Here is a 56539-nt window from a genome sequence, read left to right on the forward strand (position 1 = left end):
TCAGGCCGCCACCCTGCGCGTACCGCATACCACCGGCCTACCGCAGGGATCACCACACGTCACCACCCCCCGACAACAATCCGAAGGGCTCAGTAGGTGGGCCCGGTGCATCCTGAGCTGAACTTGGAGCTGACGACACGTCACCCGCTACGGGGCGAGCTGTACGCGGATGCCCAGCGTCGTGTCCCCTCCGCGGCGCAACCGGCTGTTGAGGATCATGATGCGGCCGAGGGTGCCGTATTTGCGGGCGACGAGGGAGCGGTAGCGGGCGCTGGTCGTCGCGTCGGCGATCTCGGCGGTGGCCGGGACCTGCTCGCCCGTCGGGGTGCCGCGCCGGTCGCACGGGCCGATCAGGATGTCGCCGCGTGCCCGGATCCGCTTGACCTTCCAGGAGTCGGCCTGGGTCTGCACGCCCAGCGTGTCACCGTCGCGCCCCACCCACACCGGCGTGGCGACCGGGGTGCCGTGGTGGGTGTCGCCCTGGTCATCTCGGTGTGGAACTACCCGGTCAATCTGCTGCTCGTGCCCGTCGCGGGCGCGCTCGCCGCCGGGAACGCGGTCGTCATGCGCAGCGCCTGGCGCAGACGGAGTTCGCCGATGCCGGACAGAGCTGCGTCGCCCCCGAGACCCGTCCGTAGGCGTCGGACGTCTGCGGTGCTCCAGTGTGGGCACGAAGGTGTCGAAGGCAGGCTGTGTGCGTAGGCAGCGGTAGCACCTGGCTGTTCTTCGGGCTCTGGCGGCACCAGTGGTTCTCCTGTGTCGGTGGTGGACGGGCGAGGGACCCCTCAATCGGGTGGTCGAGTGGCGCAAGTGCCTCGGGGGAGCTATCTATCGGTGATAGAACGACCGGTCTTTCTGCTGGCGCCTGTCCGGGCGGGTCCGCTTCCAGACGGAGGACTGCCACGGGTCCCCGGTGGACCGCACATGGCTCGTTCACGCCGCCCCGATCGACCACCGCACTCCCCGACAAGGCCTCGACATGACCACCAGCACCGCGCACCGCACGGCCCGGCCCTGCCGCCTCTGCAAGCCCTCGCAGGAACCGCACGACTACACCCTGTTCCTGCGGCAGTGGGTGCGCGCACCTGCCCGTATGGGGGCCATCGCCCCCAGCTCTCGGCATCTGGCCGAGGTGGTCTGCGCCCCGGTGCCCGAACGCGGCGAGCCCGTCGTGGTGGAACTGGGCGCCGGCACCGGACCGTTCACCGCCGAGATACAGCGCCGGCTCGGCGGACGCGGTCGCCACCTGGCCGTCGAGATCGATCCACTCCTCGCCCAGCGCCTGCGCGACCGCCACCCGGGGGCGGAGGTGATCCAGCGCGACGCCGTGCACCTGCGCCACCTGCTGGACGAGCGCGGCATCGAGAGCGCCGACGTGGTGGTCAGCGGCCTGCCCTGGGCCATCTTTCCCACCGCCGTCCAGCACCGGCTCATGGAGGCGACAGCCGCGGTGCTCGCCCCGGCGGGTGCGTTCACCGCGTTCACCTACCTCCACGCCGTTCCCCTCACCCCCGCCCGCCGCTTTCGCGAGTTGCTGACCGAGCGCTTCGAGGAAGTCGTCCCCAGCCGCACCATATGGCGCAACACACCCCCGGCCTTCGTCCTCCACGCCCGCAGACCTCGCCCATAACCCGCGCGTCGTGGTCGACGCTCTGTCAGGAAACGGGGTGGTCGGCTGAGTCGAGGGAGCGCTCGGCCTCGCTACGCTTCCACGGCGTGCCTCCGGCGAGGCCGAAGCTGAGGAGAGCAAGGGTGGACGCAGCGCCACTTGGCATCGCGATGGTGATGTGCCGATGCGGCCGGAACCGGGGCAAGTTCGCCATCGCGACGTTCAGCGCCCGGAGATATGGCTCTGCCGCGGTCGTGAACGGTTGAGTTCACGCAGAGGTCGGATGAGGGCCTGCTCGGCTGTCGCTGACGGCCAGCACCGGCAGACCCTTTCCAGGTGCCCGCAGGCCAGGGTCTGGTTGCTGCCGAGGCGGTCGGAGCAGGGTTGCTGATCGCCGCGCTCGTCTGCACCAAAGCCAGGTCGCCCAGCTGACGCACGACGTCGGCGCACTGCTGCCTGCCCCCGCGCGTCGATGTATTCGGGCCGGGCGTACTGCTGCCTGCCCCCGCGCGTCGACGTCTTCGGGCCGGGCGCGCCGACCGGCTTCTCGGTGGCCGCCGCGAAAACCTGGTGAGCCGCCCAGCGACACGGGGCCCACCTCGACGCAATGTGCCGTCCGGCCTGCCCGCCCAGGACCCGGTGCCTCAGGCAGTCGCCGCCACGCGTCTGGACCTGAGTGCGGTGGAATGCGCCCAGACGATGACGATCGAGAGGATGAAATCCAGGAGGGCGGAGGCAAGCAAGACTCCCGCCGGACTGGGGATGCCGTTCTGGGCGAAGGACACCAGCCGGCCCAGGCCCCCGAGGAAGATCGGGACTGCCAGGAAGTAGACGAGCACTCCCTGCCGGTGGATCGTCGCCGCCGTCCAGAAGAACAGGGGAGCCCAGCCGATGTAGACGCCTGCCATGAAGCGGTGCACGTTGTCCGCGTCCGCGGGGCCTCCCTGCGCCAATAGTTGCAGGCCGTCTCCGAGCGTGATGGCGGTGGCAAGCAGCAGGCAGACACGGACGATGGTGTTGGCTGCCGCGACAGGAACGCCTACTGCCATCACGACTCCTTGTGTGTCTCGGAGTTGGCCTCTGGATTGGTGGTCAGGCCTGTTCGGTGGGGCGTACGAGCAGTTCGCCGACGGCCACGTGCCGGGGGCGGGTCACGATGTAGCCGACGGTGTCGGCGATGTCCTGGCTCTGCAGGCGCTCGATGTCACCCAGACCGGCGGCGAGTGCCTTCAGGACCGGTTCCGGGTTGTGCGTGCGCAGTTCGGTGTCGACACTGCCCGGCTCGACGACGGACACGCGGACGTGCTGGCGTGCCAGCTCCTGGCGCAGCGACTCGCTGAAGGCGTTCACACCGAACTTGCTGGCGCCGTACACGGCCATCATGGGGTAGGCCACACGGCCGTTGAGGGAGCTGATGTTGACGATGTCGGCGACCTTGCGCGGTTCCTCGGCGGCGGCCTTGACCAGGTGGGGGATGGCCGCGTGGGCGGTGTACATCAGACCCATGAGGTTGATGTCGATCATGCGACGCCAGTCGTTCAGGTCCGCGCCAGGGGTGGGGCCGAGCAGCATGAGGCCGGCGTTGTTGACCAGGATGTCCAGGCGGCCCAAGCCGTCGACGGTCCGTTCGACGGCCTCCTCGGCGGCCTCGGCGGTGGTGATGTCGGCGGGCACTACCAGGGCCTTCCCGCCGGCGCCCGTGATCTGCGCGGCGAGGTCGGTGAGGCGGTCCTCGCGTCGGCCGACCAGGACCACGGAGGCACCCTCGCCGGCGAGTTCCAGGGCGGTGGCGTGACCGATGCCGCTGGAGGCACCGGTGACCAGGGCGACGGTTCCCTCGAGACGACGAGTCATGGTTCAAACCTTTCGATGAACGGCCACGCCGTTTGCGGGCCGTAGGAGATAGGGGGTGACGGCCCTGGGGGGCTGTACGGGGGTGGAGCCCACTCAGAGCTGGGCCACGGGCAGAATGGGGAAGTGAGTACTACTGGGCACAAGACAACCAACGCCAAGCGTCAGGAGAGGACGATCGAAGGAGACCTGCCTCCTCGCGAACGTCTGGTCCGGGCGGCGTCGCGGCTGTTCTATTACGAAGGCGTACGCGCGATCGGCGTGGAGCGGCTGATCGCCGAGGCCGGGGTGACGAAGGCGACCTTCTACCGGCACTTCGCTTCCAAGGACGACCTGGTCGTGGCGTATCTGCTGACCAAGGACGCCTACTACAAGGAGGCGGCCGAACCGCTGGCTGCCGGGCACCCGCCCGCGGAGGCGATCGACTTGATCTTCGAGACGATCGCCGAGCACGCTCGCGAGCGCGGCTTCCGCGGATCGCCGTTCCTGAACGCGGCCGCCGAGTACCCGGACGCCACCCATCCGGTCCGCGGCTTGGTGACGTCCCACCGGGACTGGATCCGCACCCTCTTCCAGGACCTGCTCACCCGGCTCGGCCACGCAGACCCGGAGTCGGCCGCCGGTGCGCTGCTGATGCTGTACGACGGCGCGATGGCAGCCGGCTACCTGGACGACTCGACAGCCGCCCACAAGACCCTGCTGAACGCGGTCCGACTGATCCGGTCGGGAGGCTGATCGCGTCGGAGCCGCATCAAACAGCGACTCTGTGTGGTGCCTCAGCCGGGCCGGGGCGCGGATTGGTTTCACCGAAATTTTGATCTCTCTTCGACATGCACCGGCGACCTACTGGCACGTCTCCGCCTCAAAGAAGCCCGGCAGGGAAGGCAGATAGGCCATCCTCAAGAATGTAGGAAGACCGGTCGTTCTATCTACCACTCGACGGTAACCCCCTTGCCGTCCGCGCGCCACCGATCGACCCGCATGTGGGATCCCTCACGAGTTACTGCTGCCCCGGAGGGCCTTCCTGGCTTGGCGTACCGTCGTGCCGCGACGGAGTCCGGTCCGTTCCGGTTCATGTAGATTTCTACAGGCACTCTCAGTCACATGGCCAGGCGAATGCGTCATGCATTCCGGACCGATTGCGCCCGTATCGACTTGTGCATTTCGGCAGGCAGAGGGGGATTTCCGGCCGAAACGGGGCAAGAATCCAGCCCGGATCCGCTCGGAGTATGCCCGTTCACTGCCCGCGCATCCGTCTCTGCCAGGGCACCCATCCCTGTCCAAGCTCGCGGACCTCTCTTCCGGCGCACGGCCACCAACCTCGGGTGGCGCGCGGTGCCGGTCTGGCGCTCCTTGGCCGGCAGGGCGACGACAGCCCTGGTCGAGGCTGTTGCCCGTGATCCGGTGCGTGGTCTGCGCAGGGAAAGGGCAACCGAGCGACCTGCCCCAACCGGACCCGTTGCCACGGCCCGTTATTGCTGCCGCGCACGGCCGGCGTGCTGACGGCGGCCGTGCGCGGCGGCTTGAGGAGTGATCGACGTTCCCAGTCCTTCGTTGCCGACATGCTGACATCCCTGTCTGAGGTGCAGCTGCCGCGCTGACAGCTCGGCATGAGATGCCTCAAGCGGCGCTGTGGGCCGGAAACCTAGGACTTCAACTGAGGCTTCGGCAAGGGGTTGGGCGAAGTCTCTCCGAACTCTTGGGAAGCGCACGAAGTGCTGGATCTAGTTCGATATTTCGAACGAAATGAGGCACGTGCATGCAGTAGAGGGCTTTGGCTGTCCCGGTCGGAGTGTGGGAGCGCACCCACTACCTCAGCCTGCGGGGATCCATCAACGAGCGCCCAGGGAAAGCGATTTCCCGAGGTCATGGTTTTCTTAGGGGTCATAGAAAGTAGGTGCGCAGCTCTTGACGTTCGGCATGCCGAACGGATCTCATGAGCGCGCCGTTTCGTCTCGTTTGCTTCTGATCGACCTTGTGGCCTTGTCTGCCCAAGGACTCGCTGCTCTGCCCCAGGAGTCGTCTTGCAACTCTCTTCCTTCGGTCTTTCCACTCCCGGCCCCGGCCGCCGCACGCTGGGGCGAGGACGGCGAGTTACTACTTCGTCCCGCCGTACACGTACCCATGGGCGCTGTTCTGTCGGGTTTCCAGTTCGACTTCTGCGCCTTCGTGTTCAGCAACCACATGCGCTCCCTGCCGCACGAGCTGACCGAGGCCGCACTGGTCGACGGCGCCTCGGTGTGGCGGCGCCAACAAGGGCTGACCCACCCGTTATGAGAGACCGGTCCAAGCCGCCAAGGACCACTCGCACTAGGCCGCCGGAGGCAGGAGTTGTTTTCTGCACGCTCCTGCCTCTGGTGCGTACGACCCGTCCACCGCAAGGAGCCGCAATGTTCGCTCGTACTGGTAGCAGGCGGGATCCCGCTCATACCGACGACCCGGTCACGGTGACCAACGGGACGCAGTTCACCGCCACCGACGAAGGTCCACCGACACCACTGAAGACGCCGTAACCGTGCAACTGCACGCCCACGCCCACGGCGACGGCGACGGCGACGGAGTGATCACCCAATACACCTGCGGCTCCCGCTGGACCCAGCAGTTCCAACGGCGCACCGCCTGACCGAGAGCCGCAGCAGCCCGGCGGGTGACCGCAGATGCCCCGCCAGGCTGGGAGGAGACGACCCCGCCGTGAACGAAACCGATACAGAGGCCGGAATCGAGCTCGTGGCCGTGGCCGTCGCGGTTGGCCAGGCGCGACGGTTCGTAACGCACACGTTGCGGGCGTGGGGCCTTCAAGAGATGACGGACACCGCCGCGTTGATCGTCTCCGAGCTGGTGACCAACGCCGTGCGCGCCACAGGGACATCGGAGCCCCCGGGTCACGCCCTTGCCGAATCGGCGCTTGTCGAGGTGCAACTTCACGTGCGTAACGGATCCCTGCTACTCGAAGTCCGGGACAGAAGTTCCACACAGCCGGCAATGCCGAGAGTGGTGGACGACGGCGCCGAGGAAGGGCGCGGACTCATCCTCGTCGAAGCGATGAGTGCCGGCTGGGGTGTGCGGCGAGAAAGGGCCGGCGGAAAGGTGGTGTACGCGGAGCTGGCCGTAGCATCGTCGCGCGAGACAGCGGCGACGCCCGTGGAGCTGTCCGAAAAGGTCCAGGAGGTGGGCCACTTGGCAGGCGAAGCCTTGCTGGCCCGACTCTTGGAGACAGCGAAGAAGCGCCCGATGCCGGGCTGATCAAAGACACTTCCGCCCCCTCTGTGACATTTCTGTGATCGGCCGGCGACTACGGACACCGGCGTCTTCGCCACCTCATGCCGCGGGCACCACCGGCGAATCCGACTTCAGCGGACTCACCGTGCGTGTACGGACAGCTGCCAGGGGTCAGGAACGCCGCCGTTTCCGACAACGCTCCTGAGCCCAGACCGCCCGCACAACGGACAACCACCGAGCACAGGACCACCGACGAACCGGTTGACAGCCCCGAACTCAGCGAAGTCGACCCGGCCTTGGCACCCGTCCGCGCCACCTCGATCGGCGGCCTGCACAGACCCGTATGCACAGAGCCGCATGCACAGAAGGGACACGACATGCTCAACTATCAGCGCACCCGACCCAGTCCTCACTCCACCGCACTCCCTCCCGCCAGAACCCGCTCCCTGCGCCGCGCGGCAGCTGGTCTGCTGGCCGGGCTGATCACCGTGTCGATCAGTGCTCTGTCCGGCGCATCACCGGCCGCCGCCGAAGACCCTGAGCTGGACGCCGGCCAGTTCCAAGGCGTGAACTGGGCCAGGGTGGGAGACAACTTCACCTACGGCGCCGTTGTCCCCGAGGGGCTGAACGAATCCGACAGCTACGAGACCGTCAAGGTCAACGCCAACGCCATCCTCAGCGGGTTCCAGAGCACGCTCGGCGCCAACACCGTACGGCTGCCGATCAACAGCCGCTCCGTCCCGGGCACAACGTGGGGCGACAGGTACGCCGGCGCCATCGATGCCGCGACAGCGAAGGGCTTCAAGGTCATCCTCTCCTACTGGGAAGGGGACGGCGAGGACAGGAACAACGACGGGAAACCGGACGGGCCCGGCTGGAGCGGCAAGGTCGTCGACGCGGATGCGTTCAAGTCGATGTGGAAGGCCGTGACGGACAAGTACGCGTCCAACGGGCTCGTCTACTTCGAGCCGTTCAACGAGCCCCATGGACACAGTGCCACCGAGTGGGCGGACATCGCCGCCAAGTGGATCGCCGACCACCCGTCGGTCCCCAGGAACCGGATCATCGTGAGCGGACCCGGCTACAACGACTACGTCACGAGCGTGTGCGCCGATTCCCGCCTCGACGGGACTTACCTCTCGCTCCACCACTACGCCTTCGGTAAGCCGGCGAGGACCTATGGCGAGTGGGTCACCGACTTCAAGAGCAAGGTCGGCACCTGCGCCAAGCGCACCATCCTGGACGAGTTCGGCGCACCGATGGGCGGCGCAGGCGCGGACGCAGGCAAGGACTACAACGACGCCAACAGCACCGACAACTTCGTGCGGTACCTGCGCGCCGACACCGACACCGTCCACGAACTCGGCATGGGCGCGGTCTACTGGCCTGCCATCGGCGGCAAGTACCAGGAGTACCCCGACCACGACTACTACTCGCTCTTCGACCTCGAGGGCAGCGGTGCCAACCTGACGCTGGGCATCCGCAACATCAGCGGTATCGACGCCGTCAAGCGCGCCTGGGGTGCCGACCCCGGCTCACACAGGAGCATCCTGCGCAACGCCGACGGCAACGGCTGCCTCGACGTCCCCCAACGAAGCCACGACAACGTCCAGGTCCAGGTCTACGACTCGTGCTGGGGCGGCGACAACCAGCAGTGGACCAGGACGCCCTCCGGGCAGATCACCGTCTACAACGGCGACAAGTGCCTGGACGCCTACCGCGAAGGCACCACCGACGCCACCGAGGTCGGCACCTATGACTGCAACGGGCAGAACAATCAGAAGTGGATGTTCTACTCCGACGGCACGATCCGCTCAGTGAAGTCCGGTCTGTGCCTGGACAAGGACCTGGCCACCTCCAAGGTCCAGCTCTGGTCCTGCTGGGGCGGCAACAACCAGAAGTGGAAGACCAGCTAGGGGAAATGCCCGCTGGACACACCCGCAGGCCGGTCGCGGACGCCAAGAGCCGCGGCCGGTCTCCCCTGGGTCGTCCCTGAGCATCGCCCTGGTTCATCCGCGGTCCATCCGCGCCCCTAACGCCTCCCGACCACGCATTGAGGGCAGCTGTGCCCTTTGACGACCTGACCGCCTTCCGCCCGGGCTTTGAGCCGGGTGACCGGGTCACCAACTGGGCGACGCTGAACGAGCCGTACCGCTCCGGACTGGCTCGGCCACCTCCAGCGCGTCATGGCGCCGGGCCGCACCGACCTGACCTCCGTCGTACACGACGCCTCACACCCTCTGCTGCTCGCCCACGGACTTGGCGTCGAAGCACTCCCGTCCACGGTCCCATGAGCGCGCGTCGGCCGTCGGCATTGTCAACGTCCTTACGCAGTCCGAGCCCACCGACGACCAGTCCGAGGATCTCGCCACCTCGCACGGCGACGACGGCACAACAACCGCTGGTGGCGCGATCCCATCCACGGCTGCGGCTACCCGGCCGACGTGTGCGGGGCCGAACCACCCATGGAGCCCGAGGATCTGGAGACGATCGCGGCGCCGCTGGACTGGCTGGGCCATGGGGGGGCGGCCCCAGACGGTCCCGGGCATGGGTCAGGGGAGGGCAGCGGCACCCGAACAGGTTCAACTTCTCTGCCCAGTTGCTCGATGTCGCCGTCGGTCGGGCAGCCGTCGAGACACCGGAAACTCGTCGGCCTTGCTACGCGTCACCCTCCTGACTCGACCTCATCGACCTCACCCGCCGGGGCGCTGATCTCCCTTTTGAGGATCTTGCCGCTGGGACCGGTCGGCAGCGTGTCCACGAGCCATACCTTGCGCGGGTACTTGTACGCCGCCACGCGACCCTTGACGAACTGCTGGAGCTCGTCGGGCGTGGCCACGGCGCCCGGGCGCAACACCACCGCGGCCGCGATCTCCTCGCCCAGATGCGCGTCGGCCACGCCCACCACCGCGGCAAGCGCGACGGCCGGGTGCTCGTGGAGCACCTCCTCGATCTCGCGCGGGTAGACGTTGTAGCCGCCGCGGATGATCATGTCCTTCTTGCGGTCGACGATGTACAGATAGCCGTCCTCGTCCTGCCGTGCGAGGTCACCACTGCGCAGCCAGCCGTCCGGGATGGTGACCGCCGTCTCCTCCGGGCGCTTCCAGTAACCCTTCATCACGTTCGGCCCGCGGACGGCCAGTTCGCCGATCTCGCCGGGAGCCACGTCCTGGCCCTTGTCGTCGAGGAGTCGCACCTCCACGTCCTTGATCGGGGTGCCGATGGACCCGGGCTTGCGCGGCCGGTCGGGGTGGTTGAAGGTGACCACCGGACTGGTCTCGGACATGCCGAAGCCCTCCAGCACCATGCAGCCGAAGCGACGCTCGAAGCCATGCAGGATCTCCACCGGCAGTGAGGCTCCGCCGGAGACGCACATGCGCAGCGTGGACACGTCGGCCTCCGACGGGTGCTGGAGCAGCGCCGCGTACATGGTCGGTACGCCCTCGAAGATCGTCGCCCGGTCGCGGGCGATGGCGTCCAGGACGGTCTGCGGGTCGAAGCGGGGGATCAGGGTGAGCGAGGCGCCGGCGCGGACGGTCACGCTCATCGTGCAGATCTGGCCGAAGATATGGAACAGCGGCAGGCAGCCCACGACCACGTCATCCGCCGTCATCCGCTGCACATGGGTCGCATTGGCCTCAGTGTTGTGCCGCAGCCCGGCGTGGGTGAGCGTGGCGCCCTTGGGGCGGCCGGTGGTGCCGGAGGTGTACAGCAGCACGGCCACGTCCTCGCCGTCCGGCTCGCTCACCTCCGGCAGCGGCTCGTGACCGGCCAGCAGTCCCGCGAAGGCGGCGGGCTCGACGGCCATCTGCCGCACTCCGGCGGCGGCCGCGCCCTGCGCGCCCTCGCCCGGCGCCTGATGCCACTCGAAGAGCATCACCGCGCCGGAGTCACGCAGGTGGTATTCGGTCTCCCGAGTCTTCAACAGCGGGTTCATCGGCACAACGACCGCTCCGGCGCGCAGCACGCCGTAGTACAGGAGGACGAACTCGGGAACGTTGGGCAGCATCAGAGCGACCCGGTCTCCCGGTCGTACGCCCTCGGCCCGCAGCAGCGCGGCGGCGCGGGCACTGCGCTCGTCGAGCTCCGCGTACGTGGTGACCTGGCCCCCCAGTCGCAGCGCGGGGCGTTCCGGCTGCCGCCGTGCCGTCTCCACCAGGAACTCCGCCAGATTGGCCATGCCGCCTCCACGAACGTCGCCGTCGAAATCCGCTGTTCACGTTGACGACATCGTGCAGATGTCTGTGGCGACGGCCTATGTGCGGTATGACACCGTCTGCCCTCCCGGATTGTTCCCGAGCACAAAACAGGGGCGTTACGCTGCGGGAATGAACCTCTCAGGGGTGGTCTCGGCGCTTCATGCGAGGCTGCCGGAACTGGGCGAGCGGATGGCGCAGCGCATCCGCTCGGACGTCGATGCCTACAAGGACGAGTCGCTGATCCCTTTCGATTCGCTGCGCCGCTCGTGCACCGCCAACGCGGACCTGCTCCTGAACCAGCTCGGCCGCGCGGACGCGCAGAACCCGAGCCCGGCCCGGGAGACCGGCCGCCTCCGCGCCGAGCAGGGCGTGCCACTGGCGGACACCCTGCACGCGTACCGGATCGGCTTCGAGCTCCTGTGGACCGAGATCCTCGCCGAGGCACGCACCCATCCCGAGGTCTCCGACGCCCAACTGGTGTCCCAGTCGGCGGAGATCTGGGCCCTGTTCGGCCGTTACGCGGAGGCGGTGGCGGCGGCCTACCGGGAGACCACCGCCGAACTGACCTCGCGGCGCCAGGCGCGGCGCTCGGCACTCGTGGAGGCGCTGTTCACCGGCGTCATCGCCGACCACACGCTGTGGGAGGCCGCCCGCGAGCTGGGCCTGCCCGACCGCGGGCCCTACGTGGTCGCCGCGGCGGCGGCCGACGCTCCCGGCGAGGAGCCGCTGGCGGGGGCGGAGGTGGCGCTGCGTCAGGCTCACGTCCACTTCGCCTGGCGGCTGCTGCCCGACCAGCAGATCGGTCTGGCCGCCCTGCCCTCGGCGACGGCGGAGAGCACCTGCCTGCGCATCCTGCGCCGCGCGGGCGCCCGTGTGGGTATCAGCCCGTGCTTTCACTCGCTTCGGGACACCCCGCGGGCTCTGCGCTTCGCCCGTCTGGCTCTGGCCGGCCTCCAGGGCACCGGCCCCGGCGTCGCGCGGTTCGACGACGACCCGCTGGCGATGGTCGTTGCCGCGGCCCCGGCCGAGGCGGCGCACCTGGTGGAGGTGGTCCTCCAACGCCTGCTCGATCTCCCGGCCGCGGAGCGTGCCCGTCTCCTGGAGACTCTGGAGCACTGGTATGCCGCCGCCGGCTCCGCCACGGACGCGGCGCGGAGTCTCTTCGTCCACCCCAACACCGTCCGCTACCGGCTGCGCCGCGTCGAGGAGCTGGCGGGCCGATCCCTGTCCGATCCGCGAGCGGTGGCGGACATCGGTGCGGCGCTCCTGGCGGTCCGCCGGGCGAGCGCGTCTTTCAGCGACGTCATTCAGTAAGAAGATTCGGCCAAGCCGTACGATCCAGCCTGCTGTCGGGTGCGCGGTGGCACCCAAGGCCCCGGATGCGCCTCGTCGATGCTCGATGACGGCAAAGACGTACAGCCGCGCTCCGGTCAGCTCTCGGCCTCGAACAGATCGCAGGCGAGCAGCGCCTTGGCCTTGCCGCTCAGGAAGTCGGCCCAGGTTGTGCTGTGACGTTCGGGAGCGGGCGGGATGCCGTGTTCCTTGAGGATCTCCCAGACGGTGGAGGCGGCGACCTTGATGCCCAAGGCAGCGAGTTCGCCGTGGATCCGGCGGTAGCCCCACGAGGAATTTTCGCTTCAGCTCGAGTCTTCCCCGCGCGATCACGACCGTATCGTCAATCGTCAGTGGTCAAGTCCCCTCTCGGACACAGACCAGATCCCCAGCTTGTGCGGGTCGAGTTGAGCCTCGGCCCGCACAAGCTGTTTTCCGGGCTCGTAGGTGAGCCGGAGCCCGAGGTTTTGGTAGACGTCGGCCTTGTCCTGTGGATCGGCGTCGGCGAGCGCGTCGCGGATGTTGCCGAGTGATGTGATCACCGCGTGGATGTCATCCTCGCGGAGGTGGTGCGCGCTGGTGGGCGTGCGGGTCCGGGCGAGGTCTTGGGCGCGGTGGGCTTGGGCCTCGGCGGTCCATGGGGAGACGTTGCCGCTGCTGAAGCGGCCGGGCGGGGCGACCCTGAGATCCGGTGGCGGGTCCCGACCGGGCGGCGGCCTGTGCCGACTGAGCCTGCCGTAGGTGTCCGGAGTGTCAGGTCTGGGGCGATTGCTCCAGCATGGCGAGTGTCAGTACGTTGCCGCCGATGCCCCAGCCGCCGTCGGTGACCTCTTCGACCAGGACCATGGTGTTGGCGCGGGCCCGTTCGCCGTAGATCTCGACGTAGAGCTCGGTGGTGCGGGTGACGATCTTCTCCTTCTGCTTCTCGTCGAGGGTGCCGGCAGGGACCTTGAAGTTGGCGAACGGCATGAGGGTTCTCTTTTCTGGAATGGGTTACAAGGAGGTGCCCGCGGTGAGCAGGTAGTCCAGCCCGACGCGGCGGAAGAAGTCGGCGCGGATACGGTCGGCGACCGCGGAGACGACTCATACGTACGGCAAAGGCGCCCTGGTCGGTCAGATGATGCCGCCGTTGGCGCGGATGACCTGGCCGTTGACCCAGTGGCCGGCCGGCGAGGCGAGGAAGGCGACGACCTCGGCGATGTCAGCGGGGGTGCCAAGCCGTTCCAGCGGGGACTGGGCGGCCAAGCGGGCGATGGTCTCCTCGTCCTTGCCCTCGAGGAACAGGTCGGTCGCCGTTGGACCGGGGGCGACGGCGTTGACGGTGACGTCCCGGCCGCGCAGCTCTCGGGCGAGGATCATCGTGAGCGCCTCGATGGCACCCTTGCTGGCGCTGTAGGCACCGTAGCCGGGAAAGGCCAGGCCCACTACGGAAGTTGAGAAGGTGACCATTGCCCCGCCGCTGCGGATCTTCCGGGCGGACTGCTGGGCGACGACGAAGCTCCCGCGGATGTTGGTTCGGTGGACCGCGTCCAGCTCCGCCAGGTCCAGGTCAGCGACGGGGGCCAAGTACAGTCGGCCGGCCGCGTGGACGACTACGTCGACGCCGCCGAACTCGGATTCGGCGGTGCCGAACAGCGTGGCCACCTGCTGCTCGTCGGCGACGTCCGCCTGGACGGCGATGGCCCGGCCGCCGACGGCGGTGACCTCCTTGGCGGCGGCCTCGGCCAGATCACGATTGCCCGCGTAACCGACCACGACGGCGAATCCGTCGGCGGCCAGCCGACTCACCGTCTCGCGGCCGATACCGCGGGAGCCTCCGGTGACGATGGCGACGCGGGGCTGGTCTGCATGGTGGCTGAGCGCGGTGCGACTCGCCGCGGTTTCTTGGGAGGACATGGAGACTCCTGTGAGAGATGCCAGAGGCGGGATGCCACGAGGGTGGATCGTGGCGGGGGGCGTCGGCGCTGTCACCGGCTGCTCCCTGTTTGCGTCTCCAGCGTGGGCCGGTGCTGCCGAGACAGCCATGGCTGTCTCTACCCAGGGGTTGCCACCCCCTGGCTCAGAACGCCGCTGCGAGTGACGATAGGCAGCGTGAACCACTCCGAACTCGCCGCGTTTCTGAAGTCCCGGCGCGCCCGAATCCGCCCGCCCGACGTCGGCCTGCCGACCGGTCCGCGGCGCCGGGTGCCAGGACTGCGACGCGAGGAGGTCGCCCAGCTGGCGGGCCTGTCCGCCGACTACTACACCGAGTTGGAACGTGGACGCGGCACCCAGCCCTCCGCTCAGGTGCTCGCCGCGCTGGCCCGGGCGCTGCGTTTGAACGGCGACGAACGCGATCACCTGTTCCACCTCGCCGACCGGACGGTCCCCCCGGCTGCGCACGCCCCGACCGCGCACGTCCAGCCCGGCCTGCTCGGCCTGCTGGACCAGCTGACCACCACTCCCGCCCAAGTCATCACCGACCTGCACGAAACCCTCGTCCAAAACCCCCTGGCAGTCGCGCTCGTCGGCCGGCCCCCGGTGGCGCGCGGCCCCGCGGCAAGCTTCGTCTACCGCTGGTTCACCGATCCCGATGCCCGCACCCTCTACCCGGCCGAGGACCACCCCTACCACTCCCGGGTCTTCGTCGCCGACCTACAGGCGGTTGCCGCCCGGCGCGGCCATGACACCGAAGTGGCCCAGATGGTGGCCGCGCTCCGACAGCGCAACCAGGAGTTCGCCGGACTGTGGGACACCCACGACGTCGCCCTCCGACGGACGGACCACAAACGCATCGTGCACGCCACGCTGGGCGTCATCGAGCTGGACTGCCACAGCCTGTTCAGCGAGGACGGACGCCAGCGTCTGCTGTGGTTCAGTGCCCCACCCGGCACCGAAGGCGCCGCCCAGCTGCAGCTTCTCTCCGTCATCGGCACCCAGGACATGACTCCCAGCGCGAACGAACTCGGACGGCCACAGCCCTGAGCAGGGTCTGGAAGCGGCACGGTAGCGGCCAGCACCGAGCGACTGGAGGTCCTCGCGTGGCCTGGGGCGCCGCCCGCTCTCGGCGCCCGCGTAGCGGGGCGCCAGGACGCCGACGACGATCCCGTGCGACCGCCGAGACCGGACAAGCACGGGGTGAGGTCCCGTTCCGCCCGGGCATGGCGATCCTAGGAGTATCGCGACCACCCTGCGCTGCTGCAGGGAGTGTGGTGCCGGGGCTACCGTCGATGGCATGGACAGCGACAACCTTCTGGGGCAGTTTCTGCGAGCTCGACGCGGCCTTGTGCGGCCCGAGGAGCAGGGCGTGCCCGTGATCGGCCACCGCCGTGTGGCGGGCTTGCGCCGGGAGGAAGTGGCCATGCTGTCCGGGCTGAGCGCCGACTACTACGTGCGCCTGGAACAGGGCCGCGAGAGGAACCCCTCGGTACAGGTGGTCGACGCGCTGGCCCGAGCACTGATGCTGGACGACGACGCGATCGCCCATCTGCACCGGCTGGCCCGGCCCGTGCCGGGACGCTCCGGCAGGAAAACCCGGCTCCGGCGGATCAGTCCCGCTCTGCTGCAGATGATGAACAGCTGGACCGGCACACCTGCCGTGATCCTGGGGCGTCGTATGGAGGTGCTGGCGCACAACCCTCTGGGCGGCGCCCTGTTCGCCGGCCACACCTACAGCGGGGACCTGATGCGGCTCGTCTTCCTCGACCCCGACGCTCGGGATTTCTACCCGGACTGGGACCGGGTTGCCGCCAACACGGTCGGCGGCCTGCGCGAGGCAGCGGGAACCGACTACGACGACCCGCAGTTGATCGAGCTGGTGGGCGAACTGTCACTCAAGAGCGAAGCGTTCCGTACGTTGTGGGCGCGTCATGACATCCGCCAGAAGAGGCATGAGACCAAACGCTTCCGGCATCCGGTCGTCGGCGAACTCACCCTGCACTACGAGTCCTTGACCATCAACAGCGCGCCGGGTCAGCAACTTGTCGTCTACCAGGCCGAGCCCGGCAGCTCCTCTGCCCGCGCACTGTCGCTGCTCGGCAGCTTCGCTGCGACGAAGACGGCGCAAGCTTCGGATTCCGTGCGGCAGGACATCGCCGCAGACGACTGAATTCACTCCGGCCGCATTCCTTGGAGCACGCCGCGCCCGTATGCCGCGGCGTCTCACTCAACGATGCGCTCAACGACGCGCTCAACGACGCGCTCAACGACGCGCCGGAGCACCGTATGGCGCTGGACTCGGAGCCACCCGCCCGACGAAAGCCCGATCCCGCGCCGCCACCACAAGGTCACCTGAAGAGCGGCCAGCTCCCGTGTTCATGAGTCGCTCATAACCAAACCGAACCTGTACATGGCCGAGCAGGCTACGTCGCACATGTCGTTCCCATCGAAGGGTTGAAAAGGCGCGTCGGTATGCCGTACTTCACGGTGTTGTCGGGTCAGTGGTCGACGCCGTGTTGCGCACCGCGGAACTCGTCGCCTCGCCACCGGTCCGGCTTCGTCAGCCGATGGCGTGCGCGACACCGTCGCCCACGCCATCGGCCGCCGCTTCGACCAGTACGGAGTGCTCGTTGTGCACCGACATCCGCACGCCTGCGGGCGCAGACCGCCAACAACCGCGCCGTTTACGGGCGTTGCCGCACAGGCCGGATGACCAACTCGTTGACGTCGACATCGGCGGGCTGGCTGATCGCATAGGAGATCGCACGAGCGATGGCATCGGGCGGGATGGCCGCCGAGCGGTAAGCCTTCATTGCCGCCGCGGCTTCCGGTTCGGTGATGGTGTCGGCCAGTTCGGACTCGACGACGCCAGGTGAGACGGTGGTAACCCGGATGAACGGCTCAGCCTCCTGCCGCAGTCCTTCTGTGATCGCCCAGGCCGCATACTTCGTGGCGCAGTACACAGCGGCTGTGGGGACCACGGAGTAGGCACCGATCGACGCAATGGTGATGAAGTGCCCGCTGTTCTGGCGCTGGAAGTGCGGCATGGCCGCGCCGATGCCGTGCAGCAGACCCTTGACGTTGACATCGATCATCCGGTCCCATTCGTCCACCAGCAGTGAGTCAAGGCGCGACAGCGGCATGACGCCGGCGTTGTTGACGATCACGTCGATGTGCCCCCGGGCAGTAACCGTTTCGTCGACGAACCTGGCCACGTCGGCCCGGTCGGTGACATCGAGACGGCGTACATCGATGCTGCCGCCGTCGGCTCGGACGCTCTCTGCCAGGCTGGTCAGCCGACCCTCTCGACGCCCACCGGCAACGACGTGGTGGCCTTCCGCAGCAAGCCGCCTGGCGATGCCTTCGCCGATGCCGCTCGTGGCACCCGTGACGAGTACGACCTTCCGGTTGCTGCCCTGCTCCGTGGTCTCCGGCATTGTCCGTGTCACCGCGTCCTCCTTGCTCAGTCAGGGCAGAAGCCCCGTTGACGGATCGTTCACCTGCGAACTTGCCGTGCTTTCGATGGCAGAAGAAGGCCGGGACCTTCCTAGGAGCACTGCACACACCACACCTGGGCGACGAGCCAGTGGTGCCGTCGGTGACACACCCCGCGTCGGGTCACAGGGGCAAGTCGGAGGCGATCCACTCGGTGAGCGAGCCGTGGCGGGGCTTCCAGCCGAGAATGTCGCGGGCTCGTGTGGTGCAGTGGTGTTCGTCGCGGGGGTCTTTCGGGGCATCGCGCAGCGCAGCCAGGGTGCTGGAAGCAGTCCGGCTCACGCTCAGGCAGCGGTGCAGACGGACGAGGTGTCCTCCTCAAGCACGCCAGGAGGGGCGGTCTCCTGGAGACCGCCCCTCCTGGCGCTGCGGCACCGGGGTCCGTGCCGCTCACTGTGCCGTGGCGGAACCGCCCTCGTGAACGGCGGTCCTCGGCTCGATTCCGGTGGCACCGACCGTCTCCCGCCAGGCCTCCAGGCCGGCCTGGAACGCGACGATGCCCGCCTCCGGGAGAGCGATCTCGATCGCCTCCAGGATCTCCCGCGGAGTGACCCCGAGGTCGAGGGCCACCCGGATATGGCTCTGGATGTGTCCCTTGCCGGCCCTCATCACGGTGAGGCTGAGGATGAACAACAGCTCCTTGGTGCGGCGATCCAGGGCACGGGGCCTCAGATAGGCCGCCTCGACCAGGCCGTTCGCCGCCTGCAGGACATCGAAGTCGTGTTCCGCCATGACCTTGTGATAGTCGAGGACGTATCCACGGTCGCGGGCCATGGCGTCGATGTACTCCTGTGCGGCCTTCGAAGGGACCGTGTCGGCGTTCATCCTCGGCCTCCTTCGTGCAGGGCGGTAGGAATGTGGGGTGTGGCGGGGACGAGGAGTCGGTTGGTCTGGCGCACGAGCAGTTCGCGCACGCGCCCTCGGAAGGCCGCGAAGTCGTCGTCGTCCGCCAGTTCGGCACGCCTCTTGGCACGGTCTTCCAGACCCTCGAAACCCCAGAAATAGACCACCGTGTTGAGTTCACCGACCTCGGTGGTGCAGCAGCCGAGCAGGTTGCCGAGGATCCGTACCTGAGGCTCGCGGCCGTACACTTCCCACAGCCTGACGTAGTGCGCCGCCGCACCCGGTTTGAGAACGTAGTCACGTTGCTCGATGATCACGACGCCTCTCCCTCCGTAACCGGAACCGAGCGCCAGGCATCCTTGAACTCCGCGGACCGCGAAGGCGCGACCAGTCGTTCGAAGGCGTCGCTCACCGTCGCCAGGTCGCGGGGATCGGTCAGGGCCGCGAGATACCGATCGGGCCGGACGACGGCGACGCTGCCCTGGTGCTGGGCGAACCAGTCCCGCAGCGTGCCGTCGACGTCCTCCACCGTCACCGAGTCGGTCATCGACGTGCGCCGCTCGGTACGGGACCGACCGGAGCGGGATTCGACGACGCTGATGTAGCGAGTGCCGATACGGTCCCAGAAGGCACGGGAGTCAGCATCCAGATGTACGAGCGGATCATTGCCGTAGCCGATGAGGGCGAACCACTCGCCGAGTGTCTCGTCGAGCGGCAGCACCCGCCCTTCGGCGGTCTCGACCCTGGGCTGGATGAGCATCCGGCCCGCCGGTGAACTCTTCCGCCCGGTCCCGTGGCGGTGCAGCATGATGCCCTCGCTGTACCGGGGCACGGGCTTGAACCGCATCTGGATGACCCAGTCGCGCACAGGCGGTGCCACCGTGAGTCCGCGCAACAGGGTGTCGCGCGCGCGGGCCACCGTGGGGCTCGTCGGTGCAAGGAACCGGCCGAGGGCTTCCGACAGTTTCACCATCGTCTTGGCGTGCTCGCGCCGCTCGGTGTCGTATGTGGCGAGAATCCTCGGATGGGCGCGGCCGGTGACGACCGCCGCCAGCTTCCAGGCGACATTGGTCGCGTCCCGTATGCCGGTGTTCATGCCCTGCCCTGCCCATGGGGGCATGAGGTGGGCGGCGTCGCCCACGAGGCAGATCCGGCCGTCCACGAAGCGGTCGGCGACCCGCGAATGGTGCGTGTAGACGCGGGCCCGGATGATGTTGAGCGCCGTGGGATCGGGCACGTGCCCGGTGAGGAGTTCGCGTACCTTCTCGGGCCGGAGCATGGCCTCGGCGTCCTCGCCGGGGAACAGCATGAACTCCCAGCGGCGGTAGTTGTAGGGCAGGTCCAGGCACACGTACGGGCGCTTCGGGTCGCCGTGCAGTCCCGTGTACGGGGCGTCGAGCGGATCGTTGTCGCACTCGATGACCACCCACTTGCGGGGGTGGGTGTCGCCGCTCAACGGGATGCCGAGTTGCTCGCGTACGGTGCTGCGGCCGCCGTCGGCGGCGACCACGTACTCGGCGTGGACGAGTACGCGTTCCCCCTGGGGGTCTGTGACGTGGAGCCGTGCTTCGGTGCCGTCCTGCTCCACACGTATGAGTTCGTGCCCCAGCAGAGGCCGGACGTGGGGATAGCGTCGGAGGCCGAAGCGCAGCGTGCGCTCGGCGAGTTGCTGCATGAAGATGTTGCGCCGGGGCCAGCCGTACTCCTTGGTTTCCGGCCGGATGTCGGCGAGACAGAAGCCGTTCGCGGCGAACATCCTCAGCGGAACGTTCTGGATCATGTCGGCCAGCATCTCGTCGGCGAGCCCGATGCCCTGGAAGCTGCGCAGGCATTCGTCGTCCATGCCGACCGCGCGCGGGTAGTCGACGATTTCCTCACTGCGGTCGATCAGCAGGGTGCGCACACCGTAGAGGCCGAGGTAGTTCGCGACCGTCGCTCCGACGGGTCCCGCGCCGACAACGGCGACCTGGGTGCGGTGTTCGACGGGTTCGGTCATCGGAGAACCTCCGAACTCCTGAGGAATCTTGTGAGGTGGTGATGGAAGAGATCCGGGGCGTCGTCGTGCACGTAGTGGCCTGCCCCGGGGATCTCCACCGTGTGGATGCGCGGGTTGCGTTGCGCCATCGCGGCCATGGTGGTGGCGGGGAGGAAGTCCGACTCCCCGCCCCGGATGAGCAGGGTCGGGCATCGAAGGGCCTCGACGTACGGCCACAGGTCCACCTGCCGGGCCGGATCCGGGTCGAGGCGGGCCGCCGCGATGCCCGCCAGGTCGAGCTTCCAGCGCCACCGTCCCTCGTCGTCCGGAGCGAGGGTGTGCCGCACCCTGGATTCGAGGGCGTCTTCGGAGATGTGCGGACGGATGCCGCGCCAGTACGCGCGGGCTGCCTCCCGGCTGGGGAAATCGCGGGGGGTGTTCGCCACTTCGCGTTTGATGCGCTCGGCTCCCTCCCCGGACAGCGACGAGCCGGGTCCGATGTCCTCGACGACCGCCGCGCCGACCCGCTCGGGGTGACGCGCCGTGTAGACGTACGTGGTGGTGCCGCCCATGGAATGGCCCAGCAGCACGAACCGGTCCAGGCCGAGGCGGTCGGCGAACTGCTCCAGATCGGCGACGTAGGACTCCGTGTAGTACTCGCCTTGCGGGTCCCAGTCGCTGCCACCCCGTCCTCGCGCGTCCGGGGCCAGGACGCGGTAGCGGTCGCCGAGCCGCGCGGCCGGCGGCTCGAACGTCCGGGCGTAGCTGCGCAGGCCGTGCAGCATGACGATCGCGGGCCGGTCCTCGTCGCCCCACTCGACATAGTGCGTGCGCAGGCCGTTGAGCGTGATGAAGCGGTCCTGCCCCACTGCGGTGGTGTCGGCGGCCATCTCAGTGCAGCCCGCCCTGGCCCCGCACCTCGTCGGCGCGGATGCCGCCCAGCCGGGCGTGCAGTCGGCCACGCGTGGCGAACGCGAACACGACCACGACCTCGTCCGGGTTCGGGGTGTCGGAGAAGCTCACCGTGACGGTGTCGTAGTGCGAACGGACGTAGAGAGCGTCCTTGTGGGCCAGCGGAACGTCGAGGACGGTACCGGGCCCGCCCCGCTTTCCGGTCGAGGGCACCCACGCCTTCCCGCCGCCGACCGCCTCGCGCACCGGGTCCGCGAAGACCGCTGTGAGGAAGGCGTTGCCGTGTTCGTACTCGCCTGCCGTGCCGACCAGGCACGCCTTCCCATAGCTCTGGACGGCACGGCCGCCGGCCTCCTCCTGGATCCGCCGGCCGAACTCCCCACCCAGCTTGGGGGAATCGGCGACGATGTCGCCGAGGTCCTGGCTGAACCGTCCGGCGTAGGGATTGTGGATCGCCGCCGCGATGACGATCTTGCTTACGGGCTCGCCGTCCGCGAGGACGCCTGTCTCGTTGGCGAGGGTGTCCTCGGTCTGGGTGAACCACTTGCGGATGTGGTAGCCGGCGAAGTTGGGCTGGGGCACGGGTGCTTCCTGGGGGTGCGGAGGTGGATTGGGTACGGGCATGGGGGCTCCGTGAAGAGGCGGGGCGGGACGGAGGAGGCAGCACTAACCGCGCAGCGGTTCGATCTCCATCGGGTCGCTCGGAGCGCCGTAAAGACCGAGGATGCGCTTGCCCTCCTCGTCGTCGGTGACCGTCTCGTGGAAGAACTCGAAGCGGTTGCCGTCCGGATCCGTGAAGTAGAGGCCGAAGCCGATCTTGTGGTCGGTGGTCTTGACCACGGGTACGCCCTTGGCCAGCAGCATCCCGTACAGTCGCCGCCATTCCTCGAGGTCGCCCTCCACCTCCAGCCCGTAGTGCTGCAGGCCGAGGCCTCCGGTGGCGGCTCCTTCCTGGGCTCGGATGAGGGCGATGTCGTGGTGCTTCTTCCCGAAGGACAGGAACACCCACTGTGGGCCGCGGGCGGTGACCTCCATGCCGAGGACGTCCTCGTACCACTTGGACGAGGCCTCCGGATCGCGGACGAACAGCGACAGATGGGTGCGGCGTACCCGTGGCTTCGGAGCGTCCTGCGGGTCGCCGGGGATCGGCGTGGGCTCCTCGTGCCGGCCGAGTATGCGCTCGTCGGGGTCCAATGTCAGTGTCCTTCCGTGGTGGGTGCTACTGCCGGGGTCCAGGTCACGTCGGTGATCTCGCTGAACTCGCGCCACTCCTTGCGCCAGGTGCGACCGGCGTCGGTGGAGCGCAGGAGATGGCCGTACTTCGTTCCCGCGAAGACCAGTTCCGGGTCGGCGGCGTGGGTGCCGAAGGCCCAGACGGTCGAGTTGGCGGGCGTGTCCAGGGCGGTGTCCTGCCAGCTGTGCCCCAGGTCTTCGGAGCGCAGGATCCTGGTGGTGGTGCCGGGGGTGCCGTCGCCGATGCCCAGCAGCAGGTCGTTGGTGCCGGGGAGCTGCTCGACCAGCCGCGTGTAGTAAATGCCGAACGTCTTGCGGGAGTCGGTACGGGTCCAGGTCTCACCGTCGTCCTGACTGACGAAGAGCGCGTTGACGACGGCGACGACGATCGTCTTCGGCGGGCCCTGGAGGACGAGCACACAGTGGATGTCGGAGTTGGTGACGCCCTGCGGCAGGGTGGCGGGTGTGCCGTCGATCCGCTCCCAGGTGTCGCCCCGGTCACCGCTGCGCCACAGGCCGCCCTCCTCGATGCCGAACCACATGTTCTTGGGTTCGTAGTGGTCGACGACGCAGGTCAGGATCCTGGGACGGTTGACGCCCGCGCAGAATTCCGGGATTTCAGGGGGGAGTTGTTCCCAGGTCGCCCCGCCGTCCGTGGTGCGGAACATGGCGGCCCGGGAGGGGGCGCCGGTTCCGACGAGCATCGTGTCCGGATGTGTGGGGTCGATCGCCAGCGACCAGATGGTCCGGTCGTTCATGGGCGAGTCGACGCGGCGCCAGGTGACGCCGGCGTCGCCGCTGCGCACGAGTCCCGCGTCGGCGCCGGCCCAGACGACGTCGGGCCGTTCGGGGTGGACGGCCAGGCAGCGTACGACGGCGTCGAATTCCAGGTCCTGCCCGAGTCCGAGACGGGACCAGGTGGCGCCGTTGTCGGAGGAGCGCAGGACGCCCTGGCCTGCTGTGGCGACCAGGATGGTGCCTTCCATGTCGTGGGTTTCCCTTCGGAGCTTGCGAAACAGAGGGATGGGGCGGGGAGGTCGGCGAGGGCTGTGCCGTGTCGTGGACATCCCGTCCGTCGTCCGAGAGACGAGCCGGGCGGCGGCGACGGGGGGAAGAGCGACGCGGGTGGTCCGGCAACGCGGTCGGGGGTGCCCTGTCCGGGGGTGGGGGAGTGCGAGCCGGGCCTCGCGACGCCGGGACGATCCGAACGACAGGGCCTAGAGGAAGATGCCGCGCGTGAGACCGCCGTCGATGCCCAGTGACTCGCCGGTGATCGCGGCGGCCCTGGGTGAGGCGAGGAAGCACACGGCCTGGGCGATCTCGACCGCCTCCAGAATCCGGCGGATCGGTGTACGGGCGACGAAGTCCGCCTCGACGTCGGCCGCGGTGATGCCGCGCTTGGCTGCCTCCTTCTCGTACAGCTCGTGGATGTGCTCGGTCTCCACCACGCCGGGATGCAGGGTGTTGACGGTGATGCCGGACGGGCCGAGCTGGTCGGAAAGGGCCTTCGTCAGGTGGACGATCGCGAGGTTGCGCATGCCGGAGAGCGCGTGGCTGGAACGGCCGGTCAGTCCGCCGATGTTGATGACGCGGCCGTAGCCGCCCGCCTTCATGTGCGGGGTGACGGCCTGCGCGCAGCGGAAGTAGCCGACGACCTTGGTGTTGATGTCGGCCAGCAGCAGTTCGGGGTCGGCTTCCTCGACGGAGTTGCGCACCAGCCCGGAAGGGGCGGCCGCGCCGTTGACGAGGATGTCGATCCGCCCATGGTCGTCGGCCGCGCGTCGCACCATGGCGCGTACGGACTCGGTGTCGTTGGTGTCCGAGGCATAAGGAACGACCCGGCCGCCGGTCTCGGCCTCGAGTTCCTTGGCGGTGCGTTCCAGCAGGGGCAGCCGACGGGCGGTGATGACTACGGTCGCACCCTCGGCGGCCAGTTCGCGGGCGGTGGCTCGGCCGATGCCCAGACTGCCGCCGGTGACGATGGCGGTCCTGCCGCCCAGTTCCAGGTCCATGCGTGTCTCCCACAGAGGCGATTGGCAATAAGGGGCTTCAGCGACAAGGTGTTTCGGCGACAAGAGACTTCGGATGTCAGCTGAGGTTGACCCAGACGCTCTTGACCTCGGTGTAGAGGTCGAGCACGGTCCGGCCCATCTCCCGGCCCCAGCCGGATTGCTTGAACCCGCCGAAGGGCGACGCGGGATCCGTGAGGTTGTAGCAGTTGATCCACACCGTGCCCGCCTGCAGTTCGTCTGCGATGCGGTGGGCGTGGCCCAGGTCGGAGGTCCAGATGCCGGCCGAGAGTCCGAAGGGGGAGTCATTGGCCCGCTCGACCAGGTCGTCCACGTCGTCCCACCGCATCGCCGCCAGTACGGGACCGAAGATCTCTTCCTGGACGATGCTCAGGCTGTCGTCGGGCGCCACGAACACGGTCGGTTCGACGAAGTAGCCGCCGTCGTACGGCGCGTCGAGGTCGGGCCGCCCGCCACCGGCGGCCAGCCGGGCGCCCTGCTCCCGGCCCGCGGCGATGAACCCGGCGACTCTCTCGTGGTGTCTTGCGGAGACCAGCGGCCCCATCTCGGTGGCCGTGTCACTGCCGGGCCCCACGACGATGCCGCGGGCGCGCTCCGCGACGGCGTCCAGCACCTCGTCGAAGATCTTGCGGTGCACGTACAGCCGGGAGCCGGCCGTGCAGACCTGGCCCTGGTTGAAGAAGACCGCCTGGGCGGCGGCCTCGGCGACGGCCTGCGGATCGGCGTCGGGAAGCACGATGTTCGGGGACTTGCCGCCGAGTTCGAGGGAGACCTTCTTCAGGTTCCCGGCGGCGGCACGGACGATGGCGCGGCCCGTCTCGGTGGACCCGGTGAAAGCGATCTTGTCGACTCCGTCGTGCGCGGCGAGGGCGGCGCCCGCCGTGGCACCGCGTCCCGTGACGACGTTGACGACACCGTCCGGCACCCCTGCCTCCTGGAGCAGCTCGGCGAGCCGCAGCGTGGACAGCGGGGTCTCCTCGGCCGGCTTGAGGACGACCGTGCAGCCGGTGGCCAGTGCGGGCGCGAGCTTCCAACAGGCCATCGACACGGGGAAGTTCCACGGCACGATCAGACCGGCCACGCCCACCGGCTGCCGCGTGGTGTAGTTGAGCACCCGCAGCCCGCCGCGCGGCGAGACGGGGATCGTGCTGCCTTCCAGCTTGCTCGGCCAGCCCGCGAAGTAGCGGAACAGCTTCACACTGGTGCCCACGTCCACGGCCCGCGCCACCGAGACCGGCTTGCCGTTGTCGCGTGACTCCAGCAGGGCCAGTTCCTCGGCGTGCGCCTCGATGACGTCGGCGACACGGTTCAGCAGCGCGCCCCGCTCCATGGGGCTCATCCGACGCCAGCCGGGGTCGTCGAAGGCGCGGCGCGCCGCCTGTACGGCGCGGTCGATGTCGGCGGCGTCGCCGTCGGGAACGGTGGTGAGCACGGTACCGGTGGCGGGGTCGACGCTCGCGAACGAGCGGCCGCTCAGGGCCCCGACCCAGTGGCCGCCGATGAACATGGTCCGCGGCTCGGCCAGGAAACGACTCACTGAGTCTGCCGCGGGGGTGACCGGGGCTGCTGCGCTGTGCATGGTGGCTCCTCTCACAGGGCCATCTCGATGAGCTGAGGACCGTCGGCGGCGAGCGCGCGGCCGAGTTCGCGCCGAAGCGCCTCGCCCGTCTCCACCCGTGTGCCGGGCACGCCGTAGCCGCGGGCCAGCGCGGGCCAGTCGAAGGCCGGGCCGTCCAGGCTGGTGAGCGCCGTCGCGTTGGGGCCCGGTCGGCTCTGGCCGTGCCGGCCGAGTTCGGTGCGCAGCACGTTGTAGGCGCGGTTGGAGGCAATGAGGGTGACGACGGGCAGCTGCTCGCGGGCCATCGTCCACAGCGACTGGATGGTGTACTGCGCGCTTCCGTCGGACTGCAGGGCGACGACCTTGCGGCCGGGTGCGGCGATCGCGGCGCCGACAGCTGCGGGCAGGCCCTGGCCGATGGCTCCGCCGGTGTTGGTCAGTGTGGTGTGGCGGGCGGCGCGCGACGACGCGGTGAAGAAGGGGTAGCCGCAGGTGCCGCCCTCGACCGAGACGATGGCCTGCTCGGGCAGCAGCCGGGCCACGATCCGGCCGACCGACTGCGGCGTCAGCTCTCCGTCCGGGCGTCCTTCGTCGTCCGGTCGGGGTGGCTGTGGGGCCGGTTCGGGAGCACCGAGCGCGTCCGCGAGGGCTTCGAGCGCGAGTGTGGCGTCCTCCTCCGGGGTGCTCAGTACCTCCACGGTGCCGGAGGGAGCCAGCAGGCTGGGAACCCCTTCGTAGCCGAAGTACGAGACGGGCTCCAACGCACCGGCCAGCAGGACCAGTTGAGCCCCGGCGAGGGCCTCGATCGCTTTCTCCGGGAAATACGGGAGCCGGTCCAGGTCGGGAAGGCCGCCGCCGCGCTCGGCGGCGGCCGGAAAGGTCTCGCTGTACAGGACGGCCCCGGTGGCGGAGGCGATCCGGGCCGCCGCCTTTTGGCCGCGCTTGTCGAGTGCCGCACCGCCCAGCAAAAGGACGGCCCGCTCGCCGGCACGCAGCCGCTTGGCGATCGCGTCGATGACGTCCGCCGCCACTTCCGGCTTGCTCCGGGGGTGGGGCAACTCGACGTCCACGGGGGCCTTGAGCACTTCCTGCTGGAAGTCCGCCGGGGCGATGAGCGTGGCCCCGCGGCCGGGCGCGGCGGTGGCGGCCGCGATGGCGCGGGCGGTGAGCTGGGCGAGGCCCGCGCCGGAGGCCGCGGTGCCGACCCAGCCGGAGACGGGGCTCGCGAGCGAGACGATGTCCGAGGTCAGGGGAGCGTCATGAACGAGATGCCAACTGGCGTGATCGCCGACGACGTTGAAGACCGGCGAGTGGGCCCGTCGTGCGTTGTGCAGGTTCGCGATGCCGTTGGCGAAACCGGGGCCCAGGTGCAGCAGCGTCATCGCCGGCCGGCCGGCGATCCGGGCGTAGCCGTCGGCCGCTCCGGTGCAGACACCCTCGAAGAGCCCGAGCACCGCGCGGGTGCCGGGAACCGAGTCCAACGCGGCGACCAGGGGCATCTCCGTGGTCCCCGGGTTGGCGAAGCAGACGTCCACTCCGGCGGCGAGCGAGGTCTCGATCAGGGCCTCGGCCCCGGTCAGGCCGCCGGACCGGTTCGCCTGCCAGACGGTGGTGGCGTGGGTCATGGAAGTTCCTCCGTGCACTATGCGCACCGTCCGTGCGTATAGTGCACAGCATCGGCATGGGACGACTCCTGCGTCAAGCCCCGGGGCCAACAGACCCGTGCCATACGCTGAACGCGTGAGCGGAACTCGGAAGGTGGTAGGCGGCGTGCGGGCAGAGGCCGCGAACGACACGGGGAGCGGCGCGGGCGACGGACGCGAGGAGAAGGCGAAGCGCCCCAGTCAGCCGCCGTCGCAGACGCTCGTCCGAGGTCTGGCCGTCCTGCGGGCCGTCGCTCACCAGCCCCGTGGCCTGACGGTCGCCGAGATCGCCGCCCGGACAGGGCTGCACCGGACCGTCGTGCACCGCCTCGCGGGCACGCTGGCCGCGGAAGGCTTCCTGGCGAAGAGCGCGGACGGCGCGTACGTCCCCGGGGGAGAGCTGCATACGCTCGCGGGCACCTCGCGTCCCACCCTTGCGGAGTTCATCCAGCCACTGCTGCAACAGCTCGCGGACCGGTACGGCGGTACGGCGATTCTGTTCTTCCCGGAACCGGACTGTGTCGTCGCCGTGGCCACGGCGGTTCCCCAGGACGCCGACTACCACCTCGCCTACCGCAAGGGGTCTCGCCAGCCCTTGGACCGCGGGGCCGCCCCGTGCGCGATCCGGGCCGGGCGGGCGCCCGCCGCCGACGACTCGGACGCCGTGCGTGAGGCGCGCCGCCGGGGATGGGTCACCACTCATGGCGCGGTGGAGCCCGGAGCCCACGCGGTCGCCGCTCCGCTGGCCCGCGACGGAGACGTACTGGACGCCTGTGTCATGTTCGTCTCGCACCGGCAGGACCGCGTCGACGAGGCCACACCGGAAGTGGTCTCCGCCGCGCGAGCGGCCCGAGCGTTCCTGCTGGGCCCGGGCTAGATCCGGTCGCGCCGCCCTCCTTCCTGGACAACGGCCGTCCCCGCCAAAGCACTTCGGCGGGGGCGGCCGCGTTCTGTCCGCCGGGTGGCGACCGCCGTGTCTTCACCGGCGGTCGGGTTTGGTCGACGCCGGGCCTTGACACCCACCGCAGGCCACCACACCATGTGCTTTCAACAAACGTACACCATGTACGAATATCGCACTGCGGTGAATCTGGAGGCTGATCGGGATGACAAGCCCTGATCGCACCACCCTGGCTCACGGCCGCCTGTCCCTGATCGGCGTCCTCACTCAATCACTCGGCTTCATGGGACCGGTCTTCTCGGTCGCGGCCCTCCTACCCCTGATCGTGGGCCTGTCGGCCACGGGACGCGGCGCCGGCGTCGCCACGCCGGTCGCGATCATCATCGCGGGCATCGGCATGTGCGGCGTGGGATGGATCATCGCCCAGTACGCGAAGCGCATCCATCTGTGCGGCTCTCTCTACGAATATGTGAGTGACACCGCCGGACCGCGCATCGGCGTGATCGCCGGATGGCTCTACTACGGAGCCATGATGGTTCTGGGAGCCTCGACGTTCCTCGTCCTCGGCGGACTCACACAGGCATGGCTCAAGAGCGCCATGTCCGTGGACGTGCCGTGGTGGCCGCTGTCCCTGGGCTACGCCGCCGTCACCGCCACGATTCTCGTGGTGGGCGTTCACGTGTCGATCCGGGCGCAACTCGTCCTCGCCCTGGGCGCCATGGTCGTCGTCCTCGCTTTCTCGCTGTTCATCATCTTCCGCGGCGGCCAGAACGGCGAAAGCTGGTCCGCCGAACCCTTCAATCCCTTCGCCGTGGGGAGTTTGAATCTTCTCTTCGGCGTCCTGTACGGCATCAACATGTTCATCGGGTTCGAGTCGGCGGCCAACCTCGCTGAGGAGACCTCGGACCCCAAGCGCCATGTGCCGCGGGCGGTCATGTTGTCGCTGGGCATCGTCGGGGTCTATTACGTGGTGGTGGCCTACGCGCAGGTCATGGGTTTCGGCCTCGACGCGGAGGCGTGGAAGAACAGTGTCTTCCCGCTGGAGACACTCTCCTACGGTGAGGAGTTCGGGTCTGCCGCGTTCGGAAACTTCCTGGCGGTCCTGATCATTCTCGACATCCTCGCGGTGGCGATCGGAGTCGGCGTCGCATCGACTCGGGGAATGCTCTCGATGGCCCGCAGCGGCCGGCTGCCGTCGAAGCTGGCGGTTCTGCACCACCGGTTCCGTACTCCTGTATGGGGTGCCGTGCTGATGGGCGCTGTTTCGTGTGTCGCCATCGTCGGCGTGCGCGTGGCGGGCGACCGGATGTTCGGCCAAGGGGCCGGTCAGCCGCAATGGGCGTCGGCGTTCGGCTGGATGGCCGGCTTCGGCGGAACAGGCATGGCGATCATGTATCTCGTCGTCGGGGCCGCGGGTGTGAAGGGCCTCTGGAACCATGTGAACCGAACCAAACTGCTCATCGCGGGAAGCGCTGGTGTAGCAGTGGCGGCCGGTGCGGTGTTCGGTTCGTTCTACCAGGCGACCAGTCCTCTCGACACCGTTCCCTGGGCTCTGCTCGTGTGGGTGGTACTGGGCGCGGTCTGGTCCTACTTCGCGCTCGGCCGGTCCTCCCGGCAGGGGCAACCCTTGACGGACCAGGCGGCGGAGAGCGCCGGTGAAGTGACCCCACACTGACGATCGCCCGGACCCCACCCACCCCCCGTTTTCATCGCCCCACGCCATCAGGAGGAAAGGCAGTGACCACCACCACGGCACACCCGTACGATCCGCTGACCGCCGAGGAAATAGAAAAGGCCGTCGGTGTGGTGCGTGCCAGTCACTCTCAGCGGGGGGCGATGAAATTTCCCCTGGTGCGGCTGGAGCTCCCGGACAAGGCGGAAGTGCGGAACCACGATCCCTCACATCCGCTTCCTCGCGTGGCATTTCTCGTCGTCTACGACCGGGATGCCAGTGCGACGTTCGAAGCGCGGGTGGATCTCACCGACAACACCCTGACCTCCTGGGAACATCTCCCCGGAGTGCAGCCGGCGATCATGATCGATGAACTGTTGGGCCTCGACGAGATCGTGAAGAACGACCCCGCCGCGGTCGACGCCCTGGTCCGGCACGGGGTCGACGATCTCTCCCAGGTGCAGTTCGACCCCTGGTCGACAGGCACTCTGCCGATCGAGGGCGTGGACGCGCGACGCCGCATCATCCGGGCCAGTGCGTACGTCCGGCACTTCAAGGAGGACAACGGCTATGCGAGGCCTGTCGGAAACCTCGTGTTCGTCGTCGACTGTGACGCTCGATCGGTGGTCGCCGTTCTGGAAGGAGACCCGGTACCGCTTCCGCCGGAAAGCGGAAACTACGACCTGGAAAGCGTCGGACCGCTGCGTGACGATCTCCGCCCGATCGACATCACGCAACCCGAAGGACCTTCCTTCACGGTGTCGGGCCATGTGATCGAGTGGCAGCGGTGGCGTCTGCACGCACACATCGACGTGGTGGAAGGCCTCGTCATCAGCGACATCTCCTACCTGGAGGGTGGCCGTCGCCGCCCCATCGTGCACCGGGCCGGCATCAGCGAGATGGTGGTGCCCTACGGTGACACCAGCGCCGACTTCTACTTCCGGAACGTCTTCGACGCGGGCGAGTACAACCTCGGCAAGACGGTGGGATCGCTCAGTCTCGGGTGCGACTGCCTCGGCGAGATCCGGTATCTCGACGCGGTGCTCTCAGACGAGTCGGGCAACCCGCAGACGATCGTCAACGCCATCTGTCTGCATGAGGAGGACTACGGAATCCTCTGGAAGCACTGGGACTTCCGCTACGTCGAGCAGGCGGAGGTCAGGCGTTCCCGGCGTCTCGTCGTGTCGTCGATCCACACGATCGGCAACTACGAGTACGGCTTCTTCTGGTACTTCTACCTCGACGGGACGATCCAGTTCGAAGCCAAGCTGACCGGAATCGTCCAGACGCGGGCCGTGGCTCCCGGCGAGAAACCCGCCTACGGAACGCTCGTGGCGCCCCAGTTGGACGCGCCGAACCACCAACACCTGTTCAACATGCGACTGGACATGGAAGTCGACGGGCCGCGCAACACGGTCGTGGAGGTCGACGCGGTGGGTCTCCCGATGGGACCGGACAACCCGTACGGAAACGCGATCGTCGCCCGCCGCACGGAGATCACCAACGAACGTGACGGCCGCAGGATGTGCGATCCGTTCACCGCTCGCACCTGGAAGATCACAAATCCCGGTGTGCGCAACCGCTTCGACGAGCCCGTCGCCTACAAACTGGTCCCCTTCGTCGGCCCGACGCTGCTCGCCGCTCCTGAAAGCGATCTGGCACGACGCGCCGAGTTCGCGCGGGCGCATCTGTGGGTGACCCGGTACAGCCCGGACGAACTGCATGCGGCCGGCGACTACCCGAACCAGCACCCGGGGGACGGGATCGGCAAGTGGATCGAGCAGGAGCGCGATCTGGCCGACACGGACGTGGTGCTCTGGCACACCTTCGGCACCTCGCATCTGCCACGGCCGGAGGACTGGCCCATCATGCCGTGCGACTACGTCGGGTTCGCCTTGAAGCCGGTCGGGTTCTTCGACCGCAACCCTTCGCTGGACGTGCCGCCCCCGGCCGGGCATGGCGCGAAGAGCTGTCACTCCGCACCGCAGCAGGGTGACCTGCACGGCGAGTGACCTTGCCGGGCCCGCACTCGTACACCGGACGCGTGCGGGTTTCCGGCTGTCCCGCCGGGGCGACGCACCGGCGTGGGGCGCTATCGCCTGACCGCTTCCGGGCCGGCCGCGCCGACCAACCGGGTCGCGGCCGTCGCGGCGGCCTCCGTCACCAGATGGGGAACCTGGTCGTCGACGAGCTTGAGGCCGAGTTGCACCACTCCGAGGCTCGCGGTCGACCAGTCCGAGACCCGGATGGGGGCCGCGATGCCGATCGCACCTTCCTGGATCGAGCCCACGCTGACGGCGTAGCCGTGACGACGGGCCTCGCGGACGTCGTCGGTGTCCTCGTCGCTCTCCGGCCTGCCGGCAAGGATGGCGATGCCGTCCGCGCCGATGGTCAGGGCGTGCCGGGCGCCTTCCCGCATGGCGAGGTGCATGGTGGAGTTCGGCGGCTCCGCCGTCAGCAGGATCAGGGCCTGGTCGCCGTCGGCGACGCTCAGCAGCGCTGTGCTGTTGGTCTGTTCGCTGAGCCGTCGCAGAATCGGCAGGACGGTGGCCTGCAGCCGTGGTTTGAGTTGCCCGGCCAGTTCGGCCACGCCGAACCCGAGGATGTATCGCGTGCCGATACGAGCGACGAGGCTGTGCGCCTCCAGCGTGCGCAGAAGACGGTAGACGGCCGCCCGAGCGATGCTCAGCCGCTCGGCGAGCTCTGCCGCAGTGAGACCGTCGGCGTTCCTCGCGAGCAATGACAACACCGTCAAACCACGGTCCAGAGTCAGGGACGTTTCCCCGCCGGTTGCCGCCACGATCTTCTCTCGCCTCCTGCCCTTCCGTGCCGGACATCATGTCACGGCCGCCCGTACGGCCCCCCTGCCTCCGGGGCGCGATCCCTCGTCCCTCGGCGGTCCCTGACACGGGATGACACGGGATGCGGCGCGCGATCCCCGCATGGTTCCGACCCCTTGACCGGGGGTCACCCTCATCCCTATGGTTTCGAATAGCGTCCAAGTAGAACGGTAATCGTACTCATGCTAGCACGCACAGAAGCCGAACAGCTGGTCAGCACGGTTCCGACGGAGCCCTACTTCGCCGGGCGATGGGGCAGCGGTCAGGGCATCGACACCTTCGACGTGATCGACCCGGTGACCGAACGACGGCTCACCACCGTGGCCGCCGCCGGGGCCCGGGAAGTAGACGAGGCCGTGTCCCACGCCCGGTCCGCTCTGGATGAAGGTGAGTGGGGGAGAACGGACGGAAGCGCCAGGGCGCTCCTGCTGCACCGTCTGGCCGATCTCGTCGAGGCCCGGAGCGAGGAGTTCGCGACGCTGGAGTCGCTGGACATCGGCAAGCCCGGCTTCGAGCCGCGGGCCATCGACCTGCCCCAGGCGATCGGGGCCTTCCGGTACTTCGCCGGCTGGGCCGACAAGCTGGAGGGCCGCTCCGTCCCGACGTCCTCGTACATGGGCCGGCCCACGCACAGCTACACCGTGCGCGAGCCGGTCGGAGTCGTCGCGGCCATCACGCCCTGGAACTCGCCGACCATGATCGGATCGTGGAAGATCGCGCCCGCGCTCGCCGCGGGGTGCGCCGTCGTCCTGAAGCCTCCGGAGGATGCGCCCCTCACCTCTCTTCTCCTCGCGTCGCTGATCGAGGAAGCCGGGTTCCCGGCCGGGGCGTTCAGTCTGCTTCCAGGGCTCGGAGCCGTGACGGGCCAAGCGCTCATCGACCACCCGGGGGTGGACAAGATCTCCTTCACCGGAAGCCCCGAGACGGGATACAAGGTGGCCGTGGCGGCCGCGAAGGGATTTCGGCGCACGACCCTGGAACTCGGCGGCAAGAGCCCTCAGATCGTTTTCGGGGACGCCGATCTGGACGAAGCCGCGCAGGGAGTGGCGGTCGGAATCTTCGCCAATCAGGGCGAGGTGTGTGCCGCGGGCAGCCGCATCCTGGTCGCGCGTTCCGTGTACGACGAGTTCGTCGAACGTCTGGTGGCGCGTGCCCGGGACATCAAGGTCGGAGACCCGTTCGACGAAGACACCACGATGGGCGCGTTGATCAACGCACGGCAGTTGGAGCGCGTTTCCCAGTACGTCGCGGCAGGAATCGACGACGGCGCCCGCCTGATCGCCGGGGGCGGCCGACCCGACGGCAAAGGGTTCTTCATCGAGCCGACGCTGTTCGCCGACGTGGGCAACACCATGACGATCGCCCGGCGGGAGATCTTCGGGCCCGTGGGTGCGATCATCGCGTTCGACTCGGAGTCCGAGGCGGTCGGGATGGCCAACGACAGCGATTACGCGCTGGCCGCCACCCTGTGGACGTCCGACGTGAGCAGGGCGCATGTGGTCGCTCGCCGAGTGAGGGCCGGGGCTGTCGCGATCAACGGCTGGGCGCCCCTCGACCCCCGCCTGCCATGGGGCGGTTCCAAGCTCAGCGGTCAGGGGCGGGAACTCGGCTGGGCCGGTATCGAAGCGAACACCGAGGAGAAGACGGTCACCGCCGTCCTCTCGTACGCACCGGACAAGTGAACCGGCGCCAAGCGCCTACTTCATGATCGAGCATCATCCCTCGGGAAGGGGTTTTCCGTGTCAGCACACGTGTTGGTGGTCTACTACAGCGCGACGGGGTCCGTACATCGGCTGGCGAAGGCAGTGGCCGAAGGAGCTGAGTCCGCGGGCGCCGAGGTACGGCTCCGCAGGGTCGCCGAACTCGCTCCCGCCGAGGCGATAGCCGCGAATCCGGACTGGGCCGCGCATCGGCAGGAGACGGAATCGACCGTCGAGGTGGTCGAACTCGCCGACCTGGAGTGGGCCGACGGATACGCCTTCGGCACACCGACGCGTTATGGCGCTCCGGCGGCGCAGCTGAAGCAGTTCATCGACACCGCCGGAAGTCTCTGGCAGGCGGGGAAGCTGTCGGACAAGCCGGTGACGACCTTCGTCTCCTCGGCCGAGCAACACGGCGGCCAGGAGTCGACGATCCTGTCGCTGAACAACGTCTTCTACCACTGGGGCGCGGTCATCGTCCCTCTCGGCTACACGGACGACATCGTCTACGCCGCCGGTGGAAACCCCTACGGGACATCGTGGCCCGCAGGATTCCCCTCGAACCCCCCGGACGAGGTCACGCTGGATTGCGCCCGTTTCCAGGGAGCCCGGTTGGCGCGGTTCGCGACGCTGCTCGCGGCGGACAGGGCGCAGGCGTCCGCCGCACAGGGCTGAACGGGCAGTCAGGAGCGGTGACCGTCACACCGGTCCCGCAGGGCGCCCGACGTGAACCGACGCACTGTGCCCCCTGAGTTGGGACGTCGACTCTTCGCGGGGCGTGGCGGCGAGACGTCGGCGTGCGGCTACGGCCCCGTCGCGGTGAACTGCCGTCCCGCGACGGGGCCTGCCGTCGGTCACACGGAGTCGACGTCGGTGGTGGCGAGCTTCGCGTAGACCTCCGGCCGCTTGCGGCGGATCCGCATCGCGAGTACCGCGCCGATCGCGAAGACGACCGGAGAGAGCGCGACGAGCGTCCAGTTGACGGCGGGTGGGGCGCCGGTGAAGAGATCGAGGCGGGTGCAGACCAGTCCTGTGATCACGGCCAGGAGAAGTGCGGCGGTCGCGGGTGCGGCGACCGTGCGCAGGCGTCCCGCCCCGTCGGCACCGGGATTGCGGCGGAAGAAGGCGACCACGGCGCAGGCGGCGAGCGTCTGCAGCGCGAGGATGCCGACCACTCCGGGGGTGTTCACCCACAGCAGGAACTCGTTGTACGGGTGCACACCGATCGCGGCGAAGACGGCGGTGACGACGACCGCCAGCACCGTCTGTGCGATGCCGGAGATCCAGGGCGAGCCGTGGCGGGGGTGGATGCTCCCCAGGCGGGCGGGGGCGGCGCCCTCGACGGACAGCGCGTAGCCGTAGCGGGCGATGGCGTTGTGGAAGGCGAGCAGGGAGGCCAGGAGGCTGCTGACGATCAGGACGCGCTGGAGGTCGGTGGCCCAGCCGCCCACGTAGCGGGTCATGGCGGTGAAGAACATCTCGGCGGGGTTCTGTGCCGCGGTCCCGACGGCTTTGTCGTCGCCGAAGGCCTGGACGATGACCCAGACGATGAACGTGTAGAAGAGGCCGAGGAAGCCGACGGCCAGGTAGGTGGCGCGGGGCACGGTGCGGTCGGGATCGCGGGCCTCCTCGCGGTAGAGGACGGTGGCCTCGAAGCCGATGAAGGCGGCGATGGCGAGGCCCAGCGGAGCGCTCATCTGCGAGGTGAAGACGTTGGAGGGGGCGAAGGAGGCCAGGCTCAGCCCGTCCGCACCGCCCTTGACGAGGATCGCGCCGGCCAGCAGCACCAGAATGGCGGTCTCCGCGATCAGCAGGGCGCCGAGGACCTTGGCACCCACGTGGATCGACCGGAAGCCGAGGAACCACACCACGGCGATCGCGGCGAAGGCGTAGACCGGCCAGGGCAGGTCGACGCCCAGGAGGTCGTTCGCGGTGCCGGCGGCGAAGAAGCCGAAGGCACCGTAGGTGCCGATCTGCAGGGCGTTGTAGGAGAACACCGCGAGCAGCGCGGCCCCCAGTCCGGCAGGGCGGCCCAGGCCGCGGGCGATGTACGAGTAGAAGGCGCCCGCGTTGCGGATGTGGGGCGTCATGGCGGTGAAACCGATGGCGAACAGGCACAACACGATGCCGACCGTGAGGTAGGCGACCGGGGCGCCGATGCCGCCGAAGAGGATGGCGAGCGGGGCGATACCGGCCATCACGGTGAGCGGGGCGGCGGCTGCCACGACGAAGAAGACGATGTCGGTGACGCCGAGCGCGGCGCGCTGCAGTCGGCCGGCCGGCTCCGTGCCGGGGGATGTCGGGGGCTGTTGGGGAGCGGTGGAGGTGTGGGGCTCGGTCATGGAGGTCTCCGCGTGATGCGTGAGGTCGACGGGGGAGGGGACTGACCTGGTGCGCGGTCCGGCCATAACGGCGCCTCTCGGCTACCGTCCTGCGGCAGGAATGGGGGAGGGGATGTGGGAGCCGTGCGTGCGCCGGCCGGCGAGCCAGGTGCCCAGGACGGGCAGGTGTGCGAGGTCGTGTGGAACGGTCTCGACCGGGTCGGCGGCGAGATGCACCAGGTCGGCCCACATACCGGGGCGCAGGACGCCCCACTTCTTCTCCTCGAACGCCTGGTAGGCGCATCCGGCGGAGTAGGCGGCCAGGGCGGTCGCGGTGTCGATCCGCTCCTGGGGGAGCCAGCCGCCGTCGGGGATTCCCTCCGGCGTCTGGCGGGTCACGGCGGTGGCGATGCCCCGCAGTGGTTCGTGATCGGTGACCGGCCAGTCGCTGCCGAAGGAGATGCGGGCGCCGGAGGCGAGCAGGGCGGCGATCTGGTACTGCCGCGCACCGCGTTCCGGGCCGATCTTCGGCAGGATGAGCTCGGTCATCAGCCTGTCGGGTTGGGCCCACAGCGGCTGGAGATTGGCGATCACCCCGAGTTCGGCGAAGCGGGGGAGGTCGGCGGGGTCGATCAGCTGGGCGTGGGCGATGACCGGGCGGCGGTCATGGTTGCCGTTGGTGCGCACCGCTGCCTCGATCGCGTCCAGGGCGACCCGGACGCCGCCGTCGCCGAGCGCGTGGATGTGCGGTTGGAAACCGAGGGCGTCGACCGCCGTCACGGCCTTCGCCAGCTCCGCCGGAGTCCAGTTGGCGATGCCGTGGGAGTGCGGGCAGTCGCTGTACGGCCTGAGGAGGGCGGCCGTACCGGATTCGATGACCCCGTCGGCGAAGAACTTCACGGTGTGCGCGGTGAGCAGCCCGGGGGCGGCACCCTCCACACGTCCACGCTCGGCAGCGAGCCCGGCGATCCGTTCGCGCCAGTGCTCAGGCCCCAGGAAGAAGCCGAGGTCGGCACGGACGGGAAGCCCTGAACCGCTGGTCGCCGCTGTGATCCAGACATCGGCGTGGTGCGGTTCCACCCAGGCATCCTGCACCCAGGTCACACCGGAGGCGGCGAATCGGGCGGCTGTCTCGCGCAGCGCATCCACCTGCGCTTCGTGGGACGGCTGGGGTACGAGATCAAGTACGGGCAGCACGGCACCGAACTCCCGAAGGGTGCCCAGCGGTTCGGTGGAGCCTTCCCGGCGCACTATCTCCCCGCCGTCCGGGTCGGGCGTGGCGGCGGTGAACCCGGCCCGGCGCAGCGCCTCGGTGTTCACCCACGCCGTGTGGTGATCCATCGTGCGCAGCACCACGGGCCGGTCCGGGACGGCCGCGTCCAGCCGGCGGGCGTCGAACCTGCCGCCGGGGGCGAGCCAGGCGTCGAAGCCGTCGCCGGTGATCCACTCGGCCTCGGGGTGCTCATCGGCCCAGTGCCGTACGGCCTCGACGATCCCCTCCACGGAGGTGCACTCGCGCACGGGTGCTCCGAGCAGGCCCAGACCGCCCATCACCGGGTGCACGTGTCCGTCGCCGAACGCGGGCAGCAGCGCGCCACCTCGTAGATCGACGACGGTGGTGCCCCTGCCCCTGGCGGCGAGCGCCTCCGGACCGAGCGCACTGATCCTGCTGCCCGTGACGGCGAGTGCGTCGAGCACCGGGCTTTCGGCGGCCCCGGTCCTGACGGTCCCTCCGGTGAACACGATGTCGGCCTGCATGGCGGTGACGCCCTCCCGGCTCGTACGACGAAATAACTGAAACAGATTCGGTTTCGGTAATGTAGGGCTCACTCGAACAGCCGGGAAGAGTTTTACTGAAAGTTGTTCGGTAAAGTTCCGGTGACGTCGTGCAGGCGACCGTGCCGCACGCCGAACGGGGAGACATACGAAGAGGAGCCCTCGTGCCAAGGCCGCGCACCCCTCTGCTGGACCGCCGACGCATCGGCGCGGCAGCGCTGAGACTCGCCGACGAGCAGGGCGTCCTCACCATTCCCGCCCTTGCCAGGGAGCTCGGCGTCGCCCCGTCCGCGCTCTACCACCATGTGTCCGGCCGGGGCGAGATCATCTCGCTCATGCGGGAAGAGCTGGCGCTGGAGACCAGCCCCGACGACTGGGACTCGTCACAGCCCTGGGAGCAGGCCCTGGAGGAATGGGCCCGCTCCTACCGCAAGGCCTTCGCCGCGCACCCCGGGGCGGTACCCCTGCTCGCCACCGCCCCGCTCGCCGAACCCTTCATGCACGCGATGTACGAGAAGGTCGCCGAACTCCTGCTGACCGCCGGCTTCACCACGGGCCACGTCATGCCCCTGATCAACGCGCTGGAGAGCTTCGTCCTCGGCTCCGCCCTCGACCTCGTGGCCCCGCCGGTGATGGTCTCCGACGTGATCCGCGAAACCGCCCCGCACCTCACCGCCGTACTCGACGACACCCCCACCGACCACCGCCGCGCCGAACTCGCCTTCGACATCGGTCTCCGCGCCCTGATCACCGGCCTCCGGGCGCTCCTTCCCCGGTGACGAGCTCGCACGGCCCCACACCCATCACTCAAGGCCTCACCCAGAGGAGCCCCGTCATGACCGCCTCGTTCCACGTCCTGACCACCGGCTACGCCGACACGCGGGTCGCCGGCACCGTCACCCTGCTCGTCGACGGCGCGACCGTCGCGATAGTCGACCCCGGCATGGTCGCGGACCGCCGGCTCATCCTGGACCCGCTGGCGCCCCACGGACTCGCCCCCGAGGACGTCACCGACGTGATCTTCAGCCACCACCACCCGGACCACACGCTGAACGCCGCCCTGTTTCCCGAAGCCCGCTTCCACGACCACATGGCCATCTACCAGGACGACGTCTGGGAGGACCGGAACGCCCACGGATACCGGCTCTCCTCGTCGATCACCCTGATGACCACTCCCGGCCACACCGCCGAGGACGTCAGCACCCTGGTGACGGCGGACGAGGGCCTGGTGGTCCTGACCCATCTGTGGTGGACCGCCAAGGGGCCGGCCGACGACCCCTTCGCGCCCGACCGTGATCAACTGCGGGCGGCCAGGGAGAAGGTCCTGGCTCTCGGCCCGGCCCTGATCGTGCCGGGACACGGGGCACCCTTCGTGCCGTCGGCGTCGACGCCCCTCTAGGGGCAGGATGCTGGAGGCAGCGCCCGTGACGGGTGACGGAGCGACGTGCCGGGGCGCGGCAGGAACGGGTCGGGACACCCCATGGACAACGAGCCCGACACGACCGTAGGAGCCAGGGGAGTAGCCGCACCGGACGACTTCGCGGTCGTCATCGACGCCCGCGGAGCCGTCATGATCGGGAGCGCCGGAGCCGGGCGACTGCGTCGGCAGGACGATCCGGGTCCTGCGGTCAGGGTGTGCCGTTCTCTCTCCGTACCGGGCGTCGTGTGGACCGGCGAGGGAGCAGGACCGGCTGCACGAGCCGACGCCGGTCAACACCGCTACGGGCGTTTATGAGAGCGATCAGCAGGTCGACCGCCTCGACGCTCACCCGGTCCGGGCGGAGGCTGAGCGTGGTGACGGGCGGGTTCGTCGTCGCGTAGTCCGGATCCTCACTGATGCACGCCACCAGCAGATCCCGCGGCACTCGAAGCCCATGGTGCCGGGCGGCGGCGAGGATGTTGTGGCCGGAGTCGGAGTAGACGCCGATGACGGCGTCCGGTCGTGGATCGCGGTTGAGCAGCCGGCTGACCGCCTCCCGTTCAGCCGTGAAGTAGTCGGGCAACGAGGCGTACTCCTCGACGAGGGCGGGCATGCCGTGCTCGGCGCACCAGGAGGCGTAGGCGCGTCCGATCAGGTGCGGGTACTCGTCGTCGTGCAGCGGCTGGGAGAGAGCGATCCGCCGGGCGCCGGCCTCCGTGAGGTGGTCGAGCAGGAGGCGCAGGCCCGCGTCGTAGTCGGTTTCCACCCACACGTCGCCCCAGTGCGGCCGGGGCGGCCGGCCGTCGCAGACCATGGGGATGCCACGTTCCCGCAGGAGGGAACGCACCGGGTCGTCGGCGCGCGGATCGACGTGGATGACGCCGTCCATCGGCGTGTTGAGCCACATCCACGGTGACAACGAACACGGCATCACCATGAGCAGGTAACCGCGCGCATGCGCTGCGGCGATGGCGCTCAGCGCCAGCTGTGCGTAGTACGGGATCTCGGTGTACGGGACGGGAAGGTCGCCGTATGCCGTCATGGTCAGACCGAGCACTCCGGTGCCGCCGCGGGCCAGGGAACGGGCTGTGCTGGCGGGGGCGTAACCGAGTTCGCGTGCCGCGGCGAGCACGCGCTGCCTGGTCGTCTCGGACAGCCGGCCGGTGCCGTTGAGCGCGTTCGACACCGTGGCCGTGGACACCTCGGCCCGTGCGGCCACGGCACCGAGCGTGGGGCGTTGCCAGACACGCGAGCTTCTCATGTGTACCCCAACAGCGCCTGTTGTTCCCCAACAGCCCCACGACGGCTTGTGGTTAACACCTTAATCACTCAACGTACCCGGCGACGGCGGTCAGGACGACGGCCGCCGGGTGGGGAGTTATCAGATGCCAGATGTTCACGGCGGCACCTCCGCGGCATCCGCGGGCGGCCCGCTGCACCGGCGTACGTTCCTGGCCCAGGGCATCCAGGTCTGGCACATGCACCCGCTCGGGGCGGCCGCTGCAGGGTTCCGACGGGACGGGCCCGAGTCCGGGCGGCGCAGCGCATGCGTGCGCTGAGCACCGGCCGGACACCAGGTGGTACCTGCTGCCAAGGGCAATGACCCGCGCAGACGAACGCGTCCCGGCTCACCCAAGCAGAAGCCGGAGCGCGGTCGGCAGGGCGTCAGAGGTCTCCGCGACAACGGAATCTCGTGCCCGGCGATGCGAGGTCGGAGTCGAAGCCTGTAAGGCACGGTATGGTCCGCTCGACCAGCGTGCCGATCGCGGAACAAGAAGAGCCGAGGCCCAACAGAGCCCTCGTTACGTCAAGTTTCCTTTTCCTGCCCCGACCGGGGCCGTATCAGATCAGGACGCTCGGTCCTCGCGACCTCGCGGGTGCCGGGCGCGAACGCGTCACATGGACATGAAAAGAGGAAGCGGTGGAGGCGACGAGTACACAGGTGCGGACAGGCGCCATACCTCCGGTCGTTGCGGCGCGCTGGGCGCTGTGGACGTTTGTCATCGTCAACTTGGTGATCGTCGAGGCCTTGTTCCTCGCCGCCGGGACCGGCAAGAACGGGGTGCTCACAGTCGCCAAGTTCTTCGGCCTGCACGCCGCCGTACTGATGCTGTTCCAACTGCTGTTGGTGGCCCGGCTGCCGTGGCTCGACCGCCGTATCGGCATGGACCGGTTGACGGTGTGGCACAGGTGGGTCGGCTTCACTCTGCTGTGGACCATCCTCACCCACGCCGTGCTGGTGGTGCTGGGCTACGCGAGGCTCGATGACGCGTCGATGACGAAGACGTTCTTCGCACTGGCCGGAGTGCCCGCCTCCCTGCTCGGGATGGGGGCCGCGGCGATCATCGTCGTGGTGGCCGCGGTGTCCGCCCGGAATGTCAGACGGCGGCTTCGGTATGAGACCTGGCACGGCCTGCATCTGCTGCTGTACCTGGCGTTGGGACTGGCATTCGTCCACCAGCTGCAGGAGACCACGACGTTCAGCTATTCCGCGCCCGCGATGCTCTACTGGTGGGCCCTGTGGCTGTTCGCGTTCGGTGCCCTGGTCACGGGGCGGATCGTGATGCCTCTGTGGCGCAACGCCTATCACCGATTCGAGGTCACGGCGGTGGTGCCGGAGTCGGACGACGTGGTGTCGGTGCACGTCACCGGCCGCCACCTCGACAGGCTGCCGGCCAGGGCGGGCCAGTTCTGCATCTGGCGGTTCCCCGGGCACAACCACTGGTGGCTGGCCAATCCGTTCTCGCTTTCGGCGGCACCCGACGGCCGCACGTTGCGCCTGACCGCCAAGGCGGTCGGCAGCACCAGCGCCGGCCTGCGGCACGTCCCGGTCGGGAGCCGCGCCTTCGTCGAGGGGCCGTACGGGGCGTTCACCTCGTTGCATCGAACGCGGCCCGGAGCGCTGCTGATCGCCGGAGGAGTGGGGATCACGCCGGTTCGAGCCCTGTTGGAGGATGAACCGGCCGGTGACGTCGTCGTGCTCTACCGGGTGCGCAGCGAGGACGACGCGGTGCTGGTCGACGAGGTACGAACTCTGGTCGCGGACCGCGGCGGGCGGCTGCACCTGCTCACCGGCCGCACGGGGGAGGGCAGCCCGCCGTTCGAGCCCGACAGCCTCCTCGCCCTTGTTCCCGACATAACCGACCGCGACGTCTACGTCTGTGGCCCGCCCGCGATGACCTCGACCGTGCTCAGCACCCTGCGCAGGCTGAAGGTTCCTCACCGGCAGGTGCACGCCGAACGGTTCGGCCTGGCCTGACGGGCGGGGGGCGGCGGGCGCGATCGAAGCCTCAGCGCAATCCACGGGCTCCGCCCCGCCGCCCCCCGGTGCGGTTCCGAAATCCTGTGTCCCGTAGCCGTCGCGCTCGCTGGGGTGCTCATCCGGCAGCGGCTGTTCTGCCCAGATCGTCTTGCCGTCGGAGGCACTTGAGCTCGGCCGACGCTCTTCCTCGCTGAGCTCTCTTCACCCCGACGGGCACCACCGGTGTGCTGGCCATCGCCGTGAACTTGAGTGGTGTTCCGCGCCGTGAACCGCACAGGGCCGATCACCAGGCCCAGGTGATCACACCGTGCAACCGGACCCGCTTCGATGCCGCCACCATCGCACTGGCCCGCAGCGCCGACCGTCCTTCCACCGAGGAACACTGCCGGGACCCACCCCGTCGGTCTCAGTCCGCGCTGAGGGGAATCCGCAGCCGCACCCGATAGCCGCCCTCCGCGGTCGGGCCTGCCTCCAGGGTGCCGTGCAGGATGTCGGCCCGTTCCCGCAGGCCGACCAAGCCGTGCTGTGAACCGGGGAGGGACAAGGAGGGACGTGTGGGCGGGGTGTTGGTGACGGTCACTCCGACGTCGTCGCCGTCCTGCCACAGTTCGACGCAGCCTGTGGCGCCGGGGGCGTGCTTGCGGACGTTCGTCAGCGCCTCCTGGACCGTGCGGTAGAGGGCCCGTTGGGCGGGCGTGCCCACGGTGGGCGGAAGCTCACCCGACAACTGCGCCTGGGTACCGCTTGATTCCACGAGTTTGCGCAGGTCGGCCAGGGTGGGCTGAGGAGTCAGCTCGGTGGCCCGGCCGCCGGAGGCGCGCAGCAGCGTGACCATGGTGCGCAGTTCGTCGAGCGTGGTGACGCTCAGCGAACGGATCGTGCGGGCGGCCTCTTTGGCCTCCGCATCCTCGGTGGCGACCTGCAGCGCTCCGGCCCGTACGGCGATCAGGCTGACCTGGTGGGAGACCACGTCGTGCATCTCGCGGGCCAGCTGGGCGCGTTCGCTGGCGAGCACGGCCTGGGCGTGCAGCACCCGCTCGTGCTCCCTGGCCTCCTCGACCTCGGCCAGCCGCCGCGCCAAGTCCCGGTGTGCCTGGACGAGTTGACCGAAGAGGACCGGGGCGGCAGCGGTCGCCAGGCTGTACACGAAGTAGATCATCGTCATGGTCCGGTCGACGTCGGTGAGGCTCGCCAGGGGCCACGGAGCGCTGCTCACGACTGCGGCCAGGGCGACGCACACCGCGAGGAGAGGGCGGTTGCGGGAGCGTACGGCCAGGGTGAACAGCGCCACGAGGGGAGCGATGGCGACATCCTGCGTCAGCGCGATGGGCAGGGTGAGCAGGAAGACGACGAGCGGGAACCTGCGCCGGAAGGCCAACGCGGCGCAACCGAGCGCGGCCAGCGCGACGCCGAGGCGCGTGGCGTCCCACAACATCAGCCATACGTCCACGGCTGCGACCGCCACCAGGACGATGTCGACGACCGGCGCGGGCACACGCTCCCACAGGGCGCGTGCGCGATTCATCGTGTGGCCTCCGGCTGCGGGTGCTCGTCGAGCAGTCCGGCCCGCTGCGCCAGTAGTGCGGCCTGCACCCGGCTGGTCACCCGCAGTTTGGTGAGGATCGCGCTGACGTGGTCCTTGACCGTGCCGGCGCCCAGGTGGATGCGCGCCCCGATGTCGGCGTTCGACAGCCCCTCGGCCACCAGGACGAGGACGTCGACCTCGCGGGCGGTGAGGAGCCGGACGCGTGCCGCCTCCTCGTCGACGGCCGCCTCGGTGCCGGGGTGGCTGTGCAGGAGTGTCCGGGACGCCTTGGGGGAGAGCACCACGCCGCCCGCGGCCAGAGTGCGCACCAGGTGGGCGAGCTGCTCCGGTTCGGTGTCCTTGAGCAGGAAACCGGCCGCGCCGGAGTGCAGCGCGGTCAGGATGTATTCGTCGGCGTCGAACGTGGTCAGCATCGCCACCACCGGAGCGTCCGGCATGGTCCGCAGCTCGCGCAGGACGGTGAGCCCGTCGACGTCCGGCATCCGGATGTCCAGCAGAACCACGTCGGGCCGCTCCCGGCGGACGGTCGCGACGGCGTCGCCGCCGTTCGCGGTCGCGACGACCTCGATGTCCTCGGACGCGCCCAGGATGAGCCCGAAACCCGACCGGACCAGGGCCTCGTCGTCCACGACCACCACCCGAACCACCCCGTTCACGCGCGCTCCGCCTCACCTTCGTCCATGCCGTCCGGCTCTTACCGCCTCGACCTTAAAGCTCCGGAGAGCCCCCGTAGCTCCTCGAACGGCAACTCCAGCCACCCGGCGGGGTATGACCCTCCGGTCGGCAGGGCACCGCAGCCTTTCGCCGGATACTCCGCGGCCCGCCCGTTTCCAGACTGAGCGCCATGACACAGCACTCGGCTACCGCGACGCCCCCCGGTCGACACGAAGTCCCCGATACGCGAGAGAGCATCATGGCGGTCATGGTGTTCGCGACCCTCCGGGGCGCCCGATGGGGCGCCGACGTGGGGAGCAGGCTCGGAGCGCTGCGTCGACGGGCCACGGAGCGCTCCGAGCGAGCCGGTCAGAACTGGCAGGTGTCCATCCAGCGCGTGACCAGGGAAGTGTTGTTCTTGTCGGCTTCGCGGGCGGGACCGCACAGGAACTGGCTGAAGCGGGTGTCGGCACGCAGCCAGAGGCTGAAGAACGACACGATCCACTTGCCCTGCTTGGCCTTGTTGCCGTAGCCCGTCATCGGACACAGATGGTCGCCTGGAACCTCGATGTACAGCTTCTCGGCCTGGGACATGGAGTTGTACCAGGGCACCGCGTAGCTGTTGCCGCCTGCGACAGCGTCGCTTTGACAGGTCATGAAGAAGGTGGGCTCGGTGACTGCGGAGAAGTTCCCGTTCACGTAGTACGGGGCCGTAGGCACGCCCGCCCGGAAGCGCGAGTCGTCCCGGAGGGCCGCCATGACGCCACCGCCGCCCATCGAGTGACCGGTCGCGCCCAGGGTGCCGTTGAGCTTCCCCGATATCGGGTTGCCGGTGGCGTTGCCGAGCGCGAGTAGCTGGGTGCCGGCGGCGGTGATCTGGCGGCCGCGCGATTCGGGATCGTCGGTGAGTGTGTTGGTTCCGACGTTGATGACGACGAAGCCCCAGGAGGCGAGGCGGGGCGCGAGCCACTGCAGGTTCTGCTGTGTGCCCTGATAGCCCGGCATCAGTACGACGCCCGGGTACGAGCCCCTGGTCGTCGGGTATGTGACGGTGCCGGAGCCGTACCCGCTCGGGTTGGGAACGGTGTAGGTGGCGGTGGTCAGCGGCCCGTTGGTGGCCTCGAGGGACGCGGTCGTCGGGTCAGGGATCCCGTTGCCCGGAGGGGTGCCGCCACCGGAGCCGTACACCTGGAACTCCCACAGCGAGTAGCCGTAGGCGGTGCCGCGCTGGGTGCCGTAGACGCGGACGTACCGGCCGCTGCCGTTCACGTCGAGGGTCTGCACGCCGCCGGTGCCTGTCGTGGTCGAGTAGATGGTGGTCCAGGCGGTGCCGTTGTCGGAGGTCTGGATCTGGAACGCGCGGGCGTAAGCGGCCTCCCAGCGCAGCACCACTTGGCTGAGGGTGGCGGTGGCGCCGAGATCCACTCTGAGCCACTGCGGATCACTGAACGTGCTCGACCAGCGCGTCGCGGTGTTGCCGTCCACCGCCGCCGACGCGGGGGTGGACGCGTTCTCGGTGGACGAGGAGGTCGCGGGCTTGCCCTGGGACAGCAAGTCGGCGGCGGCCGCCGGCGGGGCGGTGACTGTCAGCAGAGTCAGCGCCAAGCCGATGGTGGTTGCCAGTGCGATCAGTGCCGTCATGGCACGGGAGCGGGTCCGTAACGGCGCGGTCGAGTCGGTTGAAGAACTGGATGGACGCATTGATTTACCTCCGGGAAGCGGTGAGAGCGGTAACCGGATAGCGACGTGCGCCCGCACTGTGAGCGCTGCCGGAATCGCCAGTGCCGGCTACCGGGACTGTTCGAAGAGCCAGTCGATGACCACGTCGTTCTCGTACGTCTGGGCCCATGACAGGTGTGGGTTCACCGGTGTTGTTCCGGGCGTGTAGCTCGTGAACAGGACGTGACTGCGCGTGGCCCGGGCCTCCCGCAGGAGCGCCCTGGAACGGGCCTCGAACTGTGCTTTCGGCAGATCGTTGGCCCAGTCCCCACGGGTGACTCGTGCACCGGCGGTCTCCAGCGCGTTCATCAGTGTCCAGGTGCCGGGATTGCCGAACCGGCCCTCCCGGTAGGGGACGACCGGGTCGTCGACGGAGTGGTCGGCCCAGATCGGGATGTGCGTGATCCTTTCCATGGCGGCCGGGTCGCCCCAGCCGGCCGTGGGCAGGGCTGCCGCGAACACGTCGGGTCGCTTCGCCAGCAGGCTGTAGATACCGCGCCCACCCGAGGACAGACCGACGAGATAGAGCCGGGCTGTGTCCACGTTCCGGGAGTGCTCGCTCACGAAGGTGTCGATGAGTTCGGTCAGCGCGGCCTGGACCTTGGCGTCGGTCCAGTCCGTGCCGTCGGGTCCGTCCATGGGGCGGGGCAGGGGGATCTGCGGAGAGAGGACGAAGGCGGGGTCGCGGCGCTGTCGTTCCGGTTTGGCGAACGTGACCGCGATCCGGTTGGAGGTGAGCTGGGTCATGTTGTTGTCCGCGACTTCGCCACCGCCGTGCAGGGTGACGACAAGCGGGTACCTCGTGCGCGTCCGAGGGTTCCGTACGAATCCCTCAGGCTGGTACAGCCGGAAGTCCAGTTCGAAACCTGCGGAGTCGGTGAAGGAACCGGCGGCGAAGTCGTCCACCACGGGATTGATGACGTCGTCGTTCCGGCTCGCGAACGGACCGGCCTTGAGCACGGGTTCACCGCCCCGGGTGCGCACGTCCTCCACCTGTCTGACGGAGTACGCGCGGTCGAGCGGAAGGGGATCGGTGCCGGCGGCCCGCGCGTTGGAGTCGTTCGGGTCGAGTTCGATGATCAGGCGATCACCCGGCCGTCCGGGGTGAGATCGGTCGTCCACTTCGGCGGTGGCGTTGGAGTAGACCCGGGTCACCGTGCGAGCCGCTGTTTGCCCGCCCACAGTGGCCTTCACCTGGAAGGCCGAGGGCGGGATCACCCCGCCGCGTAAGTCGATGCGATGCGAGTACTGGATGGCGACGGCTGTCACCAGCCAGTTGTTCCTCGGCGTCACCCGCGTGACGAGGTCCGTTCGCAGGACCGGATTGAGGCCAAAGGCCGCTTGTCTTCCTTCAGATGTGGCTGTCGTGGTGTCGGCGGCCGCGGGGGTTGCCGTGCTCACGGCCGGCGCCGCGACGGCACCTGCGGTGACGGCGAGCACCGTACGTCTGGTGATCCATCTCATGGGTCCTCTTCTCGGTCGCTGGGGCACCCGGGCCAGGTGCCTCTGTGTGTGGATCCGGTCGCCCGGCTCGGGCTCACGGAGCGGGCGGCACATTCGAGACTTGAGCGGGCATGCGGCATGTGCGGTGGCTGCTCTTGGCATGCTCGTCGCGCAGCGCCTGTTGCTGTTCCCAGGTGGGATGGTTGACCAGCACCGCGATCGCGAACCCGAGGACGAACAGCACGGGAAGCGGCATCACTTCCTGGATCAGGCAGACCACGAGGGCCACGGTGAGCAGGAGATCGCAGATGTTCAGCCAGGTCCCCACCGAGGCGCGTTCGACCATGGTGAGCAGCAGTAAGACGGCGATCGCAGCGAAGCACAGGGCTGCCGGCATGGCGGCGCTCGCTTTCTCGGGGACGACCTTCGGCGGCGGTGGGCGGGGCTGTGCGCGGGCAGGCCGAGGTGCTATGCGAGAGTTTCCGAGCACGGGCGGATCGGTGTCCAGCATCAAACCGAGATCGGTCCATGCGACAAGCGCATCAATGCAAGCGGGCGCCCTATGCCGGTCTCCCCGCTGCGCCGGGCCCCTTTGGCCGGCATCGCGGGCAGAATGGACGCGCGCCGCCTCTCGACCAGACCCGCTTACGGCTGCCTCGTGCGCCCGCGCTGACGCTGCGCTGGCCGGAGGGGGTTCGTCTTGGTGGCGCTCGGCGCTGAGGGCGGCGGCTGAGCAACGAGCAAGACCGTCGTGACTGATCTCTGTACGGGCCCCGTCCGGACGTCGTTCGGTCTGACCCGGTTCTGCTTGTTGACGCGGACAGCCACGCCACGCCACCTTGAACAATGTGGGCAAGAGGTCGATTGACGATTTCCGCGCTCGGAGGCGGTTGAGTATCGATGTCGGCGCCATCGGTAACGGCTGACAACGCTGTGGAGCCCCTTGTCTCGCCGGTCAACTCACACAACGAGTGGGACCCGCTGGAGGAGGTCATCGTCGGGCGTCTCGAGGGCGCGACGATCCCCTCCCACCACTCGGTCGTGGCCTGCAACATGCCACCATGGGCGGCGCGATTGCAGGGGCTCGCCGCCGGCTTCAGGTATCCGCGCGTGCTGATCGAGCGGGCGCAGCAGGAGCTCGATCAGTTCATCGCTCTCCTGCGGTCCCTCGGCGTCACGGTCAGGCGCCCGGACGAGGTCGACTACAGGCGAAGCTTCGGCACCCCCGACTGGTCGTCGCGCGGTTTCTGCAACACCTGCCCGCGGGACAGCATGCTCGTGATCGACGACGAGATCATCGAGACCCCGATGGCATGGCCGTGCCGGTATTTCGAGACCCATTCATATCGCGCGATCCTCAAGGACTACTTCCGGCGGGGCGCACGCTGGACGGCCGCACCCAAGCCGCAGCTCACCGACGAACTGTTCGACGCGGATTTCCGTATACCCAGGGCCGACGAGCCGGTGCGCTACATCCTGACCGAGTTCGAGCCGGTATTCGACGCCGCGGACTTCGTGCGCGCGGGACGCGACCTGTTCGTCACACGGAGCAACGTCACCAACCAGATGGGCATCGAGTGGTTGCGCCGACATCTCGGCCCCGGATATCGCATCCACGAGATCGAGAGCCGCTGCCGCACGCCCATGCACATCGACACCACGTTCGTGCTGCTCGCGCCCGGCAAGGTACTGGTCAATCCGGATTACATCGACGTCGACCGCCTGCCCGACGTGCTGAACTCGTGGGACATCCTGATCGCCCCCGAGCCCAATCCGATCTACGAGCCCTTGCTCAGGATCACCTCGATGTGCGGCAAGTGGCTCAGCATGAACGTTCTCATGATCGACGAGAAACGGGTGATCGCGGAGCGGCACCACACCGACATGCTGCGCGCGCTCGAAAGGTGGGGGTTCGAGCCGATCCCCTGCGACCTGCGGCACTACGCGCCGTTCGGCGGATCGTTCCACTGCGCGACACTCGATGTCCGGCGTCGCGGCACGCTCGAGTCCTATTTCGACTGATCCGCCCGCCGATGGCGCGTGCCAAGGGCCCGGACGCGCCATTGCAGCTGAGGGCGGTGGTTCGCCCAGGCGGACCTTCGAACGAACCCCGGCGGGCTGATGGCCGAGGATCGCGTTCCCGTCGCCGGCGGAAACCGGCGCTGTCTCGCCACCGTCCTCACTTCCGGGGCCGGCGGCTGAGGCATCAGCCTTCGAGCAGGTCGCCGGAAGAGAGCTCCCCGAGCCCGTCGCCGGTCGGCCGTCCCCTGTCGACGCGTGCCGCGGCTGCGGATCCCGGTTGCCCAGCAGGCCAAGCCCCGTAGGATCCGCCATCAGAGGCGGCGCCCCACCCAAGCAGATCAGCGGCTGAACCCCGCAGCCACGGGCGGGTGCCTGAGCACGGGGCTCCCGCCGGGCAGCGCGCCTTTTCGCAGCCGTGACCGTCCGATCGGGAGGACACCATGCGCACGGACTGGGACGCCTTGGGGCGGCCCGGCGGTGGCGTGCTCCCGCTTCGCGCGCGCCTCCGCCGGGCCGACGCCGTTGTCAGGCCGCGGAGGGCGTGGAGTACGACGGGTTCGGTGATCCGGGAAGCCAACCGGCGCGGTGCGGGCGTCGCCCACGCCCACAGGGCAACGTCCGCCCCCTGTTCAGAGCCCGGGTCACTGACATCGTGGCGCGTGAACAGACGGTGCTGGTCGACCACTTCAAGAGCCCTGAGGAGTTCCGCGACTACTTCAAGGCGCGCTACGGTCCGACGATCGCCACCTACCGAGCCATCGCCGATGACCCCGCCCGCACTGCCGCGCTGGACCGTGACCTCGCCGAACTGGCCCGGCGATACGACCAAGGGGCCGGTAGCACGGCCATGGAGTGGGAGTACCTGCTGTTCACCGCCCGCAAGTCAGGTGGCGCGGTGCATGCTTGACCCTGCGAACGGGCGGGCAGCGGCGTCCGCGTTTCGAGGATGAGCACCGCCCGCCCTTCACACCCCTGGCCCGGCCGAGGGTGAGCAGCTCACACAGCAAGGAACCCCCCCCATGAACGACGACGTCGCGGCCTCCTGTCGGCTCATGCCGGGTGCGCCGGACTCTCCGGTGATCCTGCACGTGCCGCACTCCTCGCGGGCGATACCTGAGGACGTACGGGCCGGGATCGTGCTCGACGATCGAGCGCTGGAGCGGGAGTTGGATCACATCACCGACTCGCACACCGCTCGGATCGCGGCGGAGGCCGCCTCTCGTACCGCCACTGAGCCCTGGCGGTTCGTCAACCAGCTGTCGAGGCTGGTCATCGACCCCGAACGGTTCCCGGACGAGCGGGAGGAAATGCTGGCCGTCGGCATGGGCGCGGTCTACACACGGACCACACACGGGGAGGAGCTGCGCCTGGCCGACTACGACGGACAGCCGCTCGTCGAGCGGTACTTCCACCCGTACGCCGCCGCCGTGACGGACGCCGTGACCCAGCGGCTGGACGCGGCCGGGCGGGCCGTGATCATCGACGTCCACTCATATCCGACCGAGCGCCTGCCCTACGAGCTCCACGGCAACGGACCCCGGCCGCCCGTCTGCCTGGGCCGGGACGCCTTCCACACCCCGGCCGATCTGCTGGCCCACGCCGAGAAGGTGTTCGCGGGCTTCGGTGGCACGGGAGTCAACAGTCCCTTCAGCGGGACGTACGTCCCGCTGAAGTACTACGGGAACGACCCACGGGTCAGCGCCCTGATGATCGAGATTCGGCGGGACGTCTACATGTCCGAGCCGGGCGGCCCGGCCGGCCCTGGCCTCGACGCGCTCGCGGGCGCGCTCGCCGAATTGGTCGACATGGCGAGTACGACCGGCGCGACCGGCGCGGCACGGCCCTGACGCACGCCCGGCCTCCACCATGAACGGTCGGTTCCGCCGACCGCTCACCGACCGCTCCGCACCTGGATCACCCGAGGAGGGGACGTTCTCCTCGTTCGAGGGCATCGGCTGGGCCATACCGAGGCTGCTGAGCCGGTCGCACATCCGGAGCGGGAGGGGCACGCTGGAATCAGCCACTCGCGCTGCTCGGGCCCGCCGGTGCGGGGACGAGTTCGTACGCCGGTGCACGGGAACAGGACGAGGTGACCACGGATGCGCCACGGGGTCGTGCCACCACTGCGCCTGGCCTGCCGGGGCCCTTTCGGCGAGGAGCGGAGCGGCGGGCATGACGGGCCTGGCGGACCCGGGGAACCCATAGAACCCCTCGGATCGTCGAGCCCGTCTGAGCCGGCCGGCTCGCCGGATCCTCCGGATTCTTCCGGGGCGACTGATTCTCGGGTCCCCCCGGACACGGCCGACCCGGTGCGCGCAGGCAGGAGCCACCTTCGCAGCCGCGGGCGCCGTTCGCGGGAACTGGGCCGCTTCCTCCACATCAGGAGTGCGCGCGTATGGCAGCGCGGCAGGGAGGTGGAGCTGCTGCACCGGGCCATGGGCTTCGCGGCGCTGGGACTGGTGACGATCGCCCCGCTGCTGATCGTGGTCGCGGCGACCGCCCCGATCCAAGAGCGTGGCTTTGCCCAGTGGGTCGTGGACGGCATGGGGCTGTCCGGGCGTCCCGCCGAATCCGTGCAGGACCTCTTCGCCGCACCCCGCAAGGTCCTGAGCACGACCAGCGTCCTGAGCGTGGTGCTGCTCGCGCTCTTCGGCGTGCCGTTCGCGGGCAGTGTCCAGACCGGTTACGAAAAGGTGTGGGGCCTGGCGGCCGGGCGCTGGCACACCGTATGGCGACGCGTGGCGTGGCTCGCCGCGCTGACGGCCTACCTCTTCGCCGTAGCGCACAGCGCGGACGTCCTGGGGCCGGGAGTCCTGGGCACATGGGCCCGCATCGCACTGTCCTCGCTGCTCGGCGCGCTCTTCTTCTGGTGGGGGCAGCGTTTCCTGCTGGGCGGACGGATCTCATGGCGCGCCCTCCTGCCGGGCGCCATCGCCACGATGGTGGGCCTGGGTGGCCTGCGCCTGTTCTCCTCCCTGGTCTTCTCCCCGCTCATCGTGAGCAACGCGGTCTCGTATGGTTCGGTCGGCACCGTCCTGATCGTGACGTCCTGGTTGGTCGGTGTCGGCTTCGTGGTCTTCGGCGGCGCCCTGGTCGGCCGCTACTGGTACCTCCACGAGCCGCACCACATTCCGCATCCGCACGCCCGGTCCGGGAAGCGCTGACGTGAGGCCGGCGCAGGAGGTCGGTCGCCGCGCTCACCCCCTGGCATGCCGCGGCCCAGCCGCGGTGTGCAGCCGGGCCGACGTTGGCGTGGTCAGGTCTTGGGGCAGAGCGTCTTGCGGAGCCCGATGTTGATATGCGCCCCGTCGTCGTCGGTGAGCGTGATCCCGTTGTACGCGAACCGCTCAGCGGCGAGGCGGTCCGGGTTCTTGGCGCCGCCGTTGAGTCCCGAGCACTGGTTGCGCGCGGCGTCGATGGCCTTGTCCTCGTCGGCTGTGAGCTTGGCGTTGACGTCGTGGATGGCGGCGAGGACGGCGTTTCGCTTGGCGCCGGTGGGCTCGGCGGGGATGTCGGCGGCCTTCTCAGCGGCACTGGTGTCGGTGCTGGTGTCGGTGCTGGGCTGGCTGCTGCTCTCGGTGGTTTTGGGCTTGCTGTCGTCGTTGTCGCTGCTGCTGCAGCCGACGAGGGTGATGGCGAGTGCGGCGATCAGGGCCGCAGTGGTGGTGCGCGTGTGCATGGTCCCCCCAGGTATTGCTGGTGTGTGACGGGTGTGACGTATGGGGGTTGGCGATGGTTGTGCTGTGACACGACGAAGCCCCGGCCGGGGGCTTTGGTTTTGCGGTCGTCGCAACACCCCAGCTCAAGGGTGCGGTGGACTTCGAGATCCGTAAGGTCCATAAGGCTCAGGGGCCTGTGAGCTCCGGGCTGAGCGCGAAGAATACTTCCGGCTCGTGCAGATGGGGCTGACAAACGAAGAGCAGGCGCAGCGCGATGGACAGGTGGCGTTTGTACTCGCGGTGCGGCGCGTTGTGGGATCGAGACGTTCGGGGTGTCACCCTGACAGCCCGTGTCGATGACGTGCTCAGCTGGGCCGGGCGGAGACTTCCGCCCAGACAATCTTGCCGCCGGGCGGGTACGGCTCCGTGCCCCAGCGGTCGGCCAGCGCGGCGACCAGGAGCAGACCGCGGCCGGACTCTTCGTCCGGCCGCGGTTCTGGAGTGAGCACGGGCAGCTCCTCGCCGCGGGTGTCGGTGGCCTCGATGCGTACGACTCCCGTCGCTTCGTCGAGCGTGAGGGTGAGCCTGAAGTCCCGGCCCTGTACGCGCCCATGCAGCGCGGCGTTGGCCGCGAGCTCGGCGATGATCTGCTCGGCACGTTCGGTGACAGTCGGTGATACGGGCCAGGTGCGGAGTTCTTCGGCGGCGAGCAGCCGGGCGAGGCGGGCCCCACGTCGGGTGGAGGACAGGAGCTGTGTGAACGTGCGTACAGGGGAGGTCAGTTGGGGTGTGGTCGCGTTCATGGGGCCACGGTGGCGGCCGGGCGGGGTGTTTGCCAGTGGCGCGCCACGTACGCTGCGTCAGCGTACGGGCACAATCGGTGGACGGTACGCAGATAGTTCCGTCACTCTGGGTGCGTCGATCGCGGAGCAAGGCACGAACGCACCTGGAGGTAGCCGCGTATGACCACCGACAACGCCGAAGCAACGGGCGACGCGGACTGGGAGCGGGAGCCCGACCCCTCTGACAGTCTGCGGACCTTCGGAGCCGTCGTCCAGGCCCTGCGCGAGCACGCCGGGTTCAGCCGGGTCGAGTTCGGGGGGCTGGTCCGGTTCTCCAAACACATGGTGGAGTCTGTGGAGTTGGGGCGGCGGATGCCGGACGAGTCGTTCGTGGAGCGGGCGGAGGAGGCGCTGGGCAATACGGGTGCGTTGCGGAAGTCGGCGAGATTCCTGACGCGGGGGGAGGCGGGGCTGGCGGCTTGGTTCCGGCGGTGGGCTCGGCTGGAGCGGGTGGCGGTGAGTCTGTGTACGTATGAGTGTCGGCTGGTGCCAGGGTTGTTGCAGTCGGAGGGGTATGCGCGGGCGGTGTTCGACAACGGCATTCCGCCGCTGTCGGACGAGCAGTTGGAGGCACAGGTTGTCGCTCGACTGGAGCGGCAGAAGCTGCTGCGTGAGAGGCCGAACGTCTCGTTCAGCTTCATCGTGGAGGAGCACATCATCCGACGCCGCTTGGGCGGGCGCGAGGTGACGCGGGGCTTGCTGGACCACATGCTGGAGCTGAGTGCTCCGCGTAACGTGACGCTTCAAATCATGCCGATGGATGCCGAGTTCCATGCGTGTCTGGATGGTCCTATCCAGCTGTTGGAGACTGAGGAGCGCCGACGGCTGGCGTACTCGGAAGGGCAGCAGAACGGCCGCCTGATCAGCGACGCAAAAGAGGTGAGCCTCCTCTACCAGTGCTATGACACACTGCGCTCGCAGGCCCTGAACCCCCAAGACTCGCGGG

At 68.9% G+C, this 56539-nt stretch carries 51 protein-coding genes and 3 pseudogenes (1 of these 54 cut by a window edge); 23 read left to right on the forward strand and 31 right to left on the reverse strand.

Translation table 11 applies throughout. The features are described from left to right. Positions 1-147: 147 nt before the first annotated feature. Positions 148-468 (reverse strand): annotated as a pseudogene (locus ACFYO0_RS43690) (PPOX class F420-dependent oxidoreductase); the annotation flags it as partial. Here ACFYO0_RS43690 and ACFYO0_RS43695 point away from each other — a divergent pair. Together ACFYO0_RS43695 and ACFYO0_RS43700 are read left to right on the forward strand one after the other, a co-directional pair. Then, positions 469-702 (forward strand): aldehyde dehydrogenase family protein, encoded by a 234-nt coding sequence (locus ACFYO0_RS43695; protein WP_388687527.1) that lies wholly within the window; start codon positions 469-471, stop codon positions 700-702. 277 nt (positions 703-979) lie between these two features. After that, positions 980-1630: a class I SAM-dependent methyltransferase gene (locus ACFYO0_RS43700; protein ID WP_388687409.1), complete on the forward strand. Its 651-nt coding sequence runs from the start codon at positions 980-982 to the stop codon at positions 1628-1630. Between the two features lie 623 nt (positions 1631-2253). Here ACFYO0_RS43700 and ACFYO0_RS43705 read toward each other — a convergent pair. Continuing rightward, positions 2254-2658 (reverse strand): DUF4345 family protein, encoded by a 405-nt coding sequence (locus ACFYO0_RS43705; RefSeq protein WP_388687410.1) that lies wholly within the window; start codon positions 2656-2658, stop codon positions 2254-2256. Positions 2659-2701: 43 nt separating this feature from the next. Further along, positions 2702-3463, reverse strand: a complete 762-nt coding sequence (locus ACFYO0_RS43710; protein ID WP_388687412.1) for an SDR family NAD(P)-dependent oxidoreductase — start codon at positions 3461-3463, stop codon at positions 2702-2704. A 123-nt stretch (positions 3464-3586) separates the two neighbouring features. On the opposite strand from ACFYO0_RS43710, the gene ACFYO0_RS43715 reads away from it, so the two are divergent. The 4 genes and pseudogenes from ACFYO0_RS43715 (at position 3587) to ACFYO0_RS43730 (ending at position 8595) form a co-directional block, all read left to right on the forward strand. After that, positions 3587-4195 carry a TetR/AcrR family transcriptional regulator gene (locus ACFYO0_RS43715; RefSeq protein WP_388687413.1) on the forward strand — a complete coding sequence of 203 codons (609 nt, stop codon included), beginning with the start codon at positions 3587-3589 and terminating at the stop codon, positions 4193-4195. A 1410-nt stretch (positions 4196-5605) separates the two neighbouring features. Further along, positions 5606-5734: pseudogene (locus ACFYO0_RS43720) on the forward strand (carbohydrate ABC transporter permease); the annotation flags it as partial. Positions 5735-6151: 417 nt separating this feature from the next. Then, on the forward strand, positions 6152-6703 hold the full coding sequence (locus tag ACFYO0_RS43725) for an ATP-binding protein (protein WP_388687414.1): 552 nt from the start codon (positions 6152-6154) through the stop codon (positions 6701-6703). Between the two features lie 353 nt (positions 6704-7056). Then, positions 7057-8595 carry a ricin-type beta-trefoil lectin domain protein gene (locus tag ACFYO0_RS43730; protein WP_388687416.1) on the forward strand — a complete coding sequence of 513 codons (1539 nt, stop codon included), beginning with the start codon at positions 7057-7059 and terminating at the stop codon, positions 8593-8595. A gap of 749 nt (positions 8596-9344) precedes the next feature. Here the strand turns inward: ACFYO0_RS43730 and ACFYO0_RS43735 are convergent. Further along, positions 9345-10859: a long-chain fatty acid--CoA ligase gene (locus tag ACFYO0_RS43735; protein ID WP_388687417.1), complete on the reverse strand. Its 1515-nt coding sequence runs from the start codon at positions 10857-10859 to the stop codon at positions 9345-9347. 163 nt (positions 10860-11022) lie between these two features. Here ACFYO0_RS43735 and ACFYO0_RS43740 point away from each other — a divergent pair, with 163 nt between their 5' ends. Beyond that, positions 11023-12192 (forward strand): PucR family transcriptional regulator, encoded by a 1170-nt coding sequence (locus ACFYO0_RS43740; protein WP_388687529.1) that lies wholly within the window; start codon positions 11023-11025, stop codon positions 12190-12192. Here the strand turns inward: ACFYO0_RS43740 and ACFYO0_RS43745 are convergent. From ACFYO0_RS43745 to ACFYO0_RS43760, 4 genes and pseudogenes are all read right to left on the reverse strand, one after another. Then, positions 12160-12512: pseudogene (locus ACFYO0_RS43745) on the reverse strand (integrase); the annotation flags it as partial. The gene ACFYO0_RS43740 and the pseudogene ACFYO0_RS43745 sit on opposite strands and share 33 nt — an antisense overlap. 48 nt (positions 12513-12560) lie before the next feature. Beyond that, positions 12561-12752 carry a hypothetical protein gene (locus ACFYO0_RS43750; RefSeq protein WP_388687419.1) on the reverse strand — a complete coding sequence of 64 codons (192 nt, stop codon included), beginning with the start codon at positions 12750-12752 and terminating at the stop codon, positions 12561-12563. A gap of 211 nt (positions 12753-12963) precedes the next feature. Then, entirely contained in the window at positions 12964-13179 is a 216-nt protein-coding gene (locus tag ACFYO0_RS43755; protein WP_388687420.1) for a tautomerase family protein, read from the reverse strand. A gap of 144 nt (positions 13180-13323) precedes the next feature. Further along, positions 13324-14106: an SDR family oxidoreductase gene (locus ACFYO0_RS43760; protein WP_388687422.1), complete on the reverse strand. Its 783-nt coding sequence runs from the start codon at positions 14104-14106 to the stop codon at positions 13324-13326. 195 nt (positions 14107-14301) lie between these two features. Here ACFYO0_RS43760 and ACFYO0_RS43765 point away from each other — a divergent pair, with 195 nt between their 5' ends. Continuing rightward, positions 14302-15174 (forward strand): helix-turn-helix transcriptional regulator, encoded by an 873-nt coding sequence (locus tag ACFYO0_RS43765; RefSeq protein ID WP_388687424.1) that lies wholly within the window; start codon positions 14302-14304, stop codon positions 15172-15174. 250 nt (positions 15175-15424) lie between these two features. Further along, positions 15425-16297, forward strand: coding sequence for a helix-turn-helix transcriptional regulator (locus tag ACFYO0_RS43770; protein WP_388687426.1), 873 nt, complete (start codon positions 15425-15427; stop codon positions 16295-16297). 514 nt (positions 16298-16811) lie between these two features. Here ACFYO0_RS43770 and ACFYO0_RS43775 read toward each other — a convergent pair. The 12 genes from ACFYO0_RS43775 to ACFYO0_RS43830 form a co-directional block, all read right to left on the reverse strand. After that, positions 16812-17564 carry an SDR family oxidoreductase gene (locus ACFYO0_RS43775; protein ID WP_388687530.1) on the reverse strand — a complete coding sequence of 251 codons (753 nt, stop codon included), beginning with the start codon at positions 17562-17564 and terminating at the stop codon, positions 16812-16814. A 181-nt stretch (positions 17565-17745) separates the two neighbouring features. Continuing rightward, positions 17746-17904, reverse strand: a complete 159-nt coding sequence (locus tag ACFYO0_RS43780; RefSeq protein ID WP_388687428.1) for a hypothetical protein — start codon at positions 17902-17904, stop codon at positions 17746-17748. A 108-nt stretch (positions 17905-18012) separates the two neighbouring features. Beyond that, the gene (locus tag ACFYO0_RS43785; protein ID WP_388687430.1) at positions 18013-18447 is read right to left on the reverse strand and encodes a carboxymuconolactone decarboxylase family protein; all 435 of its coding nucleotides are present in this window, start codon (positions 18445-18447) and stop codon (positions 18013-18015) included. After that, positions 18444-18782 (reverse strand): NIPSNAP family protein, encoded by a 339-nt coding sequence (locus ACFYO0_RS43790; protein ID WP_388687432.1) that lies wholly within the window; start codon positions 18780-18782, stop codon positions 18444-18446. Before ACFYO0_RS43790 ends, ACFYO0_RS43785 begins: the two co-directional genes overlap by 4 nt. Further along, complete coding sequence (locus tag ACFYO0_RS43795; RefSeq protein WP_388687434.1) at positions 18779-20461, reverse strand: bifunctional 3-(3-hydroxy-phenyl)propionate/3-hydroxycinnamic acid hydroxylase; 1683 nt, start codon at positions 20459-20461, stop codon at positions 18779-18781. The genes ACFYO0_RS43790 and ACFYO0_RS43795 overlap by 4 nt, the downstream gene beginning before the upstream one ends. Next, positions 20458-21330 (reverse strand): alpha/beta fold hydrolase, encoded by an 873-nt coding sequence (locus tag ACFYO0_RS43800; RefSeq protein WP_388687435.1) that lies wholly within the window; start codon positions 21328-21330, stop codon positions 20458-20460. The genes ACFYO0_RS43795 and ACFYO0_RS43800 overlap by 4 nt, the downstream gene beginning before the upstream one ends. Before the next feature lies 1 nt (position 21331). After that, positions 21332-21934 carry an amino acid synthesis family protein gene (locus ACFYO0_RS43805; RefSeq protein WP_388687437.1) on the reverse strand — a complete coding sequence of 201 codons (603 nt, stop codon included), beginning with the start codon at positions 21932-21934 and terminating at the stop codon, positions 21332-21334. 84 nt (positions 21935-22018) lie between these two features. Next, on the reverse strand, positions 22019-22546 hold the full coding sequence (locus ACFYO0_RS43810; RefSeq protein ID WP_388687438.1) for a VOC family protein: 528 nt from the start codon (positions 22544-22546) through the stop codon (positions 22019-22021). 2 nt (positions 22547-22548) lie between these two features. Continuing rightward, positions 22549-23571, reverse strand: a complete 1023-nt coding sequence (locus ACFYO0_RS43815) for a WD40/YVTN/BNR-like repeat-containing protein (protein WP_388687440.1) — start codon at positions 23569-23571, stop codon at positions 22549-22551. A 231-nt stretch (positions 23572-23802) separates the two neighbouring features. Beyond that, positions 23803-24597, reverse strand: coding sequence for an SDR family NAD(P)-dependent oxidoreductase (locus ACFYO0_RS43820; RefSeq protein WP_388687442.1), 795 nt, complete (start codon positions 24595-24597; stop codon positions 23803-23805). 76 nt (positions 24598-24673) lie between these two features. Continuing rightward, entirely contained in the window at positions 24674-26194 is a 1521-nt protein-coding gene (locus ACFYO0_RS43825; RefSeq protein ID WP_388687444.1) for an aldehyde dehydrogenase family protein, read from the reverse strand. Between the two features lie 11 nt (positions 26195-26205). Further along, positions 26206-27798 (reverse strand): acetolactate synthase large subunit, encoded by a 1593-nt coding sequence (locus ACFYO0_RS43830; RefSeq protein ID WP_388687446.1) that lies wholly within the window; start codon positions 27796-27798, stop codon positions 26206-26208. Positions 27799-27913: 115 nt separating this feature from the next. Between ACFYO0_RS43830 and ACFYO0_RS43835 the strand changes: the two genes are divergently transcribed. The 3 genes from ACFYO0_RS43835 (at position 27914) to ACFYO0_RS43845 (ending at position 32401) form a co-directional block, all read left to right on the forward strand. After that, the gene (locus ACFYO0_RS43835) at positions 27914-28693 is read left to right on the forward strand and encodes an IclR family transcriptional regulator (RefSeq protein ID WP_388687447.1); all 780 of its coding nucleotides are present in this window, start codon (positions 27914-27916) and stop codon (positions 28691-28693) included. 229 nt (positions 28694-28922) lie between these two features. Then, positions 28923-30392: an APC family permease gene (locus ACFYO0_RS43840; protein WP_388687449.1), complete on the forward strand. Its 1470-nt coding sequence runs from the start codon at positions 28923-28925 to the stop codon at positions 30390-30392. Between the two features lie 62 nt (positions 30393-30454). Beyond that, on the forward strand, positions 30455-32401 hold the full coding sequence (locus ACFYO0_RS43845) for a primary-amine oxidase (RefSeq protein WP_388687450.1): 1947 nt from the start codon (positions 30455-30457) through the stop codon (positions 32399-32401). A gap of 80 nt (positions 32402-32481) precedes the next feature. On the opposite strand, the gene ACFYO0_RS43850 is transcribed toward ACFYO0_RS43845, so the two are convergent. After that, positions 32482-33189 (reverse strand): IclR family transcriptional regulator, encoded by a 708-nt coding sequence (locus tag ACFYO0_RS43850; RefSeq protein ID WP_388687452.1) that lies wholly within the window; start codon positions 33187-33189, stop codon positions 32482-32484. Positions 33190-33411: 222 nt separating this feature from the next. On the opposite strand from ACFYO0_RS43850, the gene ACFYO0_RS43855 reads away from it, so the two are divergent. Both ACFYO0_RS43855 and wrbA read left to right on the forward strand, forming a co-directional pair. Then, positions 33412-34911 (forward strand): aldehyde dehydrogenase family protein, encoded by a 1500-nt coding sequence (locus ACFYO0_RS43855; protein ID WP_388687454.1) that lies wholly within the window; start codon positions 33412-33414, stop codon positions 34909-34911. Positions 34912-34968: 57 nt separating this feature from the next. Further along, a complete protein-coding gene (gene wrbA, locus ACFYO0_RS43860) occupies positions 34969-35604 on the forward strand; it encodes an NAD(P)H:quinone oxidoreductase (RefSeq protein ID WP_388687455.1) in 636 nt (211 codons plus the stop codon). Between the two features lie 179 nt (positions 35605-35783). Here wrbA and ACFYO0_RS43865 read toward each other — a convergent pair whose 3' ends face one another. Beyond that, on the reverse strand, positions 35784-37271 hold the full coding sequence (locus tag ACFYO0_RS43865) for an APC family permease (protein ID WP_388687457.1): 1488 nt from the start codon (positions 37269-37271) through the stop codon (positions 35784-35786). Between the two features lie 81 nt (positions 37272-37352). After that, complete coding sequence (locus ACFYO0_RS43870) at positions 37353-39008, reverse strand: amidohydrolase (RefSeq protein ID WP_388687458.1); 1656 nt, start codon at positions 39006-39008, stop codon at positions 37353-37355. A gap of 182 nt (positions 39009-39190) precedes the next feature. Here ACFYO0_RS43870 and ACFYO0_RS43875 point away from each other — a divergent pair, with 182 nt between their 5' ends. Both ACFYO0_RS43875 and ACFYO0_RS43880 read left to right on the forward strand, forming a co-directional pair. Then, a complete protein-coding gene (locus ACFYO0_RS43875) occupies positions 39191-39805 on the forward strand; it encodes a TetR/AcrR family transcriptional regulator C-terminal domain-containing protein (protein WP_388687460.1) in 615 nt (204 codons plus the stop codon). A gap of 56 nt (positions 39806-39861) precedes the next feature. Further along, a complete protein-coding gene (locus ACFYO0_RS43880; RefSeq protein ID WP_388687462.1) occupies positions 39862-40425 on the forward strand; it encodes an MBL fold metallo-hydrolase in 564 nt (187 codons plus the stop codon). Between the two features lie 229 nt (positions 40426-40654). Here the strand turns inward: ACFYO0_RS43880 and ACFYO0_RS43885 are convergent, their stop codons facing one another. Further along, the gene (locus tag ACFYO0_RS43885) at positions 40655-41707 is read right to left on the reverse strand and encodes a LacI family DNA-binding transcriptional regulator (RefSeq protein ID WP_388687464.1); all 1053 of its coding nucleotides are present in this window, start codon (positions 41705-41707) and stop codon (positions 40655-40657) included. Between the two features lie 124 nt (positions 41708-41831). Here ACFYO0_RS43885 and ACFYO0_RS43890 point away from each other — a divergent pair, with 124 nt between their 5' ends. Together ACFYO0_RS43890 and ACFYO0_RS43895 are read left to right on the forward strand one after the other, a co-directional pair. Beyond that, positions 41832-42005: a hypothetical protein gene (locus tag ACFYO0_RS43890; RefSeq protein ID WP_388687466.1), complete on the forward strand. Its 174-nt coding sequence runs from the start codon at positions 41832-41834 to the stop codon at positions 42003-42005. A gap of 362 nt (positions 42006-42367) precedes the next feature. Next, the gene (locus tag ACFYO0_RS43895; RefSeq protein ID WP_388687468.1) at positions 42368-43705 is read left to right on the forward strand and encodes a ferric reductase-like transmembrane domain-containing protein; all 1338 of its coding nucleotides are present in this window, start codon (positions 42368-42370) and stop codon (positions 43703-43705) included. Positions 43706-44114: 409 nt separating this feature from the next. Here ACFYO0_RS43895 and ACFYO0_RS43900 read toward each other — a convergent pair whose 3' ends face one another. The 5 genes from ACFYO0_RS43900 to ACFYO0_RS43920 all read right to left on the reverse strand — a co-directional run bounded on the left by ACFYO0_RS43900 (position 44115) and on the right by ACFYO0_RS43920 (position 49467). Beyond that, positions 44115-45233 carry a sensor histidine kinase gene (locus tag ACFYO0_RS43900; protein WP_388687470.1) on the reverse strand — a complete coding sequence of 373 codons (1119 nt, stop codon included), beginning with the start codon at positions 45231-45233 and terminating at the stop codon, positions 44115-44117. Then, on the reverse strand, positions 45230-45901 hold the full coding sequence (locus ACFYO0_RS43905; RefSeq protein WP_388687532.1) for a response regulator: 672 nt from the start codon (positions 45899-45901) through the stop codon (positions 45230-45232). Before ACFYO0_RS43905 ends, ACFYO0_RS43900 begins: the two co-directional genes overlap by 4 nt. 376 nt (positions 45902-46277) lie before the next feature. After that, positions 46278-47549, reverse strand: coding sequence for a discoidin domain-containing protein (locus tag ACFYO0_RS43910; RefSeq protein WP_388687472.1), 1272 nt, complete (start codon positions 47547-47549; stop codon positions 46278-46280). Between the two features lie 147 nt (positions 47550-47696). After that, positions 47697-49091 (reverse strand): prolyl oligopeptidase family serine peptidase, encoded by a 1395-nt coding sequence (locus ACFYO0_RS43915; protein WP_388687474.1) that lies wholly within the window; start codon positions 49089-49091, stop codon positions 47697-47699. 73 nt (positions 49092-49164) lie between these two features. Beyond that, a complete protein-coding gene (locus ACFYO0_RS43920; protein WP_388687476.1) occupies positions 49165-49467 on the reverse strand; it encodes a hypothetical protein in 303 nt (100 codons plus the stop codon). Between the two features lie 503 nt (positions 49468-49970). Between ACFYO0_RS43920 and ACFYO0_RS43925 the strand changes: the two genes are divergently transcribed. The 4 genes from ACFYO0_RS43925 to ACFYO0_RS43940 all read left to right on the forward strand — a co-directional run bounded on the left by ACFYO0_RS43925 (position 49971) and on the right by ACFYO0_RS43940 (position 54256). Beyond that, entirely contained in the window at positions 49971-51092 is a 1122-nt protein-coding gene (locus ACFYO0_RS43925; protein WP_388687478.1) for an amidinotransferase, read from the forward strand. A gap of 652 nt (positions 51093-51744) precedes the next feature. Beyond that, positions 51745-51999, forward strand: a complete 255-nt coding sequence (locus tag ACFYO0_RS43930) for a hypothetical protein (RefSeq protein WP_388687479.1) — start codon at positions 51745-51747, stop codon at positions 51997-51999. A 112-nt stretch (positions 52000-52111) separates the two neighbouring features. Next, positions 52112-52939, forward strand: a complete 828-nt coding sequence (locus ACFYO0_RS43935) for an N-formylglutamate amidohydrolase (RefSeq protein WP_388687481.1) — start codon at positions 52112-52114, stop codon at positions 52937-52939. Between the two features lie 462 nt (positions 52940-53401). Next, entirely contained in the window at positions 53402-54256 is an 855-nt protein-coding gene (locus ACFYO0_RS43940; protein WP_388687482.1) for a ribonuclease BN, read from the forward strand. Positions 54257-54348: 92 nt separating this feature from the next. Here the strand turns inward: ACFYO0_RS43940 and ACFYO0_RS43945 are convergent, their stop codons facing one another. Together ACFYO0_RS43945 and ACFYO0_RS43950 are read right to left on the reverse strand one after the other, a co-directional pair. Further along, positions 54349-54771, reverse strand: a complete 423-nt coding sequence (locus ACFYO0_RS43945; protein ID WP_388687484.1) for a hypothetical protein — start codon at positions 54769-54771, stop codon at positions 54349-54351. 345 nt (positions 54772-55116) lie between these two features. Beyond that, the gene (locus ACFYO0_RS43950) at positions 55117-55554 is read right to left on the reverse strand and encodes an ATP-binding protein (protein ID WP_388687485.1); all 438 of its coding nucleotides are present in this window, start codon (positions 55552-55554) and stop codon (positions 55117-55119) included. Positions 55555-55713: 159 nt separating this feature from the next. On the opposite strand from ACFYO0_RS43950, the gene ACFYO0_RS43955 reads away from it, so the two are divergent. Then, on the forward strand, positions 55714-56539 hold the 5' portion of the coding sequence (locus tag ACFYO0_RS43955) for a Scr1 family TA system antitoxin-like transcriptional regulator (protein ID WP_388687487.1). It continues 32 nt past the right edge of the window; only the first 826 of its 858 coding nucleotides appear in the window; its start codon is at positions 55714-55716; the stop codon falls past the right edge of the window.

It is taken from the genome of Streptomyces sp. NPDC006365, assembly GCF_042870755.1.
Lineage (GTDB): Bacteria > Actinomycetota > Actinomycetes > Streptomycetales > Streptomycetaceae > Streptomyces > Streptomyces xiangluensis.

Bases quoted from the DNA above. Each gene is read 5' to 3' on its own strand.
- ACFYO0_RS43700 (WP_388687409.1), top strand. From the start codon at position 980: ATGACCACCAGCACCGCGCACCGCACGGCCCGGCCCTGCCGCCTCTGC.
- ACFYO0_RS43705 (WP_388687410.1), bottom strand. From the start codon at position 2,658: ATGGCAGTAGGCGTTCCTGTCGCGGCAGCCAACACCATCGTCCGTGTC.
- ACFYO0_RS43710 (WP_388687412.1), bottom strand. From the start codon at position 3,463: ATGACTCGTCGTCTCGAGGGAACCGTCGCCCTGGTCACCGGTGCCTCC.
- ACFYO0_RS43730 (WP_388687416.1), top strand. From the start codon at position 7,057: ATGCTCAACTATCAGCGCACCCGACCCAGTCCTCACTCCACCGCACTC.
- ACFYO0_RS43735 (WP_388687417.1), bottom strand. From the start codon at position 10,859: ATGGCCAATCTGGCGGAGTTCCTGGTGGAGACGGCACGGCGGCAGCCG.
- ACFYO0_RS43755 (WP_388687420.1), bottom strand. From the start codon at position 13,179: ATGCCGTTCGCCAACTTCAAGGTCCCTGCCGGCACCCTCGACGAGAAG.
- ACFYO0_RS43760 (WP_388687422.1), bottom strand. From the start codon at position 14,106: ATGTCCTCCCAAGAAACCGCGGCGAGTCGCACCGCGCTCAGCCACCAT.
- ACFYO0_RS43770 (WP_388687426.1), top strand. From the start codon at position 15,425: ATGGACAGCGACAACCTTCTGGGGCAGTTTCTGCGAGCTCGACGCGGC.
- ACFYO0_RS43775 (WP_388687530.1), bottom strand. From the start codon at position 17,564: ATGCCGGAGACCACGGAGCAGGGCAGCAACCGGAAGGTCGTACTCGTC.
- ACFYO0_RS43785 (WP_388687430.1), bottom strand. From the start codon at position 18,447: ATGAACGCCGACACGGTCCCTTCGAAGGCCGCACAGGAGTACATCGAC.
- ACFYO0_RS43795 (WP_388687434.1), bottom strand. From the start codon at position 20,461: ATGACCGAACCCGTCGAACACCGCACCCAGGTCGCCGTTGTCGGCGCG.
- ACFYO0_RS43800 (WP_388687435.1), bottom strand. From the start codon at position 21,330: ATGGCCGCCGACACCACCGCAGTGGGGCAGGACCGCTTCATCACGCTC.
- ACFYO0_RS43815 (WP_388687440.1), bottom strand. From the start codon at position 23,571: ATGGAAGGCACCATCCTGGTCGCCACAGCAGGCCAGGGCGTCCTGCGC.
- ACFYO0_RS43820 (WP_388687442.1), bottom strand. From the start codon at position 24,597: ATGGACCTGGAACTGGGCGGCAGGACCGCCATCGTCACCGGCGGCAGT.
- ACFYO0_RS43825 (WP_388687444.1), bottom strand. From the start codon at position 26,194: ATGCACAGCGCAGCAGCCCCGGTCACCCCCGCGGCAGACTCAGTGAGT.
- ACFYO0_RS43830 (WP_388687446.1), bottom strand. From the start codon at position 27,798: ATGACCCACGCCACCACCGTCTGGCAGGCGAACCGGTCCGGCGGCCTG.
- ACFYO0_RS43840 (WP_388687449.1), top strand. From the start codon at position 28,923: ATGACAAGCCCTGATCGCACCACCCTGGCTCACGGCCGCCTGTCCCTG.
- ACFYO0_RS43855 (WP_388687454.1), top strand. From the start codon at position 33,412: ATGCTAGCACGCACAGAAGCCGAACAGCTGGTCAGCACGGTTCCGACG.
- ACFYO0_RS43865 (WP_388687457.1), bottom strand. From the start codon at position 37,271: ATGACCGAGCCCCACACCTCCACCGCTCCCCAACAGCCCCCGACATCC.
- ACFYO0_RS43870 (WP_388687458.1), bottom strand. From the start codon at position 39,008: ATGCAGGCCGACATCGTGTTCACCGGAGGGACCGTCAGGACCGGGGCC.
- ACFYO0_RS43880 (WP_388687462.1), top strand. From the start codon at position 39,862: ATGACCGCCTCGTTCCACGTCCTGACCACCGGCTACGCCGACACGCGG.
- ACFYO0_RS43885 (WP_388687464.1), bottom strand. From the start codon at position 41,707: ATGAGAAGCTCGCGTGTCTGGCAACGCCCCACGCTCGGTGCCGTGGCC.
- ACFYO0_RS43890 (WP_388687466.1), top strand. From the start codon at position 41,832: ATGCCAGATGTTCACGGCGGCACCTCCGCGGCATCCGCGGGCGGCCCG.
- ACFYO0_RS43900 (WP_388687470.1), bottom strand. From the start codon at position 45,233: ATGAATCGCGCACGCGCCCTGTGGGAGCGTGTGCCCGCGCCGGTCGTC.
- ACFYO0_RS43910 (WP_388687472.1), bottom strand. From the start codon at position 47,549: ATGACGGCACTGATCGCACTGGCAACCACCATCGGCTTGGCGCTGACT.
- ACFYO0_RS43915 (WP_388687474.1), bottom strand. From the start codon at position 49,091: ATGAGATGGATCACCAGACGTACGGTGCTCGCCGTCACCGCAGGTGCC.
- ACFYO0_RS43920 (WP_388687476.1), bottom strand. From the start codon at position 49,467: ATGCCGGCAGCCCTGTGCTTCGCTGCGATCGCCGTCTTACTGCTGCTC.
- ACFYO0_RS43925 (WP_388687478.1), top strand. From the start codon at position 49,971: ATGTCGGCGCCATCGGTAACGGCTGACAACGCTGTGGAGCCCCTTGTC.
- ACFYO0_RS43935 (WP_388687481.1), top strand. From the start codon at position 52,112: ATGAACGACGACGTCGCGGCCTCCTGTCGGCTCATGCCGGGTGCGCCG.
- ACFYO0_RS43945 (WP_388687484.1), bottom strand. From the start codon at position 54,771: ATGCACACGCGCACCACCACTGCGGCCCTGATCGCCGCACTCGCCATC.
- ACFYO0_RS43950 (WP_388687485.1), bottom strand. From the start codon at position 55,554: ATGAACGCGACCACACCCCAACTGACCTCCCCTGTACGCACGTTCACA.